Origin of the sequence: Paenibacillus silviterrae (assembly GCF_030167925.1) — a bacterium.
In the GTDB taxonomy this organism is placed as follows: domain Bacteria; phylum Bacillota; class Bacilli; order Paenibacillales; family NBRC-103111; genus Paenibacillus_G; species Paenibacillus_G silviterrae.
This window is the reverse complement of sequence record NZ_JASKUT010000002.1, coordinates 57,672-115,342: the sequence shown is the minus strand read 5'-3', so window position 1 is coordinate 115,342 and position 57,671 is coordinate 57,672. Positions and strand designations below refer to the sequence as shown.

Annotated in this window: 28 protein-coding genes and 3 pseudogenes (2 of these 31 cut by a window edge); 3 read left to right on the top strand and 28 right to left on the bottom strand. The window is 51.3% G+C overall.

Annotated features, from left to right (window positions below):
• The 7 genes and pseudogenes from QMO62_RS24385 to QMO62_RS24355 form a co-directional block, all read right to left on the bottom strand.
• Window positions 1-1,867: the 5' portion of a carbohydrate-binding protein gene (locus QMO62_RS24385; RefSeq protein ID WP_284645103.1), read on the bottom strand. It extends 1,625 nt beyond the left edge of the window; the window shows 1,867 of its 3,492 coding nt (coding positions 1-1,867); the start codon lies at window positions 1,865-1,867; its stop codon lies off the left edge, out of view.
• A 126-nt stretch (window positions 1,868-1,993) separates the two neighbouring features.
• Window positions 1,994-2,980 (bottom strand): S-layer homology domain-containing protein, encoded by a 987-nt coding sequence (locus QMO62_RS24380; protein WP_284645102.1) that lies wholly within the window; start codon window positions 2,978-2,980, stop codon window positions 1,994-1,996.
• A 174-nt stretch (window positions 2,981-3,154) separates the two neighbouring features.
• On the bottom strand, window positions 3,155-3,586 hold the full coding sequence (locus QMO62_RS33585; RefSeq protein ID WP_372516753.1) for a dockerin type I domain-containing protein: 432 nt from the start codon (window positions 3,584-3,586) through the stop codon (window positions 3,155-3,157).
• A gap of 51 nt (window positions 3,587-3,637) precedes the next feature.
• Window positions 3,638-5,302, bottom strand: a pseudogene (locus QMO62_RS33580) (carbohydrate-binding protein); the annotation flags it as partial.
• A pseudogene (locus QMO62_RS33275) lies at window positions 5,288-5,674 on the bottom strand (hypothetical protein); the annotation flags it as partial. The pseudogenes QMO62_RS33275 and QMO62_RS33580, both read right to left, overlap by 15 nt.
• A 61-nt stretch (window positions 5,675-5,735) precedes the next feature.
• Window positions 5,736-8,975 carry a family 43 glycosylhydrolase gene (locus QMO62_RS24360; protein WP_284645101.1) on the bottom strand — a complete coding sequence of 1,080 codons (3,240 nt, stop codon included), beginning with the start codon at window positions 8,973-8,975 and terminating at the stop codon, window positions 5,736-5,738.
• 352 nt (window positions 8,976-9,327) lie between these two features.
• Window positions 9,328-10,947: a response regulator transcription factor gene (locus QMO62_RS24355; RefSeq protein WP_284646654.1), complete on the bottom strand. Its 1,620-nt coding sequence runs from the start codon at window positions 10,945-10,947 to the stop codon at window positions 9,328-9,330.
• 273 nt (window positions 10,948-11,220) lie between these two features.
• Here QMO62_RS24355 and QMO62_RS24350 point away from each other — a divergent pair, with 273 nt between their 5' ends.
• On the top strand, window positions 11,221-12,510 hold the full coding sequence (locus QMO62_RS24350) for a molybdopterin-dependent oxidoreductase (protein WP_284645100.1): 1,290 nt from the start codon (window positions 11,221-11,223) through the stop codon (window positions 12,508-12,510).
• 24 nt (window positions 12,511-12,534) lie between these two features.
• Here QMO62_RS24350 and QMO62_RS24345 read toward each other — a convergent pair whose 3' ends face one another.
• The 8 genes from QMO62_RS24345 to QMO62_RS24310 form a co-directional block, all read right to left on the bottom strand.
• Window positions 12,535-14,271 carry a cache domain-containing sensor histidine kinase gene (locus QMO62_RS24345; RefSeq protein ID WP_284645099.1) on the bottom strand — a complete coding sequence of 579 codons (1,737 nt, stop codon included), beginning with the start codon at window positions 14,269-14,271 and terminating at the stop codon, window positions 12,535-12,537.
• A gap of 100 nt (window positions 14,272-14,371) precedes the next feature.
• Window positions 14,372-15,214: a carbohydrate ABC transporter permease gene (locus tag QMO62_RS24340; RefSeq protein ID WP_284645098.1), complete on the bottom strand. Its 843-nt coding sequence runs from the start codon at window positions 15,212-15,214 to the stop codon at window positions 14,372-14,374.
• A complete protein-coding gene (locus tag QMO62_RS24335) occupies window positions 15,211-16,170 on the bottom strand; it encodes a carbohydrate ABC transporter permease (protein WP_284645097.1) in 960 nt (319 codons plus the stop codon). Before QMO62_RS24335 ends, QMO62_RS24340 begins: the two co-directional genes overlap by 4 nt.
• A gap of 180 nt (window positions 16,171-16,350) precedes the next feature.
• Window positions 16,351-18,420, bottom strand: a complete 2,070-nt coding sequence (locus QMO62_RS24330) for an alpha-glucuronidase family glycosyl hydrolase (RefSeq protein WP_284645096.1) — start codon at window positions 18,418-18,420, stop codon at window positions 16,351-16,353.
• A 34-nt stretch (window positions 18,421-18,454) separates the two neighbouring features.
• A complete protein-coding gene (locus QMO62_RS24325) occupies window positions 18,455-20,446 on the bottom strand; it encodes a hypothetical protein (RefSeq protein ID WP_284645095.1) in 1,992 nt (663 codons plus the stop codon).
• Window positions 20,447-20,508: 62 nt separating this feature from the next.
• Window positions 20,509-21,825: an ABC transporter substrate-binding protein gene (locus QMO62_RS24320; RefSeq protein WP_284645094.1), complete on the bottom strand. Its 1,317-nt coding sequence runs from the start codon at window positions 21,823-21,825 to the stop codon at window positions 20,509-20,511.
• 343 nt (window positions 21,826-22,168) lie between these two features.
• Complete coding sequence (locus tag QMO62_RS24315) at window positions 22,169-23,830, bottom strand: S-layer homology domain-containing protein (RefSeq protein WP_284645093.1); 1,662 nt, start codon at window positions 23,828-23,830, stop codon at window positions 22,169-22,171.
• Window positions 23,831-23,904: 74 nt separating this feature from the next.
• Window positions 23,905-29,058 carry a cohesin domain-containing protein gene (locus QMO62_RS24310; RefSeq protein WP_284645092.1) on the bottom strand — a complete coding sequence of 1,718 codons (5,154 nt, stop codon included), beginning with the start codon at window positions 29,056-29,058 and terminating at the stop codon, window positions 23,905-23,907.
• 463 nt (window positions 29,059-29,521) lie between these two features.
• On the opposite strand from QMO62_RS24310, the gene QMO62_RS24305 reads away from it, so the two are divergent.
• Together QMO62_RS24305 and QMO62_RS24300 are read left to right on the top strand one after the other, a co-directional pair.
• Window positions 29,522-31,264, top strand: a complete 1,743-nt coding sequence (locus QMO62_RS24305; RefSeq protein ID WP_284645091.1) for a sensor histidine kinase — start codon at window positions 29,522-29,524, stop codon at window positions 31,262-31,264.
• The gene (locus QMO62_RS24300; RefSeq protein ID WP_284645090.1) at window positions 31,261-32,568 is read left to right on the top strand and encodes an ABC transporter substrate-binding protein; all 1,308 of its coding nucleotides are present in this window, start codon (window positions 31,261-31,263) and stop codon (window positions 32,566-32,568) included. The genes QMO62_RS24305 and QMO62_RS24300 overlap by 4 nt, the downstream gene beginning before the upstream one ends.
• 132 nt (window positions 32,569-32,700) lie before the next feature.
• Here QMO62_RS24300 and QMO62_RS24295 read toward each other — a convergent pair whose 3' ends face one another.
• The 13 genes and pseudogenes from QMO62_RS24295 to QMO62_RS24240 all read right to left on the bottom strand — a co-directional run.
• Window positions 32,701-35,553: an endo-1,4-beta-xylanase gene (locus QMO62_RS24295; RefSeq protein WP_284645089.1), complete on the bottom strand. Its 2,853-nt coding sequence runs from the start codon at window positions 35,551-35,553 to the stop codon at window positions 32,701-32,703.
• Window positions 35,554-35,948: 395 nt separating this feature from the next.
• On the bottom strand, window positions 35,949-36,926 hold the full coding sequence (locus QMO62_RS24290; protein WP_284645088.1) for a glycoside hydrolase family 43 protein: 978 nt from the start codon (window positions 36,924-36,926) through the stop codon (window positions 35,949-35,951).
• A 630-nt stretch (window positions 36,927-37,556) separates the two neighbouring features.
• A complete protein-coding gene (locus QMO62_RS33575; RefSeq protein WP_372516733.1) occupies window positions 37,557-37,766 on the bottom strand; it encodes an IS66 family transposase in 210 nt (69 codons plus the stop codon).
• Window positions 37,708-38,312: pseudogene (locus tag QMO62_RS33570) on the bottom strand (IS66 family transposase). Before QMO62_RS33570 ends, QMO62_RS33575 begins: the two are co-directional and overlap by 59 nt.
• A gap of 455 nt (window positions 38,313-38,767) precedes the next feature.
• Window positions 38,768-39,574 (bottom strand): response regulator transcription factor, encoded by an 807-nt coding sequence (locus QMO62_RS24280; protein ID WP_284645087.1) that lies wholly within the window; start codon window positions 39,572-39,574, stop codon window positions 38,768-38,770.
• Window positions 39,575-39,595: 21 nt separating this feature from the next.
• On the bottom strand, window positions 39,596-41,440 hold the full coding sequence (locus QMO62_RS24275; protein WP_284645086.1) for a sensor histidine kinase: 1,845 nt from the start codon (window positions 41,438-41,440) through the stop codon (window positions 39,596-39,598).
• Window positions 41,437-41,574, bottom strand: coding sequence for a hypothetical protein (locus tag QMO62_RS24270; protein ID WP_284645085.1), 138 nt, complete (start codon window positions 41,572-41,574; stop codon window positions 41,437-41,439). Before QMO62_RS24270 ends, QMO62_RS24275 begins: the two co-directional genes overlap by 4 nt.
• A 20-nt stretch (window positions 41,575-41,594) precedes the next feature.
• A complete protein-coding gene (locus QMO62_RS24265) occupies window positions 41,595-43,220 on the bottom strand; it encodes an extracellular solute-binding protein (RefSeq protein ID WP_284645084.1) in 1,626 nt (541 codons plus the stop codon).
• An 84-nt stretch (window positions 43,221-43,304) separates the two neighbouring features.
• Entirely contained in the window at window positions 43,305-44,180 is an 876-nt protein-coding gene (locus tag QMO62_RS24260; RefSeq protein WP_284645083.1) for a carbohydrate ABC transporter permease, read from the bottom strand.
• An 18-nt stretch (window positions 44,181-44,198) separates the two neighbouring features.
• Complete coding sequence (locus QMO62_RS24255) at window positions 44,199-45,164, bottom strand: ABC transporter permease (protein ID WP_284645082.1); 966 nt, start codon at window positions 45,162-45,164, stop codon at window positions 44,199-44,201.
• Between the two features lie 237 nt (window positions 45,165-45,401).
• Window positions 45,402-47,408, bottom strand: coding sequence for an S-layer homology domain-containing protein (locus tag QMO62_RS24250; RefSeq protein ID WP_284645081.1), 2,007 nt, complete (start codon window positions 47,406-47,408; stop codon window positions 45,402-45,404).
• A 59-nt stretch (window positions 47,409-47,467) separates the two neighbouring features.
• Window positions 47,468-52,789 carry a CARDB domain-containing protein gene (locus QMO62_RS24245; RefSeq protein WP_284645080.1) on the bottom strand — a complete coding sequence of 1,774 codons (5,322 nt, stop codon included), beginning with the start codon at window positions 52,787-52,789 and terminating at the stop codon, window positions 47,468-47,470.
• Window positions 52,786-57,671 carry the 3' portion of a 3-keto-alpha-glucoside-1,2-lyase-like domain-containing protein gene (locus QMO62_RS24240; RefSeq protein ID WP_284645079.1) on the bottom strand. It continues 1,537 nt past the right edge of the window, so only the last 4,886 of its 6,423 coding nucleotides appear in the window; the start codon falls outside the window, past its right edge — the gene reads right to left on this strand; its stop codon occupies window positions 52,786-52,788. Before QMO62_RS24240 ends, QMO62_RS24245 begins: the two co-directional genes overlap by 4 nt.

Here is a 57,671-nt window from a genome sequence, read left to right as displayed (position 1 = left end):
CCGTCAGTTCACTGTTCAAATCTTTAACAAGCACGTTCAGCGTATCGGTTTTTCCGCCATAGCTTACACTAATGCTGGTTGAGCCATAACCCACTCCGGTTACAACTCCGTTGCTGACGCTTACGATACCGTTTTGTGCCGGTGCTGCCACAGCTTGAGCTGTAACATCCTCACTGGTTCCGTCGGCATATACGGCTGTAACCTTCATGGTTGCCGTATTCGTTCCGGAGACCGTATCGATTTTGTATTTGTCTGTGGATGCATTGATGGCAACAAGCTCATGAGCAGCGCTCTTTGGCGCGAACTGCCAGTAATCTACCTTGAAGAGATTTCCCGTTGCTGCTCCTCTGAACACCATATAGACGTCATGGACACCCGTAGCGCCGGAAATATGGGTTGTTTCCGTCTTCCATGCGTTCTCTCCGCCTGTGTTGGAAATGGGAAGTGTGCCAATCAATGCGCCGTCAGCGCTGTCAAGACGCAGCTCAATGGTTCCTCCCCCCGTACCGCTTGCAACGTTAGCCGTAAAGATACCGGCACCTGCAGCGCCGAAATCAACTTTGGAAACGGCTGTCCAGTCACCGTCGTTGATGCTGCTGACGGTCAGGTTCATTCCGTTTACCATCGCTCCGGGCTCGGTAGTGGTTTCCGTGGAAATCCCTCCGTTCCAGCCTATGGTTTCCGCCTCAACCCTTGTATAAGGATTCACATTTTTCAGCTGTGGAACACCTTTGTAATCGCCGGTAATAGTCTGGATTTTCCCGTTTGCGTCATAGCTTAGCTTATTGATGTGTGCGTTACGGTATCCACGAGCCTGCCCCCCCATTTGCGGCATCGTTCCACTTTCTGCCATGGCCTTTGCAAGCGTCTGAGCATGATATACCATATACCATTGATCGTTAAATTCAAAAATGGCATGGTGGTTGTTGCCTCCGACACCGAAGAACGCCGCCGGGTTGGCAAATATCGTTTTTTCATAAGTAAATGGGCCTAGCGGATTGTCGCTCACCATGTAGGCAATCGTTCCCGTAGGTATATCTGCCGGATGTCCACCAGAGAAATTCGTACAATAGGAGTAATAGTATTTCCCATTGTATTTGTGAATCCCTGAATCCTCAAATAACCATGGCGGATTAATGGGTTTTACAGCACCTCCGGTAGCAGCCAGATCCAAACTGATCATATCTGCTCCAAGCTTTGCAACCCTCGCCGTTCCCGGGTCCGATTCCTTACCCGTCGGAACGCCACCGCCAAAATATATATAACCGCTTCCATCGTCGTCAACCAGCACCGCAGGGTCAAAGAGCCACGTAACATCGCTAGCCCCTGGAGTTCCCGTTCTACTAATCAGCGCTTTTCCTAAAGGATCCGTAAATGGACCGATCGGACTGTCTGCTGTGAGCACACCGATACCGTTTGCGCTATCCGCAAAATAAAGGAAAAATTTCTCTTTGCCGTCTATTGTTTTATGAACAGCTGCCGGTGCCCAGGAGTTTCTTGCCCATTTAGCCGCACCTTGCCCGCCCGCTACGGGTATTTCTCCGTGATCGGTCCAGTTCACCATATCGTCGGACGAAACCACCGTAATCTTATTGATCAAGCTGTATCCGTTATCCTTGACTGTTCCGTCGGCATTGTACTCGAATACATCATTTGTCATGTAAACATACACTCTGCCGTCATACACCATTGCAAAGGGATCAGCACCAAACTTTTGTGTAAACAGCGGATTGGCGTTACCGGGCGTTTTGGCCAGCGCCGGAGTGACCGCAGCTGCGGCAGCCTGTACTCTTTCCATTACAGGGATCGATGTGAGAGCAAGCGTTAATGCCATCGTCATGCCCAGCATTTTTTTCAACTTTTTCATTGAACAACCTCCACTTTCATGAATGGTTTCATTTGTGCACGTCCCTATTTCCTTGTTGTATTTTGTCACCCTCTTTGGGGTGGAAACACCTCCTTTCAAAGGTCGCTTATCAGCATAGCCGTGTATTTATAGCTTGTTCAGCAGCCTGTATATGATAACGGCGGCTTCCGCTCTTATCGCCGTATCATTTGGCTTGATCATGCCATTGTAGCCCTCGATGATTCCTTTTTTGACTAGTTGGCCCAAAGGGTTTACTGCATAAGCTGCTACCTGATCGGAATCACTGAAGCCGCTTACATCGGAATCGGACTCATCCAGCATACGTCCGGCCATTTTCATGGCTCGTGCGGCCAAGACCATCATATCCTGCCTGGATATGCTTATTCGCGGATCGAATTGGTTATCACCCGTACCCTGAGCAATTCCGAGCTTTTTGGCTACCCCTACCTCCTGGTAATAATAGTCGGACTTCTCTACATCATCGAAGTTGCCGTCCACTTCTGCAGTAAGCTGTAATGCCCTCACCATCAAGGAAATGAAGTCCGCCCTGGTAATATTGTCTCCCGGACTAAAAGAAGCAGCTGACGTTCCCTTAATGATTCCCAGGGAGGCAAGCGTTTCTATCTCCATCCTGGCCCATTCATAGTCAGTCAGATCGCCGAACGTGGTCCCATAACTGTAGACCGTTGCCTTCAGTGCCGGATCCAGTGCCTTCACGGAGACCAGCTTGATATTGGCATCTCCTTGAGCCTTCCCTTTGAAGGCAATAGTACTTAAGGCTATGCTCCCTTCCTCTCCCGCCTTCTTTCCAACCTTAGTGAAGGCAATCGTTACTATTCCGTTTTCTACCTTCGGGGGGATAAAGAAACCTTCCAGCTTTGATTCCGCCTTATCCAATTCCACGATCTCAGGATTGAACGCAATCGAAGCTTCATATGCATAAAGGCCTTTTAAATGGTTTCCTTTTACCGTAACTTCCAGCCCTTGACCAGGCAAAGCATGTTCTGTACTCTGACTCAGAGTGAAAACCGTATTTTCCTCGGCATATCCTGCACCGGGTATACAGGCAGCCAGCATAATGGCAATGAAGCACATGACGATCGATTTTCTCATAGGAATCTCCTTATCGTGGGAATAGGGGAACTACCCTCTCCTGCCTGATATTGCTTTTATTATAATGGCGTCACTAGAAAATCACGATGTAATTTCTTTTTCAAAAAGTTGATTTTTTTAGGTGGATATGTTGCTTTGAGGCCACTCTTCCATGTAGTTTAAGCAAGCATTGACTTATTCAAAAATCTTGGAGGCAACATAAGCAAGATCCGCAATATCGATCTTATTATCGCCATTCATGTCTGCAATAATGGCTGTTGCCCAGTCTGCGCCTGCGGAATCCTTACCGTAATGGTAAGCTGCCATCGCAAGGTCACCTACATCGACGTTTCCGTCCTTGTTGAGGTCTGCAGAAACCTCCTTAATCACGGCCGCCTTGAAGGTATTGACGGCGCTGCTCAGCGCTGCTGCCGCACTGTCCACCTGTGGCTTTGTCGCGCTTGGGTTGTCTTTTACGGCTTTGGCTGCGTTGATGGCAACACCGAATGCGTCCTTGGCTGCCTGCGGGTATTGTCCCGGCAGTGTGCCGACGACAGCAGCGTCATACAGGCTTTGTGCATTCTCAATTGCTGCGGTCAATGCCGTCTTGTCTACAATCGGTTCCATCATGCCGATGGATATGCTTTTACTGCCAAGAGCCGCCTGAATCACGGTTCCCTCAGGACCCGCACCAAGCTTAGCCTGGGCGGCTGCAATCGTTCCGGTCGTATTCTGAACACCGGCCTTCCCCTTGAAGGTGAGATTCAGAACCGGCGTACTCGCTCCGGATATCCCTCCGATGTTGGCGGCAATGAGTCTTACTTTTCCAGCAGTTGCTTTGTCTTCTGTGATGAGCTGGATGCTGCTGCCCGCACCTCCCGCACTCACATAGTCAAATACGCTGGAATCGTAAGACAGGGTGATGTCCTGGGCATACACACGTTGTTCCAGGTTGTTCAAGCTAACCCCCACGGTGAAGCTGCTTTCAGGTCTCACACTGCCGTCTGCCGAAAGGGCAGCCATAGGGGTACCGCTAACCGTCTCTGCTACGAAGGTTGTAACGCTTTGCGCAGGAAGCTCTGCTGTAAAGGTGCCGTTCGTCACAGGAATAGGCGCTCGGGCGGCTAAATTCCTGCTGCTGTCCGTTACCCAGGAGGATACTTGCGATGCGGACCCGTTCTGCAGAACAAAATGTTCACTCACTGCCGAGGTCCCTTTGTTAATTGCGACAATAACCACTTTATTGTCACCCTTATATGCGGATGTGTACACCTGCGGGTCGGGATTTTTGGTTGCCTCAACCCTTACATAGCCGGGGCGAATGAATTTGGAGTAATGCGCCATCATGTAACCGCGTTTGCTTATCGTGCCGTCATCCTTCATGGGACCGTAATGCCTGCGGAGGTACCACCATACGTAGGTCTGAAAATTGCCTTCAACCATGGCATTGTACATATGCTCTGCAACGCCCAATGCCTCGGGCCAGCGATCCGCCGAGTTGGTGTCACTGTTCGGATAGTATACCTCCGTCATCCAAAGCTCTTTTCCCGCCCCTTTTTGCTCGAATAACGGGTAAGGGAAATCCTTATTATTCGTGCCGTATGTGTGCGCACCGAGAATATCCATATTGGCCAGAGCTTCCGAGTCGTTCAAAATCGGATCAGACATTCGCTTTATGTAAGAGAAGGACTCCGGAGCTATGACCCTGTTGTTGATGGAGCCTGCATTTTCCTTCATAAAGCGAAGCATTTCCTCCGGACTCCACCACGTCCAATCATGCGCATAGTCGGGCTCATTCTGAATGGAAATCGCGTATAGGTTCACTCCATTACTCTTCATGAAGGAATCGAATTCGTTCAGGTACTGCGCGTAATCATCGTACATATCGTATTTCAGACGCTTTGCGTTCGGATCCTCGGCATAGGCGGTAAGGTTGATTTGATCTATATTCGGTCCCCCGTCACCTGTAGTAACCAGTTTTAACCTGCTGGTCCCGTTAACCATGGGTACCTGGATCGATTTTTCTGCCCAGGCAGTCGAGCTGCCGGTTGCTTCAAAGGCTACATTGCTCACCATCTTCGTGCCGTTCACATAAACATCCAAATGAGTTGTACCTGTCGGCTGAGCATACCGAATTTTTACATTTTTCGTTCCCGTGGTTCCGATAATGATGCTATTCCACTGAATGACCGCATCGGATGCAGCTTGAAAACCGACATATCCGGTACCGGTATAGCCGGAGCCCGTGCTTTGCACTAGAGCGTCGGTCAAGGTTGTACCCGTCTCAGCCTCGTAGGTGGTGCCGTTGCCTGAGCTCGTACCCAGCGTGAAGGTTTCAACCATTTCACTTGGAGGATTCCATGGCGAAGCAAACACGATGGCTCCGTGCTCGATCGCTTTTTTGGCCGTTTCCACTTCACGTTGCCAATTATTTTTATTCTCGTGGATAGGAATTCTTAGAACGGAAAACCCGAGCTGGTTCTCTCCGTTGCCAAAGGCAGTTTCTCTTTGGGCCGGTGTCAAATCCCCAATCCAAACGGAGTGGTTCATCCCTCCAAACCCACGAATCGTTTGTTTCTCCGAAGACAAATTCACGATGACATCATTCGCTGCCGCTGCAGCTGAAACTTCCGTAGAGGCCGGCGCGATAAAAAGCGGAAACGCCGTTACACATGCCAAAACGACGGAAAGTACTTTTTTCATCTGTGAAATCAAAGTTTCCATCTCCTGTTAAGGGCTATGGACAGGGGGACACCCCGTCCATAGCTTCACTTTTTTATTCAGCGATTTTGGATGCGACATACGCAAGATCCGCAATATCGATCTTATGATCGCCGTTCATATCGGCGATCTTGGCTGTTACCCAGTCTGCGCCTGCGGAATCCTTACCGTAATGGTAAGCAACCATCGCAAGGTCACCTACATCGACGCTTCCATCCTTGTTGAGATCCGCAGACACTTCTTTAATCACGGCCGCCTTGAAGGTATCGACGGCGCTGCCCAGCGCTGCTGCCGCACTGTCCACCTGTGCCTGTGTCGCGCTTGGGTTGTCTTTCGCGGCTTTGGCTGCGTTGATGGCGACACCGAATGCGTCCTTGGCTGCCTGCGGATATTGTCCCGGGAGTGTACCGACTACGGCAGCGTCATACAGACTCTGTGCATTCGCAATCGCTGCGGTCAATGCCGTCTTGTCTACAACCGGTTCCATCATACCGATGGATATGCTCTTACTGCCAAGAGCCGCCTGAATCACGGTTCCCTCAGGACCGACTCCAAGCTTGGCTTGAGCGGCCGCAATCGTTCCGGTCGTATTCTGAACACCGGTCTTCCCCTTGAAGGTGAGATTCAGAACTGGAGTGCTCGCTCCGGATACCCCTCCGATGTTGGCGGCAATGAGCCTAACCTTACCCGCAGTCGCTTTGTCCTCGGTGACGATCTGAGTGCTGCTTCCCGCACCTGCCGCACTCACATAGTCAAATACGTTGGAATCATAGATCAAAGTGATGTCCTCGGCATAGACACGTTGTGCCAGGTTGTTCAGGCTAACCCCCACGGTGAAGCTGCTCTCGGGCTTCACGCTGCTGCTTGCCGAAAGGGCGGCTGTAGGTACTTGAGGCTCGGGCCAGACAGGGTCTGTAGCTGCAGTGCTTGTGGTTACATAGATCCGGTCTATGATTAATCCGGATTCCCTTCCCCAGAAATTCAATTCATGCACGCCTGCGGTAATCGTCAGAGAAGTGCCACCCGTCACAAGGGTACCTCCATTGCTGAGATTGATCCATCTAAACTGGCTGTTGCTCACATTCTGAATACCGTTAGAAGTAAATTTATACTGATTATCCATTCCGACATGAATGGAATCCGTTTGGAAATTTCGACTCTTTGCCAGGATCCAAACATAATAGGTTCCTGCCGTCGTAAAGTTGATTTTGTAATTCAATCGGGAGCCGGCCGCAAGACTGGCGGCATCGGTATTGGGCGTGACAGCAATGGCATCATCCGGCGCGAATTGCATCGCTTTATTGAATTGTCCGTCAACAAGCGTCCAGGTGTGGTCGTTTGCAACGCCCGTTACATAGGCGGTAGCTGAGTTTTCTGCGGCCGTTTCCGCCTCAATCGCAACTACGGCAGGAATTAAGAATTGAATGGTATAGGTCGCTGTTTGTAAGCCTTCCCTGCTTACCGTCACCGAAGCGGTTCCCGGTACAATGGACGCTTGATTTATCGTAACCGTCGCACCAGGATCGTTTGCAGTCGCGGTAACTTGCGGAGGAGCTGATCCTGCAGGAAGATCTACTCCATAGGTGTACGTATTTGGAGAGAACCCTTTCACTAGGGTGCCGTTTACCTCAAGGGACTTCAAATTCGTATCAAAGTTTGAACCTGCCAGCTTGTCACCTAGTTTGAAATAATCAAAGTCAACATATCCTCCTGTTGTCTTTGTCGCAAAATTGAATAAGGCAAAACGGTAGCCCATAAAATGCGGGATGGTGTAAGACATTTGAACGGTATTTCCTATGGAAGCCCAGCGCTCTCCGTCAAGACTGTAATAGAAATAAGCTTTATCCGTTCGATTCTTAAAGTCCAATTCCGTCCTTAAATAGACGATGTTCTGAGTGATAGGGATACTTGCAGCCTCCACAGCCGTACCCGAATTTCCACTCACCATAATAACCGATTTGGAAGTACCCGACATTTTCACACCGACAAATCCGTAATTTTGTTGGAATGCCGCAATTCCGGCATAATCCCCGTCTTTCATATGGCTTACATCTATTGCAATGGTTCCGGAGCTCTCCGGCCCGAAGGTTCGTTGGGTAAGCGTATTTCTCGCATTATGAATACTGTTGCTCGTTCTTCCGGTAGTAAGTCTTAAATACCCGGGACGGTCTGTAAGAGACCAATATCGATTGTCGGGATTATGGTTCCACTGCCATACTAATCCAAGATTGGAGCCATTATGGTCGTTTTCCCCGCCCGCCACCTCGGTATGATACGCTCCAACCTTCTCGGTTCTTTGATCGAAATGATCCGAAGATACCCAGGATCTTGAAAGCTGGGCAGGAATCCCCGTGTCATTGACATCACCGAATACAGGCCATCCGTCCTGACTCCATGTCATAGGTACAATGTAAGGAATACGGCCAACGGATCCATAATCCTGGAACAGCATGCCGTACCATTTTCCATCCGGGGCTTGAACGATTCCCCCTTGCGCAACACCCGCACTGCTAGAATTACTGCCCGATCTTAAAGCAATCCTGCCTTCGTAGGGGCCGTCTATTGCATCAGCCCTATGTACTAGCTGAGTACGAATACTTCCAGTCGGCCATGAGATATTAAAAATGTAATACTTCCCGTTTATTTTATAAACGTGCGAGCCTTCAGCACCAAGACCGCCGGAGCCGCCGGGAGCGCTTGCATTTTGAATGATCACTTTATTCATTCCGCCTGCCTTGATCGCCGTGGCATCTGAAGTCAGCTCAATAATCCTAATGGTTCCGTTGCCATAAACCAAATAGACACGTCCGTCATCGTCAAAGAGCAATGACATGTCATGATACACTCCACCGGCAAGCTCATACTTTTCCCATTGCCCTTTCTCAATGTCGGTAGTTTGAAAAATAAACGTTTTGCCAACATCGTTGGAGGCAAATACCACATAAAACTTACCGTTATGGTATCGAATGCTGCTGGCCCATGAGCCTTGCCCGTATAAGCTTTGCCCATTGGTAAGAGTTTGCTTGTCAGTAGCCGCAAGAATATCATATACATAATTGACAATTTCCCAATTTACGAGGTCCTTGGACTTCATAATAGGGACACCGGGGTTCATGTGCATTGTAGTGCTGGTCATATAGTAAGTATCATTTACCCTGGTAACGGCAACATCCGGTACATCTGCCCATATAATGGGGTTCTGGGCAGTGGTCTCGGCAGCATGGGTAGAGTTGCCCGGCAGACTGCTGATTAATAATGTCCAAACCAATACCATAACCATTAGCCTTTTACACATGGATTTGGCTTCCTCCCATTCTTGCTCAGTGTAAATTTCAGCATTTCGAGATGGTTGTTCTTCCCATTACTGTTAATGTTAGCGCTTTAGTAACTCCTCCCTGTTTGATATTGCCTTTATTATATCCGTGATACTGTAAAATCTCGATGTACTTTCTTTTTTAAAAGGTTGATTTTTTTAGTGGGATCACATCCTTTGTGCATTCCACCTTAAAACACAAAAAAAGGGCGGCATCCGTCCCCTTCCTAACACGCTGCAGACGGCGGTTTCGCCTAAAAGCCGCTATCCCCGCCGCCGCGAGCTTTGTCAAATCAATCAGACTCCGAGAACCGCTTACGCAAAGGCTGAGCACTCACTGTTTAATAAGATCCGTGGGGTTCATGCCGGTCATTTTTTTGAAGAGGATGCTGAAGTAAGGGATATTTTTATAGCCGACGCTCTCTGCCACCTCATAGACCAGCATATTCCGCTCCAGAAGCAGCTCACGGGCTTTTTCAATCCGAACTCGGGTCAAGTAGGTGTTGAAGGTTTCACCTGTCATATTCTTAAATATGATGGATAAATGATTCCGCGAAATGAACACCTTGTCCGACAAATCAGCCAGCGTCAGATCCTCTGCATAATGCTCATGAATGTAATTGGTCATGAAATCCACAACCTGGCGATGCTTGCTGCTGCCCTTCCATTGTCTGCTGACACAAATAATGGAAATTTTGTCCATGAGCCACCTCTTCAGCTGATCAGGCTGAACCAAGCCCTTGAGCTCCTTGGCAATCTGGTCGTTCGTAAACAGATCGTCCAGCACATACCCTGCTTCATAAAGGCAGTATGAGATAATCCCCCATAGCTCGCTGCCAAGCATTTGAACATAATCCGGCGTTATTCCCGTGTGGGACTCCAGCTCTCCGATATAATCGGCGACTAGCTGCTGCGCCTTCGATTCTTGAACCGTCTTCATGGCGTTCGCCAGCTCGTAGGAAAACTTGACCGGAAACAAGGCGACCTGCTCCTCCTCGTTCGTCGCCTCCCCCTGATAAGTAAACAACTCCAAGGGAGGGGAAACGCGCAGCTGCCTCATATCGATCGCACGGAACGCTTCTTCCGTCGAATCCGGAATTTGGGTCCAATCGGACTTCATGCCGCCGATTCCGACACGGCTCACCAGCTTCAGGTATTTCGTAACGCTTTCAATGATACGGATGCCCAAGGCTTCCATCGCCTTACAAACCCGTTCTTCGTTATCCCCTTCCGGATGTATAATCAATACGGCTCGGGTGCTGTGAAGGTCCGTATACTCCACGAAAGGAAATACCTTGCTAGCCAGCTCATAAACGATATTGCTTACGGCAAAGCGGAACAGATTCCAGTCTGACACGGAATATTTACGAGTCCGCTCGTCGCGAACCAGCTCGATCCCGATCACAGCATGATTCGTATCAGACCAGAATCGAAACGGCTGAGGCAGAAGCTCCCCGTTCCGGTAAGAGCTGTCCAATGTACCTATTGCTGCCGAACGCACCCATTCCTTTTCGATAAACGGCTCGTAGAGCATCAGCTTTTGTTCGAGTTCCCCCTGCTTCATCCGTCTTTCATCCTCATCCACCAGCTCTTGGATCACTTTGCTCAAAATCACCTTCAGCGTTGGAAGGCTTATCGGCTTGGACACATAATCACTTACGTTATGCCTCAAAGCCTGTCTAGCATGCTCAAAATCGGAATATCCGCTCAGAATGATAATTTTGCCGTTAAAGCCTTCTTTTCTCAGCTGTTCAATCATATCCAAGCCGTTCATTATCGGCATATATATATCTGTAATGATAATATCCGGCTTTGCCGTCCGGATCATATTTAGCCCCTCAGCTCCATTTAAGGCTTCTCCAACCCATTTCGCATCCAATTCCTCCCAAGGGATGGCACGCTTCATTCCTTGAAGCACCTGGCGTTCATCGTCAATAATGGCAATTTTCCACACCATACTTACCTCCATTAGCTACAACAAGATGGATGACCCTATCAACGTACGGCCCGGAACGAATTCCAGGCTGCTATCACCTACATATTACCTACCCCTAAACAAAATAGAAATAGGAACAATGCACAATTTATTATAAAATTTTACGTATTTTCTTGAGCCTCCATCATGGCTCGGCAAACGTTATCAAATCCTTGTTTTCTGAATATAAATCCAGCGAAAAACCATGTATAATAACACCTATAGAAAGCGATTTCATGAGGGGGAAAGCGAATGAAAAAAATCGGATTAGGCCTAAGGCTCCGCAGGCTGCATACCGCTAATGCTTGGATTTTCTTACTTCTGACGCTGAGCGGCATTTTGCTGTTTCTTCCGCCGATGCGAGCTTGGTTAGGCGAAGGCCGGGTTTGGCTGAAGCAGCTGCATATTTTAGCCGGGCTTGTCTCATTGGCAGTGCTTATTCTGTATCTGCCGTCCATGCTGAAGCATCTTCGAATGATGGCCGGACGAAGAGCCAGGAAGGGTAACTTGATGGCAGTACTTATCCTGCTGGCAGGCTGGATTGGGTCCGGCCTTGTCTTATGGTTGTATCGTATGTTTCCTCCATCCTGGAACAACACGGCGCTGCTGGTTCATGATTTGCTGACTTGGCTTGGCGTTCCGTACGCAATGTACCACTCCATCACACGAATGCGCTGGATGAGCAAAGCAGGCCGAGAAGCCGCATATATCCGGCCGATACTTGAAGCAGTCGGTCATACCCGCTCCTCCTCTCCGGTCAAGCCTGCGCATGTCATGGAGCTCGGCACCTACGAGCCGTCTAGCGGCAAAGTTTTCAGAAGTGTTTCCCGCAGAGCCTTTGTCAGGGCGGGTGTTGGGGCGGTTTTGGCGGCTGCCGTCATCCCCCTGTTTATCCGTTGGCTAAGCTCGGTTTCCGGCGGCTCCAATCTATCCAAGGTACAGGACGAGGAAGCCATTGCCGCACGTTTTCCGACGCCGGTGCCCCTGGCGGATTCTTTGCCACCAAAGGGGGGTGGGGCTGAGGGCAGCTTCCGGATCTATACGGTAACCGACATTCCTAAATTATCTCCGGAGCAATGGACATTTACTATCGACGGCTTAGTGGAAAGGCCTATCCAATGGAACTGGAGTGAGTTCCTCGCTTTCCCCCGTCAGGTTCAGGTCAGCGATTTTCACTGTGTTACTGGCTGGTCCGTATATAAGTGCACTTGGGAGGGAATTCCTTTAAACCGGCTGCTTGAGCATGCAGGTGTTAAGGATGGGGTGAAAATGGTAAAGTTCTATTCGGCGGACGGTGAATATACGGACTCCATCACCATAGAGCAGACCTGGATGGAGGATGTGATGGTCGTGCTGATGCTGGACGGCAAGCTGATTCCCCGAGACCTGGGAGGGCCGGTTCGGCTGGTGGTACCGCAAATGTATGCCTACAAATCAGTGAAATGGCTGAACCGGATCGAGCTGATCGGCGAAGACCATACCGGCTACTGGGAGCAGCGGGGCTATGCCAAGGACGCCTGGATCTGGGTGAAGCCTATGTGATGCGAGTAACGCGTCCGATAGGCTTCAAGGTTCATTGTCCGGAGGTTCCGTCAACAACGGCAGGCAGATGTCAACCCGAGTCCCCCCCTCTTCCCGCTCGGACAGCTCCACGCCGTAACTGTCGCGGAAATATCCGGAAATCCTTTCTTTCACATTGCGAATGCCGTAGCCTCCCGTATGGCGCTTCTTCTGATTCTCCCCCACCTGCCGGAGCCCGATGCCATCATCATCGATTATGATCCGAAGCAAGTTCCCGATACAGCTCACCCGGATTTGGACGTTGCCGGTAAGCCTTGCGTTAAACCCGTGAACGATGGAATTTTCCACGAAGGGCTGCAAGGTCAGCTTGGGGATATATAATTCCAGGACGTCGGACGGCGCCTCTATGCTATAAGATAGGCCATCCCCCCAGCGAATCTGCTGGATTTCCAGGTAGCAGCGGATATGCTCCAATTCCTTCTCTATCGTGATAAAGCTGTCGCCATTGGATAGACCGATCCGAAACATGCGTCCCATCAGCTCCAGAATACGACTCAGCTCGTCATGTCCTGCCTCAATGGCCATCCAGTTCAACTGATCCAGCATATTATAAAGAAAGTGAGGGTTAATATTTGCCTGAAGCGCCTCAATTTCAGCCTTACGCTGCTGTTCGTAACGTCGCTCGAGCGACATGTACAGTTCTTCGATCCGCTCATTCTGCTTCCGGTAGCCGGCAAATAAATAGCCAAACTCGTTCTCGTAATCTCTCGGCAGCTGCATATTTTTGCCGCCAATGGAATAGGTGCTCATAGCGGAGACCAGCATGTTGATCGGCTTTGTAAATTGTCTGCTTAAGTACAGGGTCAGCAGCAGCACCAGCATAACGGCTGCGATCCCGATGATTACTATGACTTCCGCCAAGTGTAAGCTGTCGGCGATAATTTGATTCCATGATGTCATTTCCACTAGCGTCCAGCTGGAATTCCCCAGCTTCGAATATACCAGGAGCGAATCCTCCAACTCCGAGTTTCCGCGGATGTGAACAAAGCCGGATTGCTCGGTTTTCATATTCACCCATTGGCTCAGCTCAAGCTGATCAAGCGATTCTCCGATTTTTACGAACTCCCTGCCGTTGCTGTCCGTCATGATCCGATTGGATTCGGCCGAATGCCCCGACAGCAGAGCCCGGATTTCTTTAGCCTTCACATGAATAACTACAACGCCCACTAAAGTATCGTTAAACAAAATTTTCCGTCCAAAGCTGATTACGGGAACATAGCCCTGAAAGCTGGGAATGTCGTGCTCTCCGATCCATGCATAATCATTTTTGGCTAAATGCGCGTCCCAGCCCTCCCTCGTAATATCTTTCATATCCCAAAACTGAATATAGCTGTTTTCTTCTTGCCGGAAAGGGCGCTCCATATATAAATCGATGCCCTGAATGAGCGGAATGGAATAAGTCAAATTCGCCATTGCATTATGGACATTGTCGGCTTGCCGGTGCCGATCGAATTCGTCCTGAAGATTTCGAAGAAGTCTGATCAACTCGTTGTCGCGTGAAGTGGACAAGGAAATTTGCTCGATCAGCGTAAGCCGCGTTGAAATTTCATTATTCAATTCGTCGAGCAATTGCTGCTGGTAATGGGAGGTCGTCTTAACTAACGCTTTGGAGGAAATATTGTAGCTTGTCCAGGCTATGCAGGCGAGTACTACCACGATGAGAACGAAAAAGCTGCGGAAAAACAAGCTGTCTATGCGGAACTTTTTGAAAGGGTTCGTCATCCGGAGCGCCCCCTAATGTTGGATTTGTGTGCAAGAAACGGTAAAGCGAGAAGTGAATTCGTCGCTTTACCGTTTTCGATTTTGCTTATTCGAAATCATCTTACCCTTTAATGCCTGTCGTTGCAATGCCCTCAACAAAATAACGCTGCAGGAACATAAACACCAAGGTTGCGGGGAAAATGGAAACCAGAGACATGGCCAGCAGCTGGCCCCATTCCTGAGCGGATTGGGCATCGTTAATCATCCGCAGCGCCAAGCCAACGGTGTACTTATCAACCGAATTCAGGTACAGCAGATGGCCAAGGAAGTCGTCCCAGTTCCACAGGAAGCAGAAGATCATCGTCGTTACGATCGCCGGTTTGGTCAGCGGCAGAACGATCCTCCAGAAAATGCCGAACCAGGAACAGCCGTCCATCTTGGCGGACTCGTCAAGATCCTTTGGGATCCCCCGAATAAATTGAATCAGCAGGAAGACGAAAAAGGTACCTCCCGCGCCACTCGCTACCAAGTGCGGAATGACAAACGGAAGATAGGTGTTCACCCAGCCTAGCTGGTGAAACATGGCATACTGCGGAATAATCAGTACTTGACCGGGCATCATTAAGGTCATCATGAGAATCGAGAACCAGAATTTTTTTAACGGGAAATCGAGCCGTGCAAACCCAAATGCCACCACAGTGGTGGATAGCAGCGTTGCAATCAGTACCATAGCTTCAAGAGTGAACGTATTCAAATAAAAGTCGGTGAAGGTACGCCCGGGAATGGCATTCCATCCGTCCGTGTAATTGCTCCATTTCGGAGCGGAAGGGAATATGCCTGGCGATCCGAGCTCCTCATTCGTTTTAAGCGATGCACCAACCCACCAAATCAAGGGATAGACCATCGCGAAGCTGAAGACGATCATAAGAATATGGCGGACAATAGAGTTCCATCTAACGATCATTTTCCGTTCTTCCCCCCTGTTTCCGTTTCGTAGAAGACCCAATACTTCGAAGTGCCGGCAATGATGAGCGCCACAATGACGATCATGACGAGCATGACCCAGGCCAGAGCGGATGCATAGCCGAGCTCATAACGGCTGAAGGCCCGTTCATACAGATATAACGCATATACGTAGGTGGAATTCATCGGACCGCCGTTTGTAATAACGAAAGCGGAGGTAAACATTTGAAAGGAGTTGATGACACCCATGATTAAATTAAAGTAAATAATCGGAGACAGCATCGGCAGCGTAACCTTGAAAAACTGTACAAGCTTGTTTGCGCCGTCTACGGAGGATGCTTCATACAGGTCGTTCGGAATTTGCTTTAAGCCTGCAAGGAAAATCACCATTGCTGAGCCGAATTGCCATACCGTCAGAAGAACCAGTGTCCAGAGCGCAGTACCCGGACTCGTAATCCAGCCCTTTCCCACGATACCGAACATGGAAAGAATTTCATTGAAGATTCCGTCAACGCCAAAAATATTGCGCCACAAAATCGATACGGCAATGCTCCCGCCGATAAGCGAAGGAAAATAAATCGCCGTGCGGTAAAGGGAGATTCCCCTTAAAGCCTTATTCAGGATCACGGCTACAAGCAAGGCCGCGACCAGCTTCAACGGAACGGACGCCAAGACATACTTAAAGGTGACAATGACCGATTCGGTAAATCTCGTATCGTCCGTAAATATGCGGGTATAGTTTCTTAGACCAACCCATTTGATTGGCTCCAGCAGCGTATAATTGGTAAGCGAATAATACAACGACAAGAACATGGGATACGCCGTCAACCCAAAGAAACCGATCAACCAAGGGGAAATGAACAAATACCCGGCTACGGGGGCGTCCCAACGGCTGAGAAACTTGCGCTTCTTTTTCGCTTCAGCGGCGTTCGCAGCTACAACAGTAGAATGGTTCAAATACGATCACCTCTGCACTTTCCTTATAGTCTAAGATTATAGTTCTATTATATAAGTCGTATTCTTTGGTCTAAAGTAGGGAAATAACCGAATTATTATAAAATATAACGAAAAAACGAAGAAGCCGGCTGGATGCTTCCTCGTTGAGTTCGGATAATTTATGCTGATCGGGAAAACTGATTATGAGTAAATGATACGTCCCCGCATGTCGGCAATCCCGCTTTTTCTATAGAAGTACGTATTGATCCGGTCCCGCCATTCCTTGGCGTGCTCCGCTTGCTCTGCGAGACGCTCGGCGACCTGCTTGTGCAAGCCCTCGTCCATTGTTCCGGCCAGACTGTCCCAAAGCTCCGCTAATCGCACAGCCTGTTCCGCACCTTCAAAGCGGGAGTCGTAAATATGCTGTATAACCGTTTTGCCGGAATGAAGGACGTGGGTATAAGGAACATGATGGAAGAAGAGCAGCAGCTCATCCGGACAATCTGCGACGGATTCGTAACGCTCGAAATTCGGCGAGTTGTACTGGGCTGTATATCCGGTACCCATTTCCACCGTTCGATCGACACCAACTCCTTGCCAATCGGCATAATGATATGTACCCCACTTGGAGTACTCGTAGCCGTCCACATCAGGGCCATAGTGATAGTGAGGAGTAACCATAAATCCGACTCCAAGCGGAGCCGTATAGGACTCGTAAATGGCCGGTGAACTGAGCAGCATCCTCTGAATCACTGCGACCAGTTCCTCGTTCCCGCCAAAGGTGAGCCTGATCCATTCCTCGGCGATCTCCTCGGATGTCAGGTCCGGGTTCCATATTAATCTTCCATAGCCGTACAGGTTTGCCTGCGCCAGCAGATGCCCCGTCCAATTGATGTCATCGCCGATATTGGACACCGCAGCAATGCCTGCGAGCCGACTACCATGAACGCTGCCGCAGGCAATACGTTTGATGGTGGAGCCTTCCCCTTTGACGTACGTATCGAATTCAAGAATTTCCTTCCAATGCGGAATTAAATAAAACAGATGACGCTGCTGTCCCGTGTATTCTTGCGTAATCTGGAATTCGAGCACCTGGTTTGTGGACGGCATTGCGCCGAGCAAAGGCGAAACAGGCTCCCTGACTTGAAAATCCATGGGGCCGTTCTTAATCTGCAATATGACGTTTTCCGAAAATCGGCCGTCCAAGGTTTTGAAATGGTCATACGCGGCCCGCGCGCGGTCCGTTTTGCGGTCGCGCCAATCCTGCTGGCAATTGTATACGAAGCAGCGCCAAATTACGATGCCGCCAAACGGCTTCAGCGCTTCAGCCAGCATGTTGGCGCCGTCTGCATGATCCCGGCCGTAAGTAAACGGTCCCGGGCGGTTTTCCGAATCCGCCTTAACAAGGTACCCGCCGAAATCAGGAATAAGCGCATAAACGCCAGCCGTTTGTTCCTTCCACCACTCACAAACCCCCGAGTTGAGAGGGTCCGCCGTTTCCATGCCGCCTATTTCGATCGGAGCGGCATAATTAACGGAAAGAAACAGCTTCATTGCGTAACGGCGAAAAATAGCGGCCAGCCTCGCCACGTCCTGCAAAAATTCCGTAATGAGCTTGCTTTCCTCCCGGTGAACATTCACATTATTAATGGCGATTGCGTTCACCCCTACGGATGCAAGCATTCTTGCGTAGTCCCGGATACGGTCCAAATCTTCAGTAATCCGGTTGTCCTTGAAGAAGATCGAATTCCCGGCATAGCCCCGCTCCACGCTGCCGTCCATATTATCCCATTGGTTGATCATTCGCAGCATATTGACGGGATTTTCAATTAAATCCAGCTCGTCCACGGACATGCCTGTGTTCAACAGACGTAGCAGATGGAAGACGCCGTACAGCACGCCACTGGCGGAAGCGGCTCCGATAGCGATGCAAGCGCGATCTTTATCGGTTTTGATCGCGTAGCCTTCCGCCCCGACCCGTGGGATGTTCTCCGCCCCAATGATTCGGTCTACTAGAGGATGGCTGCCGAACGTTCCAAGGGCAATGACCCGTTCTTCTTGATCCGTTATGCCCGGCGCAACACTCAGGATCCCTTCCAGTCCCCTGATCAATTCATGTACGGCGGTTTGAATAACCTCGTCGTCGTTTTCCTTTACGTTAATGCGGTTAAAGCCGGCATACTGTTTATGGCGCTCTCCTGAGGCCAATCGGCGGTATCCCAGCCATACCTGATAGCCTATGCCGGCCTGAGATGCAGATACATTGTCCATGTTGAAATTTCCTCCTAGCGAAATCGTTCGAGTCCTATTCTTCTAAAGGAAGGTGCTCGTATTCCCAAAGGTCGCCGGCCAAGCTTTCGATGATACATCCGCTTGCCCACGGCATCAGGCAAAACCACGTACTGGCCGGCGACCCGTCGCTGTAGACCTCCGTAACCAGCCCTTCCGAATGACAAAATCTTTCGGACATCCAGCCTTTTTTGCCATAATCGAATTCGTTATCATACCTGTTGTAGGTCTGGCATCCCCAGTCGACGGTATCCTTCATTCGGCTGCGCACGTAGAGGTCGCCTGTATTTTCTACATAATAGAGCAGCTCATCAACGATGTTGCTGGACATCGGATGGATGTGAGGATTGGCGGTAGAGGTGACACTGCCCCCACTGCTCGACCAGCCGACCTTGCTCAGCGGTGGAATTTTGACCGGTGAGTTATAGCAGAATTTGAAGCTGAATTCGTAATTGATCGCATCCCTCATATGGGACAAATAAAGCTGATCGCCCGTCAAAGCATGCAGGTACCGGACGGCCTTTATATAAGCAAGAATCCCCTCGGAGTCTACGGCCTTGTCTGCATCCAGAGGAGATCCATAGCATTCCATCCGTTGGATATAAGCCTCATGATAATGCTTCTCACTTCGGCGCAAGCTTGCAAGATAAGTTTTGTCGCCGGTCAGCCAGCTTCTATATGCCATGGCCGCCATGCACCAGGCTCCGCTGAATGCGTCATATTCCAGGCCGGCACCCGTCTTATTCGACAAGATATACGGATATTCTCCATCCGTGTTTTTGGTTTCCTCCATCCTTACAAGAATATTCGTTACAAAATCGAGCCAATCGTCATGAACGCATTGCTTCAGCCTATTTTCATAATCGTAAGCCTTGAGAATATAATATGCCGCCTGCCCGATCAGATAAGAACTGTGCCCCGGCGTATGCATGCCGTCAAACCACCATCCGCGGTTGGACCATATACCATCATTATCGTAGGCTTCAAAGGGAAGCCCCGTTTGGGGGTTCAAGGAATGCTCAACCATGTTGTCGATGCAGATGAGCGCCTGCTGGCGCATCGATTCTTCTTCAAGTCGAAGAGCGGCCATCAGGACCGGAACCGCCACTGATAGTCCATTAGTCCAGGAGAGGGAAAAAATTTTGTTATAGCGATATCCGCCATTGGCTTTGTCTTCAATGACAAATCCGGAATAACTGAGCTCCTTCGGGAGCCACGCATACCGATAGATGGCCTGAGATAAATCCGCCACTGCCGTTCTTGGATCGCCGGCTTTTCTCGGGCTTTGGTGGTATCGGTAATAGATCTCTTGCATGGCGGCGTTGACGCCCAATTCCGATTCAGCTTCGTATTCATATAACTCCAGCGCAAACGACACAGCCTCTCCTGCAGCCAGCTCAAAGCAATTGTCTTCAAGCGGCGCCCGCTCCTTAACCAGTGTCGCCTTAATGAACAACCATGGGGCGTTTTCATAGCCGAGAGTATAGCCAACAGTCCCCTTGGATAGGGAGCAGCTATAGCCTCCATACTGATAAAATACCCCTTCGTTGTCAGGATTCCACTGCTGCTTCCTTCCATCCTTACGGATAAAGTAGGGGCTGGCACTTAGTCCGTATATGATTCCATTATCATAAACAAATGCGGCCGGGTGGGATAGTCTATCGCTCCTTACCATCCACCATGGAGAAGCGGGGCGCGGAGGATTTCCGTCTCTCAATCGCGGAAATTGTTTCGGCACCTGGAGTGGGGCCTCCCCGCGGTTTGTGCCGTACATGAAGGCCGGCAGGAAATAGCGGGGGGCTGTTTTCGGAAACGGCAATTCCACATGGATCACCCCCGTCCATGCTGTGCTGGCATCATTGCGTACTGTAACCGTGGCCAGGAAAGGCTCCTTAGGACCACCGGTTCCACCTGTCAATTGTACCGAAGCGCTCAAGCCATGCTTCTCCAATCCGGTATAATCCGTGCTTTCCCCTGTCTTGCTTCTCGCCGATAGTATCAGTTCCATAACATCCTCCAAAATGAAAAGATACCCCGGAACAGGACTTGTTCCAGGGCACCTGGCATGAATTACTTTTCGTAAGATTTCGAGGCGGACTTCAACTGGTCAAACGCTTGCTGCGGATTGATTTTGCCAAAGACAAGCTGATCGCCAATTAGAGCCCAATCCTTGTCGACAAAATTGGTCCAGCCGCTTGTCGAATCCCACGTTTGGCCATCTTTCTCCGTTGCACGGAGAAGCTCCAGGCCAATCTTGTCAGCATCGCTTAAGCTAGCTTGAAGGAGACTCGCAATATCCTTATTCGCCGGCAACCCGCGTACCGTTCCCAATATTTTGGCCGCCTCGGTATCATTAACGAACCAGTTTACGAACTTCTTGGCTTCTTCCTGCTTCTTGGAGCCCGCGCTGACAGCGAGGTACATGGAAGGCTTAAGCCAGCCGCCCGCTTGGGAAGAACGAGGCATCGTTACGAGAGCGTAGGCGCCTTTCTTCAAGCTGTCATACGTGCCGTAGCCATTGGAGAAGGCATAGCGCACCAGAATTTTGCCGGAAACCATCAGGTCCAATTTCGGGTCGTTTTCTTTGTCGGAAGCGTTCACGTCGGCCGGAGGAACTAGTCCTTCCTTACGAAGCTCCTCGAAATTTTTGGTCCATTCCAGGAAGGTCGCTTGATCTACGTTAAATTTACCTTCCGGAGATACTACCGCCCCTTTCCCCTTAGCGTATTGATAAGCGGAGTATACGAAGTAATTGCCGCCGTAATCCTTGGTGAAATAAGTTCCGCTAGGCAGCTTCGCCTTAGATTCTTTGGCTAGAGCAAAGAAATCATCCCAGCTCCAACCGTTTGCCGGGTTCTTGATCCCAAGCTTATCCATCGCCGCTTTGTCGTAGATCATACCGAAGGCAACGGAGCCAAGGGGAATACCATATAGCTTGCCGCCGGATTGTCCGCCTGCCATCAGCTTCGTATCGAACTTGCTTACATCGACGGCAGGAGTCAATTCGGCCAGCTGCTTGCGGGCAGCCCAATCGGGAGTCCAGCCCGGATCAAGCTGTACAATATCCGGCGCATTATTAGCAGCCGCTTGTGTGGACAATTTATCAAGATAACCGTCCATACCGGAGTACTCCGGTTCGAAGGTTACGTGCGGGTTGTTCTTGGTGTACAATTCAAGTGCTTTCAAGGTCGCATCGTGACGGTTCTGCGCTCCCCACCACATGATGCGCAGCTTAACCGGTTCCTTGGATGCCCCTGCCGACGGTGCGGCAGAAGGCGCGGTGCTGCCTGCAGTTTCCTTGCTGCCTCCGCCGGCACATGCAACCAGCGATCCCGCCAATGCGGTTGTTGTAGCCAAAACAGTCAGAGAACGTTTCCAACTAGACATGTTTACCCCTCCTGAATATCCTCTTTTTATTTACTTGCCTGTAATTATAGTAACAATTCAAGAATTAGATTAGTATATGAAGGATGCACGATTTGTTATAAAATCGACCGAATCTTAGAGCTCTCGGAAGTTATAAGAAAACCTCTATCGAGGCCTTTCAAAGATGAGCGACCGCGTTTCAGTGGTAGGTTTTCTTGGTAAAGAATGTTGCAGTGCTTTAAAGCTTTAGCCAACTTAAACATTCTTTAACGTTAAGAAAAGCTTCTATCGAAGCCCTTTCGGAGAAGTGCATTCGTGCCCCAAAGGAAGCTTTTCTTGAAACATCAGAATCCTTGAGCTCCGCTCAAAACTTATGAATTCTGATGTTATAAATAAGCTGCGAAGCCTCGGCTCTAGTACCGAGCCCTTGAGGTACAAATAGGTTGGCTTCTCGACCCTCGATGAGCCGGAGGGCTCTCGCGTTTTTAACATTCGCTGCTGCCCATGGCGATACAGCATCTTCGTCGTCAAATGCATCTGCAGAAGGTAGTTCCGCTGCAGGGTGCAGTATTTGATAAGCACGCACAAGCATGGTGACCATTTCTTCACGCGTAATCGATGCCTCCGGCGCAAAAGACGTCTCGCTCTTTCCATTAATGATTCCCGCTTGCACCGCAATGGAAATTTCGGGGTGGAACCAGTCCGAGACCGATACATCCGAGAAGCTAACGCTTGCTTTGTCAGTAAGCTGCAGGGCTCTCACCAGCAAAGCGGTGAATTCAGCGCGGGTGACCTGCCGTTCCGGCTCAAAGTCCGAATGGCTTGTGCCTGTGACAATATGTTTGGCAGCAAGCTCCGTGATGACATCTTTGGCCCAGTGATGAGCTGGAACATCTGCGAACGTTTTACTATATTCCAAGGCTGCGTACCGGCCAGGTTGATGGATGTCGGCCGAAATCTCCCCATTGGCGTAGGTTCCGCCTATAAAATTGAGCACTCCGTTATCGGCTATATGATAAATAGAGACCAGCTTGGCATTTAATGAAGGATCTACTTTAATCCGCAACGTGAGCGGCTTTGTGAACGAAGTCAAGGAAACGGTCTGATTTTCCCCTGTGATCAATTGCAGGTTGAAATCGTATACGTCCCCGGACGGTTTAAGACCGACATTATGCAGCTTCTGGACCCGATCGATCAGCGTATTGGCATCGCTGGAGGACAGCGGGCTCATGGCGAAGGAGATCGCGCTGCGGTTCCGTTCTTCGCCGGATAGGCTTCCGACCAGCTGCGTCAACACTTCAGGAGGAATTTCCACGCTAAATTTGTCCTTTTTGAATTCTAGACGGCTCCCCAAGTCCACGCCAAGTTGACTTACCGCTACCTTCACCTCGCTTGCAGCAGGCGGAAGCTCAACCGTTTTCTTACCCTTGCCGTCATCCGTAATCTTTATTGGAGCAGGAGACGGGAGCGGGGGCGGGGCGGGATTGGTTCCGCCTGAACCGCCGGGATTGCCACTCCCGCTGCCGGAGCCGCTATTCACAACGGAAACGCTTTTATGTCCTCCGCCTGTCGCATTCACAGCGTTCAATTGGGAATCGACCAAGGTAATGGTGTCAAGCCCGATATCGGCTGTTCCGGAGGCGATTCCGGTAAAGCTCAGTGTAAACAGTTCCTTGTCCCCGCTCACTCCCGGTTTGTCCCCTACACTTGTATGCGCGAGCTGGAGCATATTCCCATTAAGTACCGGGCTTACTGTAAAGCCGCCGGATAAATCGCTAACGGCGCTATTGAACCTGAGCTTCGTCGAGTCGTAAACCAGGTTTATTTCATTGGCGTATACATCCTCAAGCTGTAAGCCTTTAATCCTTACCTTGAGTTCACCGCCAACGGCAGTCGTGTCAGTGCTTGTCGTCAAAATGACTTGGGGTAAGCCGTCAGCATGTGCTGAAGGCAGGAAACCGAGACTCATAGTGGCTAAGCATATGACAGCAAGCGATTTTCCCATCAAGCCTTTTTTTCTAGGCATAGCTGCATCGTCCTCTCCACCAAACACCGGAAGGAAGGTAAGAGATACCTTCCTTTCGGTTATGGTTGTACGCTTTAGTAATTCAGAATCAGTCTTGCGATGTACGCTAGATCGATGATATCGATCCGGTCGTTGTGATTGCTGTCGTAACGCTTAATGAGATTCCAATCCGGTGAAGCCGAGGTTTTGTTGTAATAGTTGGCCAGGACTCCCAAGTCACCGATGGTAGCTTGAGTTTGGATCGAGTTATTGAAGGCTTGCAGTGCAATATTCAACTGTGAAACCGCGAGGTCTACTTGTGATTGGGTCGCTGAGTTATCCGAGGCCGTCGCTTGTGCGGCATTTACCGCCGCTTGCAGGACTGCCTTGGAGCCTGCGGCATACTGCCCCCACAGCGTACCCTCCCTAGCATCGGCGAGAATCGCATTTACGGCTTGAATAGCACTGTTCAATGCTGCTTTATCGACTGTGATAGCGCTTATGACCACGTTGTAGGCGGAGCCGGCACTCACATTCAAAACGGTCCCGTTGCCGTCAGAAACCTTTACATTCGTCAAGTACACGGAGCTGGTGACCGTACTGGACGTAGGAAGCGCCTTAAACTGAAGCTGAAGAAGGTCCCCGCTGCCATACACCACGTTTTGTACGCCTTGAGAATATGCCAGAATGCGCACTAAACCGGGTGCCACTACTTGCTTGTCAATGACGGCAAATCCTGCTTTCAAGGATTGAACATCTTCGAGATTGAGCTGGGAGGCATTATAATTTACGGTCAGATCCTGGGCATATACGCCTTGCGTTACGTTAACCAAGCCATAATTTACGTTAAAGGACTGGCCGGAAGTAATGCTAGCTGTCCCCGTTAACGTTGCTGAGAATTCGTTTGTGCCCGCTTGGCCAGTGATGGATACCGAAAGGACAGTAGCTGTTGAAGCTCCCTTGGAAATGCTCAGTCCATAGTTGCCATCCGTGCCGGTAATCGTTGCAGTAACCCCCAGCGAGCTTAGATTTGCATCGTTATTCAACAAATTTTGCGCCTTCGTTCTCAGGGTTGCTGCGTCGTCTCCCGCTGCATTCGGAACTGTAATCGTGCCGCCGATGGCTGCTGCCGCCTGCTCTACGGCCTGCTGGTCCGCATCAACCTCTCCGGCTTCTCCTAGTGTCTTCACCAATGTCACATTGGAGTATGTCGCTTGCAGATCCGTTGTAGCGCTAAAGTTTACAGCATATAATTGAATTTTTGCCTCATTAAAGAACTCGGCCGGGAAAGTCGTTGCCACGTTAGACGAAGTATTGCCCAAAGGCGAGTAGCTTAAGCCCGCATCCCTTGAATAATACCCCTGCACATCATTTCCGGTCTTCACAATACGCAGATAATAATCGGTTCCGCTTAAGGTCGTTTGACCCGTTGTATTGGAATGCGGAGTGCTGCCAACCCTATCCGAGTTATTGATTTTGATCGTAGTGCCATTTTTTCTTGCATTGATTCGAAAGAACTCGCCGGTAGACGGTCGACTCATGCCGAGCCCGATTTGCGTATTCTCAGCAAAGGTTGCATCACTTAGTGCTTTGTTCACGGTGAGCTTGGCCGAAAGCGTCCAGTTTCCAGTAGCCGAGCCTGGGAATTGCAGGATATTATCGCTGCCAGGATAATCCGTACCCGCCTTTTTGGTAGCAACCGATGCGCCCGATGCACTGTAAGTTACAGCACCTTCAGGGCTTTGAGGGTCCGTCGGGTTAACTACCTGCCATCCGGCCGGAAGTCCGTTTGCAAAGCTGATGACCTCAGTAGTGCTGAAAGCAATCTTATACGTCTTTACATTTTGGCCTTTAATAAAGCGCACAACAGCCGTACCTTGAATGCTATCCGCTTGGGAAATGCTTACGATTTCATTCTTATCGCTCGAAGATGCCGTTACTACAGGGATGGAGTTACCAGTTACCGTATAAGTATAATCCGTCTTTCCGGGAGCAAAATCGGAAGGCTGGTTTCCGTCAATGAAGATGCTGTAGGACGGTACGACTTCAGGCGTCAACGATAGCTGGTCTGCGTAAAGAATGTTGGAATCCTTAGCATACATCACCAAGACGACCTTGGACGTGCCGGCCGGTTCGTTATAAGTAAACGGCTGGTTCGGAGTTTCATGCCAGTCTGCTACCTTAACGGAAACAGGCTGGAAGGACGATAGCGTCATCGGTCCGCCCTCAAGAATGCGTCCGACAAACTGACCGCTTGCGTTCCAGTACGCTGGATCGCCTGCTTCGCGGGCTGCATACGGTTCAGGCATGTCACGGCCATTGACCGGGGTCATGCCAAGCTGATTTCCGTTGCTGTCGTAATATACAAGCGCGACTTCCACGTCGCCAGGGTTCTCGGCAGCTAAGTCATAGCTCTCCGGACGGCTCTTCATGGCAAGGAAATATCCCTTGAAGTTGTATTTCTCGCCCACCGTGAGCTTGCCGGTGACATCCTGCCACATTCCGTCATACTGGTTGGCCGCATCGATCCTTCCGGAAATTTTAGCTGATCCGGCAACCCTGGATGTAGAGCTGTTTTTCAAATAACGGGAAATACCCGAGTAGCTTTGAATAGTATCCGCCGTTAAGGTTGGTCCAGTAACGGATTGTACAAAGGTTCCCTGATTGTATCGACCTGCAGACCAATTGCTTGCACTAGCTGCTGTGGTCGTGTCAAAATCACCGTTGAGCAGAATGTTGCCCGGAATCGATACTGCCGAGTTGTTAGCTGCCGTACTCCAGTCGGAATCGTTTGCACCAAACAGGAAGCGGTCGACCGTGATGGTCTCGCCGGCCCCGTTCGTCTCAGCTACGATATAGAAGTCCTTATGGCCGTATGCGCTAAGGTCGCCCGTATCTACCATGTCCTGATATTTGCCGTATTTATCGTTGGCTGGAACGAAAACATCCGCAACACGCGTACCCTTTGATACGATATCGGCAGCGCCGTTCACAGGGGTGCCCACCGGTAGCACATAAGCGTTAAGATATCCGCCTTTGGCCGACTTGGTCTGCGCGGTCAAATATAACAGGTGTCTGCGGACAACGCCGCCATTCGCGGAGCCATCGGCGAAGTTAACATTCTTGTAAGCTAGGTAACCACCGTTAGAGAGTGTAACAGCTTCATTCATACGGCCTGCATTTCCTGTTGTGTTTCCTGCCACGCCGTTGTCATTGCCTTCCGCCTCAAGGGTGGAGAAAATATCGCGTTCTCCGTCAAGGCCGTTAAAGGTTGCAAATCTGCCCTGGGACGGTACGACGGTGACGGTGCTTGCCGAAGGAATATCAATTACAAACTTGCCGTTGCTTACTGGGATCGCAGCCAGCTTCTTCTGGTTCTCGCTTCCCGATGTACGGAACACCGTTACGCTCGAAGTACCTGCAGGGAAGTCCTTCAACGTAAATTCCAAAGGCTGAACACTGTCATCATTTTTGGCGTTCGTAATCGTGATAGCGAAATCGTTATTTTTCGGATTTTTGAAGGCGACGACATTCATATCCTCTGCAGGCACACGCGTTACATCAAAGCGTACGTCGCCCGGATTCATAAAGCGGGAGAAATGTCCATAGCCATAGAAGCGTTTGAACAGCCGGTATTCGCCGGTTAACGTGCTGATGCGCCCAGGCTCCTGCTGAGAGTTCGTCGTAACGAAACGAATCAGGTCGGAGCCATCGGCACCATTGCTGTCCCACATACTCCACCAAACGAAGCCGTTGAAGCCCGGATTACTGGTAAACATGTTTGTCAGCAGGTTGGACCAGCGCACGGAATCATTAATGTTTTGATTGCCGTAACGCTGCGTATAAGCCCCGGCGGAACCGTCAGCCGTATCCTGATTCATGAACTCCGCCTGCCATAGCTTATACTTTGTCAAATATTCCGGATATTTGGAACCATCCTTCGTGTAATCCAAAGGAGCCCGGGAAAAATCGCCGGTATGGTACAGCTTATTTTCATCCGTGCCGATGCCGACGGTGCCGTACAGGTGAGTCGTAAACACGTCGAGGTAAGGATTTTTGTCCAGCGCGTTATCCGGGTCGGTTTGAGAGAACGCTTGACCGCCCCTGCTTAGGGATGCACTCAGATTCGTGCCGTCTACAGCTGCAAGCTGAGGGATAAAATCAATGGTCTTACCGTCCGGGTTCTGGATGTCATAAAGCGCGCCGCCCGGCTGCATCGATTTCTTCAAAGTCGGACCAATATATTCGTTAATGAGCTCTGTGACATAAGCAGCGGTTCCGCCGGCAAGGTCAACCTCATTAAAAGGGTTGATATGGGTGATCGGAATGCCCCACTGCTCCCACATGCCGCGAATATAATTGACGAGATAATCGGCATAAGCCTGGTAATAAATTTTAACGATTTTACCGTCGATCGTGGCCGTGTCACCGCGAATAATCTTGTTGGGGGTATTGTTGGATGAATTGCTCATCCAGTACGGTACTGTCCATGTGCACGCATAGAATTGCGTTACCCCGTACTGCATCGCCTGACGCATCGTCCACACCTGATCCACGTCGAACAGCTCTTTTCGGGTGCGCGGAGCGTTTTTGATTACGACGGGATCGCTGCCCTTTGCACTAAGCAGGTTGGTAGGCCCGCCTACGTCATTGGCAATCGGTTGATTCCATGATGGAAAATCCCACACGAACCCCTCTACAGGCACCAGTGTCCCCGGGGCATGCTCCGGTTCGTTAGGCCAGATGCTGTCGGTATTGCCGTCATAGTATCGATTTTCCGCTTCAATTTTATAGCCGTATTGGCCCGCCGATCCTCTTTTGGGAATCGGATTCCCCTGAACGTCAAAACCAGGGTTGGTGACATCGGCAAGCAAGCCGGTAACAGGGTTAAAGCCCGGGCTGTTTGCATTGGCGTTGGTTGTGGTAAGCCCGCCGTTATCGCCGATAATGACCCGGACGATATCGTGGCCGGTTCCGTCCTTTTCGCTGAACGTCAGGTCGAGGAGATGTCTTACTTTATCCTGATAGCCTGCACTGGCCAGCTGCAGCATATGGACGGAATCGGTGTATGCATACGCTGCGCCAACGCCATCCATAGTTTGATAAGTCGAGTACCAATTCGCCGTTACCGGGGCCGCTGGGTTTGCGGCCTGTACCGGGCTTGAAATCGAAACAGGAGCGACGACAGACAGCAAGAGCGCGCCGGCCATCTTAATCGCAAGGGTCTTTCGCCAGATCTTTTTACTCATTCTACGCTTTCCTCCCTTAGCCTTCATCTACTTAACATCGTTGACTGCCCACTTTTTGAATACGCTTTCATAGAACTGCGAATTTGTTGTTTTTTCCGCTATCCTCCCTTTTTTAACTAAAGTTTTCAACCGGTAAGGCATGAGTAAGCAAGTCTCTTGATAGACAATAGCTTGCCGGCTCCCTTCCCCCTACTGTAATTTATTGTCCTGCCTGTTATTAATAGTAACAACTCGGATAAAGGATTTATATATGAATGATGCACGATTTTTTATAAAATAGAACGATTATATAATAATCAATAGAAGCATAACTGGGGATAAGCAATCCGATATCCAGAAGCTTATGGCGAATACAGAATCGCTTTGTATAAATCTATCGTGTACGGCTCGAATTTCTGCTAGAATTGTAAGAAGCTCCACATCTATCATCCTTGATTTACTTACCTATCATGAGGAGGCGGCAGTGAAACTCATTAAAACTTACCGAATTGAGCGTCTCTTCTTCTACATTTTTTTACTATTGATTGTTACGATTTTGGGTATTACGATTCTCGTTAGTTATCAAACTTCATCCGCAGTCATTGCACAGACTAGCTCTCGCTACCAACAACGGCTTTTAGACGAATTAAATAATCAAATTACAACAAGGCTCAGTATGATTGAACAAATTTCACTTTCTATCTCGCGAGATCCTGAGATACTCTCTTTTTTGGAGCCTGACAAAGAGCCATACGATAAGTACCGCAAAACCAAACGAATCGAGCAAATGCTGACCAATCTAACCTATTCCATGTCCATGGTTCAAGCGGTTTCGCTTTATAGTAAGGACCCCTTCCTGGAAGAAAAGGTGAAGTACATTCAATTTCGGCCCATCGAAAGCATGATCAAGGAGCAATGGTTTGAATTATTACAGCATAGCGATTTTGCTTGGTCCGGTGAGCATACGATAATAAGCGTTAAAGGTCCCGTACCTGTCATTAGTTTTGCACGAAAAATGAACTATAGAGATCAATACAGCGGTGTTATTGTTATTCACATCAAGGCAGAGGAAATTCGTACTATTTTATCGGATCGTTCCGGTACGGCGGCAAGGATGATGCTCAATTCAACGGGTGAAGAAATTTTGTCTGTAGGAAATGTACCCAATCATATGAGATTTACAGAGTGGCTGAATTCTATGCAGCAGAAGTCCGGCGTTATCAGAAACTCTGCATTCGGCGGAGAAGCCGAACCGCTTATCGTGTATTCCAAGCCTCAGAATTCCAGCTGGGCGATCGTAGAAATTACCCCATGGGATCAAATAACAGAAGGCAGTAAGAAGCTGGCCTTGAACATCGGCATCGTTGGCGTTGCGGCTATTTTGCTGGCTGTAGCCCTGACTCTTTGGCTAAGTAAGCTATTTACAAAGCCTATCAAACTATTAGTAGACGCAATGAATTCGTATACCGTCGGTCAAGCTCAACCGGAACTTCCTAAAGACTATAAGAATGAGTTTGGCTACTTGTTTGCCGGATACCGGAGACAGAAAGAACGAATTGAAGAACTATATCGTGATTTGAAGATAAGATACGATCAACAGAGGAAAGCCGAGCTTGAGGCGCTTCAAGCTAATATTAACCCCCATTTCCTTTACAATACTCTGAACCAGTTAAGCTGGATGGCTATTTCGGCCGGACAAGACAATATGAGTCGAATTCTGGAGCTTATGGGAAGAATGTTTCGAATAAGCTTATCTAACGGCGAAAGCTTCATAACCGTTCAAGAAGAGATTATGCATATCGAATCTTATCTGGAAATCCAGCAATTGCGATTGGAAAACGGACTACATTATTCGATTCAAGTAGAAGATGCATTGAACATGCTGTATGTTCCGAAAATGACCCTGCAGCCATTTGTTGAGAATTCTGTAATTCATGGTTTGTATTCCAGAAGCAGTGGCTGTATAGATATTACGTTCACATCCAATAACGATGCTCTTCAAATTATGATTTGCGACGACGGGGTCGGGCTTACACCTGAAGCACAAAAACCAAAGAAACATCATATTGGCGGTGGTTACGGGATACGGAATGTAAAAGACCGGCTTAACGCCTATTTCGGAGATAAGAGCGGGGTTATCGTTTCACCTAGAGAAGGTGGAGGTACCATAGTTACGATCCAAATGCCTAAGATGGGTAAACGCCCAAATGGAGGCGATCAATCATGACTACTTTATTCAGAAGATTTACGAATATCCTTATCTCTGCGTCTCTGTTGGTATTAGTGGTTGGCTGCAAAAAAACAATAGAAGATACTGGCTCTTTAAACAATCCTTCATCGCTGTCTGAACCTATTCAATTGCGGATTATGTGGTGGGGCTCTCAGCCTAGACATAATGCTACTTTAAAGGCTTTGGAGTTGTACAAAAGGATTCATCCAAACGTTACGTTCGAAACGGAGTATTCGGGCATTGAAGGTTATTTGGATAAACTTTCTTCTCTTGAAGCGGCTAAACGTGCACCGGATATTATTCAATTGGATCCGAGTTGGATAGCCGATTGGACCTCAAAAAACTTGCTGGCCGATTTATCAAGTGTAAACCTAAGCAAAGTAGATCCTAAGCTTCTGGACATCGGAAAACGTAATGATATACCGTATGCCGTTCCTTTGGGATCGGTAGCCTACGGAATGATTTACAACAAAAAGGCAATGGAGAATCTTGGCCTGCCTCTGCCTAGGAATGGATGGACTTGGGATGATTTCTTTGCGCTGGCGCGGAGCTTTAAGGAAGTGGCCAAAGAAGGCCAATATTTTACTAAGTATTATGCCGGTGATTACTTCATGTACAGTGCATATCAATATGCACAAGGCAAAGGTCCTATCATCACCAAAGACGGATTGTTTAATATCGACAAGAATACGTTTCTTCAGTGGACGAAGCAATTCGAGGAGCTGCGAGAAGATGGCATTGTCGTCCCCGAGGCATTAAACCTAACCGACAGGGGCACTGCCGACTTGTTGAGTAACGGTAAGATCCTTATCCGCGATGCCTATACTAGCGAGTTTCTCAGCTGGGACAGAGGCAACCCAAATGTGTACGAAATGGTCACGGCACCTCGCAGTACCGAAGCGGGCGGATGGTTCAAGCCTTCCATGTACTTCAGCGTTTCAGCTTATTCTAATCAGAAGGTGGAATCATTAAAGTTTCTGAATTGGTTCTTAAACGACCCTGAAGCCGCGCAAATTCTTGGAACCACCAGGGGGGTACCTGCGAACTCCGAGATTGCTGATTCAATTCAAGCTTATCTTAGTCGAGGGGATAAGATTGGGATGCAGCTTTACTATGCGACCTTACAAGATGGACAAATGTACAGTCCGGAACCCCAAGGCTTCGCGGAATATATTGAAAAAGATTACGCAATGATTCGGGATCAACTGATATTCGCCAAAATTACACCGGAGGAAGCCTTTGAAAAATTGAGAGCCGCCGCGAATGGTTATAAGAAAACCTCTCTCGTAGCCCCCCGGTGATGAGCGGCCGCGATTCAGAACCTCAAAGTCCGATGACAGAGACCGCCTGCCTCGGCTCCGGGAGGAGAGTAATCCCCCGGAGCCTGAGACAGTGGCGCTGCTCGAAGTTTTAGCGAGTTGAAATTATAGGAATCAGCGTGTATAGATTCCAAGATCGCCAAGGTCGATTTGATAGCCGTTCTGGAGTTTCTCGTATTCGCCTTTAAAGTAATCATCTAGGTATGAATGTCCAAGAACGAATCTGTCCGGATTCATGGCGCCATAGTAGCCGGCATTGGCATTGCTCTGACTGTCAAACAGCACATAGCTTCCCTGCCATCCTGAACCGGACACCCCCCAGCTGATGATGTGATCGATGTACGGGGCGAACTTGGTGAACAGTTTGTACATCAGCGCGTACTGATAACCAAGGGCGTCAGACTGTCTGACATTGAGCACTGCGGGAGCGGTTGCGCCGCCGCCGGGGGTGGTAGTCGGTAACTTAAGGTCAAGTTCTGAATAGGCAATACCGGATAGAAGGCCCTGGTCAACGAGTGAGGCATAGAGAGCCATGGCATATTGGTTATCGCTTGCTAGGGTCTTTCCTATCGAATCGTGTCCCTGGATACCGATGTCTTCGATAAGGGGTCTTCCGTCATACAGCGGATCGGAGAGCCAGGCGGTGTTCAGTGCGCGAACCATGTTGTATACAGTCCTCGCTTTGGTGCGATTAGAAATGTCGTAATCGTTGTAGGTCAGTTTCGGAGGAGTGTCAACGATATAGGCATCAATGCTGCCGGCATTGTCGTGTCCGTCGCGCTTCATGTACTCCGGAAGACCTGCGTAGTTGGCTTTGTAAGCCGCCGCCATCCGGGCGTTGGGGGCCGCGATGTGGGCGTACTTGAAGAGCAAGTAAATGTAATGCTCGGAGATGTCGCCGCCTATTAGATCATCGGACATTGCAGCAAGCCAGTTGGTGTTTTTGAGGGTCTGTCTCCAACTGTTCGGATTCGCAGGGATGGTTTCGCTGTGACGGCTTTCGTGAACCTCTTCGTTGAGTACGTCCCATGAATTGAAGGGGATTACTCCGCGGGATACGCTTGAGCCATACTTCGTATCGGTGGTCAGGAAGTGCCGCATCACATACATCGTGTGGTTAAACTGCACTCTTCTGGCCATTTCCTTATCTACCTTAACTGTGGTTGTAACGCCGTTGCCCAAGCCATAATAATCGGTTGTGCCATTATATCCTAAGGAAAGGGTCGCGGGAGCAATCTGTCTCATCCATGCAGGGGCTTGGTTGTACCATGCCAAAACATGGCCGTGAGCCTTGTATTGTCCGGGAGTTCCGGAATCCCTGATCGCTTGATAAGAGTTCGTCGGAAAACTGTATTCACCTAAACCAGGGGTGGTGGCTGCGCCGCTCAGGGCCTGGCCACTAACGCTTTTCAGCCAGTTCGGGCCACGGGGATGCGTTCCATCGGCCTTGAGATTGTTGCCGTCGACAAAGATTTCATAGTGCCGGGCTCTGGTTCCGGTTACTGCTCCGGTACCGATCGCGCCGACCATGAACAGGCCGTTTTCCTTGTTATAAACACTCTTTAAAGGCGCTACGACACTCTGGTTTTCCTTGTTCTCAACGTTGGGAAGCGCAACTCCATTTGGATCGGGTGCGGTTATTCTGATATTGGAAACAAGAAGCATACCGGTCTCTGCGGGACGGCCGTTCTCGCCATGGAGCTCAAGAATGAAGTTCGAGGAAGTGCCTACTGTAGCGGTAATGCTGGTGTGCTTCAACAACCAGGTTTCACCGTTGTAGCTGCCAACCCAGTCGGGGTTAAGGTTGTTGTACTCGTATTCCCTGAGGTAAGTATCGATGTCTGAGTTGGCATTTCTGATTCTCCACCTCATGTATTTTCCCTGCGCGCTCTTGGGATAGTACACATCAAACTCAATATTGGAGCCGATGGGGACATTTACAGTCTTGGACAACGGAGATTGAAGGCTGATTCCGCCGAACACGCTTGTTCCGTTATGGGCGTAATTGATCTGGAGCACATCAGCTTTACCAGCGGAATCTGCAAAAGGATACGGAATCATTGTGAATGTGCCGCCAGCAAAGTTGGCGGGGACACGGTTGTCTAGCGGTGTTCTTGCGGTCCAGACATTAGTGGGCGCGGTAATTTCTATAGCCTGTTTACCAGGACCCGGATCAAGACGGAAATAGGGATTGGAACCGTCCGCTTTGATCTTTCCAGTGAAATTCACTATTGCGTCTTTAAGACTGGCTATGGCTTCGCCGGCCCACGGAATGAGTGCATTGCGCGCGAACTTAATCACGTTATCAAGACCCTCGAGTTCATCTGCATACACCCAAGGGAAAGCTTTGTTCACATCGGATCCGTTGTCAGTATAGCTAATCTGGAGCGGGAATTCCTTGTTGCCGGCTTTTAAAGCTTCGGCTTGTGCAATGAGGTTGTTCAATTCAACCATAATTTCGGGATACGGGACGCTCTCAAGAGGAGTCAGAATTGCGTCATCGATGAAAACCATGTTGATATTTCTGGCGGACGCTACGTTATCGAGGAAGAACACATAGCAATCGTCGCTGGTTTTTTTCTGACCAAATACGGGGGCAATCAAGTAATCCGTGTAGGCATTGCCTTCTTTTGTGGTTACTGTGAAGCTCACAAATTTCTTAAATACCTTGGCATCGACTTTCAAGAAGCCTTTGTCCTTCTGTTTTGCATCAAAAATGAAATAGATGCCGGGGAAATCACTGCTATTGGCGTTAGATGTAATCTTGGGTCCGGAAGCGTTGACGCGGGTTAAGTTCGCATCACCTTCGACTTTCAGGGCTACATCTTTGTCGGCGTCGCCATTCCAGACAAGTGTCCGTTCGCTTTCGGCCGCGGCAGCCGGGACGGGGGCAAACGCGAATACGGAGAACAGCATGATGACTGCGAGGAGGCGGGAAACGTTGATTAAGAGTTTTTCACCTTTCATCTAAGTTTTGCTCCTTTTCTTAAGGCAACCTCTAAAATCTTATTTTAGAGTTGCCCATTTGGGGGGGATTTTTTACAACTTTACTGATAAAAATGTTGTTTTGGCTGAAGATTTTGCGGTTTTATGATGAATTGACCATCAAATATCCCTCCGTTTCGCAGCAGCAATGATGGCGTTTACATTTATTATCGTAACAACTCGGGTAAAGGATTGATATATGAATGATCCACGATTTTTTATAAAATAGAACGATTATATGTGAAACTCGGCTGGACTTCGGAGGTAAGGGCGGGGTTATAGTCTCAAAGGTACCAACAGCTTCCTTGGCATATTTCAGCGAGAAGTCAAAGCAGGGGAGGCATATTGGCTCCTTTGTTCACCTCCCCCCATTTGCTTTACTTATAGGGGTCTATCGTCCGAATCGTCCCATCTTCGTTATAGCTGAGTTCCGTATATTTCACGCAGCGCTTATGATTCACGCCGTCAGATAAGGAACAATCATGATAGAATAAATACCATTTATCCCCAAACTGAACAATGGAGTGATGAGTAGTCCAACCGATGACCGGAGTTAAAATCGTGCCCTTGAACGTATACGGTCCCTTCAGATTCTGACTTACGGCATACACAAGCATGTGAGTTGTACCTGTTGAGTATGATAAATAGTAAAGACCTTCATACTTATGTACCCATGGTCCTTCGAAGTACCTGCGATCCTCATCTCCAGCGAGTATTGTCTTTCCTTCCTCATCAACAATAGAGATTTCCCAAGTAGCTTGAAACGAAAGCATATCATCGCTCATTAAAGCCATGCGCGGCCCTAAGGCAGGCTCATTGGGAGCTGGACCTTCAGCATTGGGATTGAACGTTCCTGATTGCCACTTTTCCAACTGACCTCCCCAAAGACCGCCGAAAAAAACATATACGCTGTTATCATCATCAACGTACACAGCAGGGTCTATACTAAAACTTCCCTCAATGTAATTCTCATACGGTGTGAATGGTCCTGCCGGCGATGCGCTTGTAGCTATCCCGATTCGGAATATCCCCTCATGATCACGTGCTGGAAAAAATAAATAGTAGATGCCATCCTTGAAGGCAGCATCCGGCGCCCATAATTGTTTGGATGCCCATGGGATGTCGTTTAGATGAAGGACTTGACCATGGTCAACGACTGGCGAATTGAAATTTTCCAACGAAAGAACATGGTAGTCTTCCATTGCATATTGATCACCGTTATCATTATCCGGGCCGTCATGATCAAGATCGTGGGATGGATATATATATATTTTCCCTTCAAAAACATGCGCTGACGGATCGGCGGTGAATATATGGGATACTAACGGTTCATTTGGCTTTAGCGCATTATTCATGACTCATTCTCCTTAAATAAGATTTTCTAGGTTCTATAAACAAAGTTAATAGTACCAGTTGCCTAACGTTTACGATATAAGACAATTGCACGATTTATTTCAATATAATCCGTATTTCCAAGGGATGTAACTGGAACCTATTGAAGTCTGTCTATTCTCTTCCTCTCCCTATTTCTGCAAGATTCCACTCCTGGCGGCTGTACCAGGCTGCAATTGGCCAGGGGGAAAGATCGTCGGACGGTTCGACTTTGGTGAGACGATCGGAGGAAATATCGGCGGCTTAGAATCACTTTTGTTTGTGAATGGGGTACCTTATCAGTGCGTCGATACTTATCATCAGGAAGTATTCTTCCTTGGAGAAGCTTACATTCGCCATTCTCGAAGCCGTTCACTAAGCCGGCGGCAGATGCACCCCGGCGGCTCCTGCATATCAGGCTGATGCCGGGACATTGATGTACGACTCCGTCGGCTTAAGGCTGAAGCCTAGTGCTCTGACTTAGAAGCGCGGAGAATTCTGCTCTTGTAATTGAGATAAATCCAGTTTTATCTTTACCGAGGACCAGCTGCTGTGCGATTTTGGTGTATTGAAACAGAAAAGCCCATGGTCCATGAAGATCCACAGGCTCTGCGTTATGTACAATGTTGTTGTAAAGGGACGAACGCGTTCTCAGCTAGATTGTTCGAGATCACACAGTTCCCATCTTGAAAGCAATTCATCAACTCTTGCTTATGGTTACGTGCATACTTCAGCGCTTCCCATAGCTTGGATTTGGGAAGAACTTTACCTTTGGCCGTTTCTATCCATGACCAAAAGGCATCGAGTACAGGCTTTTCCTGCACCAGACGTTGTTCCTTTCGTTCTTCTGAACCCTTTCAGGAACGCTTGCGGGTACTTCGCCCCTCGTCCTGGTTGATACTCAAAGATCCGTATTGGATGCGCACTATGATGCCCACTGCTATAGATCCACATGCAGGAGGGGTCGTGTTCTTCCGTCCCTTCTCATTCATCACCTGTAAGGGCGTCTCATCCGCATGCAGATATCGCTCTTGTACAAGCAGCTCATGCAGTCTATTCACCAGTTGCTTCAGCCAGCCTCTCGTGGCCGCGATCATCCAGTTCGCCATCGTGGCCCGACTCAAATCAAGGCCGATGCTTTTCCATTCCTTTTCCTGACGGTACAGCGGCATGCTGTTCACAAACTTCTGGTACATGACCCATGCCACAGAGGAAGCGGAGGCCATCGAATGCTGGATGACCGGCGTTGGCATCGCTGCCTTTTTCATATGAGGCTTGTACTCTTTCCGACAGGTCCGGCACTCTAGGGTTTCTCTGTAGAAATCAATCGCTTGCACGCGGGCAGGGACAAACTCCACTTCCGTACGCACAAACCCTTCGCCCACTAAGACAAGCTCGCTATGGCATACGTCACAACAACGGTCCTGCACCTGACATAGCTGCTTCTCATGCGGAAGATCCTGAAGCAGCTCCGCTCGTTCACCTACCTGCTTTTTTCGCTGGTAGCCTTGGATCTACTCGATAGTTGGCTCCGGTGCAGTGCGTGAAGCTGCTTTCTCTGCCTCATCAAATAAAGACAGCTGCTCCACCCCTACTGGGAGGAAAGCTGTTTTCTCGGAGCTTTTGCCGTACAGCTTCTGCGTTTACCTGATCCACAATATACCGGTGAACTCTTCTCGGACCGCCTTGTGTGGTCATCAGGAAGCCATTCCCCAGTTTATGGAATATATTTCCTAATATCTCAAGTGTAAAGGATTGGAACCAATATCAATAATATATCGATTATTATAAAACGTTCTCGATATAAGATTAATTAAGATAGCTTTCACAAATAGTTACTTTTATATTCGGTAGGCGTCACCCCGTAGTGCTTCTTGAAGCTTTCGCGGAAATAATCCTGGTCGGAGTACCCGATCAAGTCGCACACCTCATACACCTTCATGATCGGATCCTGCAGCAGTCTAGCCGCCTCCTCCATCCGCAAACGAATGATAAAATGGTTTAACGTGTGTCCGGTAACCTCTTTGAAAACAAGGTTCAAGTACTTCTCGCTTAAGCCCACCGCCGCCGCGATCTGGGTCAGCGTTAGCTCTCTGCTTCGGAAATGCTGCAGCACGTATTCCAGCGTCTGTTCAGCTACCTTCTTCTTCTTCGGATTCCCGCTGAAGTCAATGCTGTTCATCTGCTCGCTCAGCTTCGGCAGCTTCTCCTTGACCGCTTGCTCCGCCAGCGCGAGACCGCGCCGCTCCTCCCGCTCCTTGTTCACCATTGCAGCCGCCCGCTGGACGGCAGCTTGAATCTCCTCGGGATCGATCGGCTTTAGAACATAATCAAGCACATACAGCTTGAGCGCCTGCCGGGCATACTCAAAATCGCTAAGCCCGGACAAAATAATGCATTTCACATTCGGCCTCCTCTCCTTTACGGCGGCAATCAGCTCGATCCCGTTCATACGTGGCATGCCGATATCGGTAAGCACAATATCGGGCTCCGCCTCCTCCAGTACGCGCAGCGCCTCTTCGCCATTGTCAACCGCTGCAACGATACGGACTCCGATGGCATTCCAATCGACGGCATATACGATCGCTTCCCTGACCGTTCTCACATCCTCTGCCACCAGCAGCTTCAACATGCAGTGCCCGCTCCTTTCTCCCTAACGATCATATTCCGCGCTGTCATCATCCGGCATCCCGAGCTGCAGCGGAAGGACCACGTCTACGCACGTCCCGTTCGGCACAGGAATGTACTTTACCCCGTATTCACCGGGGCAGTGCAAGGCAATTCGGCGATGCACGTTTAAGGTCCCGTAGCCACCCTCCGCCAAGTCATCCTTGAGATCCCCGGCGGCTCTAAGCCGGCGGTTCAGCATTTCCGCGTCGGCACCGCCTCCATTATCCTCTACACGCAAATGAAGTCGGTCATCTTCCACGCGGGCGGAGATGGAAATTTCACAGCGGTCCGACCGTTGTCCGAATCCGTGAACAATGCAGTTTTCCGTTAACGGCTGAAGAATCAGATGAATGACCCGGGCGTCCCGAAGCTCATTCGGAATCGAGTAACGAACCGTGAGCTCATTTACCATCATCTTCTGAATATCAAGGTAAGCCTCCACCTGCCTCAGCTCATCCTCCAGCGAAATCCAGGTCTTCCCCTTATTCAAGCCATAGCGAAACATGTTGGCTAGAGAGCGTACGACACGACTCGTGTCCTTGTCACCCGTCATAATCGCCCTGCAGTTGATCAGATCCAGCGTATTATATAGAAAATGAGGGTTAATCTGCGTCTGAAGCAGCTCCAGCTGCAATTCCTTCTTCTCCATCTCCTCAGCAAACGACTTCTCAACCAGGTTCCGAATGGTCATAAGCATGGAGGCGAACTTCTCACCCAGTGCATCAATTTCGTAAATACGGGTTTCTTGCCGGGGCAGCGGCTCCTGACATTCAATGACCTCTTTGCGCTGCATGGCGTTAACCAGCCTTGCGATCGGGACGGTGACCCGCACGACGACTCGCCGCAGCCACAGTCCCGACAGCAGGAGCCCCACGGCCGCTATCGCCAAACCGATCAGCGAGATCGCGTAGGTGTACCGGCTGATGTGACTCTCCGGGACGATAGCCAGCAGCTTCCATCCGTTGCCGAACAATTCGTGCATCACGACATGCTGTTCCCCATCGATACTGGCCAATTGCATGCCGGAGCTGCCGGAGATCGATTGGACAAAAGACAAGTCTGCAAGCGATTGCAGAAACGGATGCCGGTCGCTGAAAATGACGCGATTGCTTTCGTCCAGCAGCAAATGATACCCCTTCTCGATGGGGGCGTTCCCAAATACGCCCTTAATACTCTGTGTGTCCGAGCCGATGATCACCGTTGCAAGGTTGTCTCCCTTGTAATTGCTCGTTTTGCGGTAAGCCGAGTAAATCATGGTATGGTTCTCCTGCTTTCCTCCCCACCAGACGCTCGGGCTTACCTGCCGATTCAGTCTCAGATACCAAGCCTCGTTCGTCATCATACGGCTTCGAAAAATACCCGTTATGGGCTGAATCTGCTCCGGAGCCAGATTATAAAGTCCGCTGGACGGCTCAAGAGCAACCGATACCGTATAGGACGACTTGGCGGCATGCTCGGGGACGAAGTTGTTAAGCAGCGACAGCAGAGATAAATTTTGCAAATTGGTCTGCAGGCTGAAATAATCGTCGACCGCTTCATAATCTTTGACGTAGCTGCCGGAAAGCCAATTATCGATGGATTGGTTGGACAGCACGAAGGCCGCTACATTGCTCATCGTTTCGAATTGGTACCACACATTGCGATAAACGAATTTCATCGATTGCTCCGCCATGCGAAGCGAATGGTCGTTCTGAATCCGAATGAGGATATAGCTCGCCGCGCTGGTGAACAACGCGATGATGACGACGATCAGCCCGAACATCGGCAGACTGATGCGGTAAAACAGCTTTGAAGCCTTCTTCACCTTCGGCTTAGCGATGTTCTTCACTCCCTTCCTTCCGGCACCGGATGAGTCTTTGTATCGTATGTATTCTCGCCCCATGCACCTTCTTCCTTCTTGTGGAAAATGCCAAGAAGCCGCCGTTCCATTGCGCCCAGTGCCGGAACGGACAGCTTCCCCAAGCAATAGACATGCGAAACGTCTACTTGCCGGCTTTCTTCTTGAACGATTCCTCAAGCTCCTTCAGAATTTGCGAGCCTCCTTGAGTCTTCCACTTTTCCGCAAACTCATCGAACTTTTTAATATCGGCACCCATTATGATTTGAGTAAAATAGGAGTCCCGCATCGTGTTCAATTCCACCAGCTTGGCAAGCTTCATCGGTGAATCCAGATAGTTGGACGCATCGGTGATCTGATACTTATTGTTGATTGCCACATCAAGCGCAATGGATTGACGGGTCGGCAGGGATTCCAGATATCTCGGCCAGCCGTTCAGCCCCGGGGCGAACGTATACGTTTGAATACCACGGAAATTCCCGTTCTTGTCCTGCTGAGTCTTCGGATCGATGGCATCAACGATCAGCTTCATTTTGCCGTTCTCCAGCTTGTAGTCCTCACCTTCAATACCCCAAACCGTCAGCATCTGATTCTCCTCGGAGAGGGACTGCTCAATGATCGCAAGCGCCTTCTTCGGATCCTTCGTTCTTGCGCTGATGGCATGGACTTGAGCGAACGGAGCACCTGTAGGCGCGACGGCTTTGCCATCCGTTCCGAGCAGCGAATCCGTCAGAGTCAAATATTTGTACGGCTCATTATCCTGATTCGGAAGCTTGCCGTCCTCCGCCAGCTTCCCGGCCTTCTTCAGCTCATTCGTCTCAATCTGGGCGTCATAATCCTTAGCCGTGGACCACCAGCCCATCCAGGAGAACAGCTTGCCCGAGTACAGCTTCGCCCGCAGCTGTTCTTCCTTGATCGTAGCATATTCCTTGTCAATCAAGCCTTCCGCGTACATCTTTTGCAGGAATAACAGCGCTTCCTTCATTCTCGGATCGATATCGTAATTGCTGAATTGACCGTCTTTCTGGGTAAAATAGCCCGGCGTTACGCCGAAAGCGCCGAAAATGTGATCGAACGAATTGTTCGCGTACTTCACCTGACCGACCTGAGCCGTATATCCACCTAACGGGATGACGTCCGGCTTTTCGGCTTTGAGCTTCTTCAGGAGGTTGTAGTATTCCTCCAAAGTCTTCGGCGTCTTCGTACCCACGGCCTCAAGGAAATCCTTGCGAAGCACCAGGTTCCAGCGGTAGCCCGCTCCCGGGCCACCTTGATACGGTATGCCGTACAGCTTGCCGTTCACCTTGGCCTGCTCCAGCACCTGCTTCGGAACCGCCTTCCATATGTTCGGCGTATCTTTCTCGTTAATAAGACCCGTAAGGTCGACGAAGGCACCCTGAGGCGCATACTTTTGGAAATCGTCGACATAATCGATCCGCACGATATCGGGAATGTCGCCGCTCGACATCTTCAGATTCAGCTTCGTCTTGTACTGCTGGACATCGACCAGCTCCGGAACGATCTTGACATTCAGCTTCTTTTCAATTGCCTGCATGACCACATCCTTTGCTGGGTCATACGGCTTAGAGATATCCTGCGCCCGCAGTAGCTTGAGCGTGTACGGCTCATTCTCTTTACTTCCCGCGGATGCCGCAGGAGCCGGAACATTCTCCTTTGTCTTATCGGCACTGCAGCCCGTCACGACCACCGAGCCTGTCAAAACGGCAGCCATGATGCCCCATGACCATTTATTCGTTCTCTTGTTATTCATTCTTGCAGACCTCCTTGATATAAGTAAATTATATATTATCCCATGCGGGGGGATAAGCTTCTTTACATTTTCGTCCGAATTCGGCTAGCCTTTCACGGAGCCGACCATCATACCCTGCTCGAAATATTTTTGAATAAACGGATAAATCACCAGCATCGGCAGTGCGACAATGACGATCGCCGCCATCTGAATTCCGACGGTTGGAGGCGGCGTCGAGCCTGCCGTTTCCAGCAGCTCCGGCGGAAGACTGGAGTTAGCGATGATCATTCGCAGCACAAGCTGAACGGGAGCTTTGTTCCAATCCGTAACGTACAACATGGCGTTGAAGAAATCGTTCCAGTACACAACCATATACATCAATCCGATAGAAGCCATGACCGGCATCGACAACGGCAGTACGATCTGCCACAGAATGCGAAACTCTGAAGCCCCGTCGATTTCCGCCGATTCCCGCAAGCTTTCCGGAAGTCCCTCGAAAAAGGTTTTCATGATGATCATATAAAATGCGCTGTACGCCATGACCAGAATAAGCACCCAGTCCGTATTCAGCAGTCCGAGGTCTTTGATCGTAATGTAGGTCGGAATCATGCCCCCGCGAAACAGCATCGTGAAGACGAAATAGAGCAAGAGCAGCTTTCGCCCGGGCAATCTCTTATCGGCCAACGCATAGGCTGCCGTCGCTGTGAGGAACAGCGCGAGCACTACCCCTCCCGCCGTATTGCGAAGCGTCGTACTGTACGCTTTATAGATCAAGGACCCTTTTTCCAGCAAAAATGTGTAATACTCCAGATGGATCGACGTCGGCAGCAGAACCATGCCGTTGCGTTCGCTGAAGATATGGTAGGGCGTTAACGAAACCGTGATCACGTACCAGAACGGCAGCACGATCAGGCATGTTAATAGAGTCAGTACAATGTAGTTAGCCGTTACAAACGTTTTTTCTCCTGTGGTCAGCTTCACTTGCCGGAGCCTCCTTTCCTAGAAAATACCCGAATCGTTAATTCGCTTCGCCGTATAATTGGCAGCGAGCACCATGATAAAGCCGATCACACCTTTGATGAGATCAGCCGCCGTCGCCAAGCTCACGTTGAATTGCTCGATCCCCATCCGGTAAATGTAGGTGTCGAGAATATCCCCCACCTCAAACACCATCGGATTGTAAAGGTTGATGATCTGGTCCAGACCCGCGCCCATAATATGACCCACCCGCAGAATGAACATCACCACGATCGTACTGGAAATACCCGGCAGTGTGACGTGAACGATGCGTTGGAAGCGCGTCGCTCCATCGACGATAGCCGCCTCATACACCTCAGGGTTCAGGCCGGCGATAGCGGCAATATAAATAATGGCTGCCCAGCCCATCTCCTTCATAGCGTCGGTGACAACAAGGATCGTGCGGAAGTACGCGGGCTCCGCCAGCAGATAGGCAGGCTCTCCGCCAAACCATTGAACGATGCCGTTAACGATGCCGGTCTCGGGTGACAGCAGCAGTGTGATAATCCCACCATAAACGACCCAGGATACAAATCTTGGAAGATAAACCGCCGTCTGAAGTGTCTTCTTAAACCAAACCACGCGGATTTCATTCAGTGCAAGCGCTAACAGGATGGGGCAAATGAAACCGCTGATCATCTTGTACAAGTTGATAATTAGCGTATTGAGGAATGCCGTGCGGAACATTTCCGATTCAAACAGCATCCGAAAATGCTTCAGCCCCGCCCATTCGCTTCCCGAAATGCCTTGAATGAAATTGTAATCCAAAAAAGCAATGCCGATGCCGTAGATCGGCAAATAATCGAATAGAAACACCCAGGCAAAGGCGGGCAGCAGCAGGGCGTACAACAGCCTGAACTTCCATAGTTGCCTCAGTCCGGACCGGGTCCGCGGCTTGAGGCGCGCTGCCGTTCGTGCAGGGCTCGAGTCCTTCATCTCCATCTCCATATGGTTTTCTTTCCTCCTCATCTCTGTTTCCGTATTGGTTTGGCTGCCTTTCGGAAAGGGCTTACATCTATAAGAATACCTTGTTGCCGTTCGACCGAAAACTGGAGAGAAAAGAAGAATTACGGGGGAAAACACGCAAAATGCTGTTATCTATAATTTCACATCCAGCAGTGCAGGCAGGAAAGAGCCCGCCTGTCACACACTGTCGTGTGCCTGACAGACGGGCTGATTCACCGCCTATAGCCGATCCGCAGCGCTTAATAGACGGATCATCACTGAAGCTGCCTGCGCCCGCTGAACCTGTTGCTGCGGCGCATAGTCCCGATCGGTAATGCCTTGTATGAAGCCGAGGCGGTACGCCTCCGTGACGGCGGCCAATGCCCATTCGCTGATCCGGTTGACATCATTGAACGGAAGCGTTTCGCTGCGAACGGCAGCGGCCTCAGGCTGCAATAACCGGGAAGCCTTGACGAGCATCACAGCCATTTGCTCTCGGGTTATGCGTTCCTCGGGAGCGTAACGCCGTTCCCCCACTCCGTCGACGATCCCGGCCTGTGCCACCGCTTCCACGCTGGAAGCGTACCACGACGATGGAGATACGTCGTCGAACCTTCCGGTCGACGCAGTAGCCTCCAATCGCAGCGTTCGTGCAAGCAATGCGGCAAACTGAGCCCGGGTCACGTCCCCGGACGGCGTGAAATTCCTCTCGTCCGTGCCGGTCGCGATATGCTTCGACGCAAGCAGGGAGATATCCGCCGCGGCCCAATGTCCCGGTCCCACATCATCGAATGTCTTGTGATATGCCATAATCGAATATTCACTGAAATGCTCCGTCTCGAAGCGCATTACTCCTTGCCGATACAAGCCGCCTGCATATTCCCAAGCAGACTTCTTCTCGTCGAAACGATAGACGCCCAGCTTTCTGGGGTCAAGTCCGTTCAAGCCCTCCTGTGGGAGCGGAAGCTCGACCTGCAGGCTTCTGTCGAAGAGGCCGACAAGCTTGCTGGCAGCTCCGTCGCCCGTCCGAACGGCACTCAGCTCATACCGGTCACCGACAGGGTTATACCCTTCGCCCGGTTTGCCATCCTGCCGCTGACGGGCGTTATCCGGCAACGGCTCGGCTGCAAATTGGACGAACAACCCCTCCCGCTGAGAATCCTGAGCCTTCACCGCGCCAGGGGGAATAAGAAACGCGACGCTTCCCAGCCTTAAGCGAAGCGAAATCCCGGCTGCTTGGAGCTTAGCCAGCCCGGTCTCCGGCACTTGAATTCTCAGACTCCGGTCTGAAGAAGCCGAAAGCTCCGGCGCCACGAGGATCTCGCGCCCTTCGGAATGGTTCAGACTTGGCAGCCCCTTGCTATTCGACAGCCGTTCATATGCAGTCAACACCTTGACGTACGTGTCGATATGCTTGCCGAATTCCTTAGAGGAAAGCCGAACCTCGGATTCGCCTTGTGAGGCTGCGCCTGCCGCTGTGACGTCATAACGCGTCAAGCGATGAGAGGCCTCCTTCAGCCAGCGCAATACGCGATCAACCTGCTCCTTCGGGCTGGAAGGAGCGAGCGCATCCAGCTGCTTAAGCGCGTACTCGACAAGCTCAGCCGTAGGCATTCGCCCCATATCCGGCTCCACACCACTGCCGCCGGCCGCCGGAAGCGGGGAATAACCGTTGCCCCAGCCGGAGCCTTGATCTTCATCCTCATCGTCAGGCTCTTCCACGGGCGTTTGGCTCGGCAGAACGGTAAGCCGCAACAAGGCCTCCGGCTCCGTCCGAAGCTCCTTCGGCTTTGTATCCACAGCTTGAAACGACATCAATCTTAGCTGGCTTTCTCCCGTCGAACGCGCCCGGAACGGTACCGCAGCAAGCTGCAGACTCTCCTGCATCTCGGGCGGGAGCGTCCGCCGCGTCATGGCCATCGTGATCGTCCCGGCAGTCCGGTCTACGCGCTTCGCCCATGCTTCGAAACCTTCATGGATACTCCACTCCGACTCCGCCGCCGGCTCCAAATACGCCGGATCATAGGTAATCCGGTATTCGGCACCAAATATGCCTTGCGACACCGGTACATGGACGGCTACCTCGATGGTTTCTCCCCGAACCGGGTGACCCGATGCTCCTCCGGACCGGTGCAGCGTCAGCTCCGCCTGTATCGCCTGCTGACCCGAAGCCAGAGCGCCTTGCGGAACCATTCCCAGCAGCACCGCTAGCGCCAATCCGAGCAAGCCCGTTATCTTCAACCGCATGGTTCATCCTCCCTGACAGTTTTGCCTTCGCCATGGCAAAATCTGTTTCATATCCTGTTTTACTGCCGAAGCAGCTTCCTTGCCACGTATGTCCAATCGGCTGCATCGATACGACCGTCCCCGTTCATATCATAGACCTTCGAATAGCCTGGCTCGGGGAAATTTTTACCGGCAGCCTTACCGATCAAGGTCAAATCTCCGACGTCCGTCGTTCCGTCACCGTTGACGTCCGTATTTGCCGATAATAGCACCGCTTCCCTATCCTCGGAGGTTTTGGTCCCGTCTCCCTTGCTGTCCGTATAGGTGGATCCCTTCAGCACCTTGACGGTGTAGGCCGAACCGTTATTCTTCGGTGTAAAAACCAGCCGCAACATCGGCACCTCCCCATCCACGCCATGCGTACCGTCTGCCGCTGTACGCGATACGGCGACAAGGGTATAAGTCCCCTGCTCCGTCAACTCAGCGGTTGCATGAGCACCGAATTCAGGCATGGCCTCAGCTCTCGTCAAGGTCATTACATTCGAATCAAAAGCCAAGTGAAGCTGGGCCGCGTACAGATCGGAGGCTTTCTTGGCGGTAAGCACAGCTTCCAGCTGAACGTCGTCATTGACCCGATCCAGCACGATCTCGAAATGCGTTGGATCAACAGGACCGGGGTCCGCAGCTGTCGCTTTCACCGCTACCTCATCGATCCACAGCTCGGAATTCCGGTTCATAAATCCGACGGACCCGGCCGATACCGATGTATCGGGTGCGGTCTGCATGACAAGCTGGTTATTGATATACAGGGAGAAACGGTCCCCTTCCGCCTGAATGCGGTAACGATGATATTGGCCAAACGAGAAGCCCGGTATTTTATCCGTAATTTTCGTCGGCTGGTTAATCGTTACGAAGCCGGTAGCCTCCGTATATTTGAGGAACGCCACCGTCTTGTTCTTGTCATTAAAGTCGAAATAATAATAGCTCTGCGGATTCGCAAACCGGACCAGCGCACGGAACTGCTCGCCCGTTCCGTTATTACTCTGTCCCCCCGCATATTTGGCTCGGAATTCAAAGTTGTAGTCCCGATTGGAACTATTATAATCATCCCAGAATGACGATTTGGCCACCTTGCGTACCGGATTGCCCGTCGTCGCCGTATTACTGGCCTTCATGACCTGGGAGCCGATCGAAGCGTCCGTTTCGTGAGACCAGCTTCCCGTACTGCCCGCCGAATCCCAGCGGCTCGTAATGTCGGAAGCAAAATCGTCCGTGAACAATACCCGCTCCAAGCCGGATACGTTCATCGCTGCGGCAATACCGTTGTTCCCGTCCGCCGCTTCCACCCAGTCCACGGGCCGCACCTCAACCTCGACCGCCACGCTTCCGGACTTCGCCGGCTTCCAGCCCCGCGAAACGACAGTGACGGCTTCCCCGGCAGCCATCGTTCCGGTACGGGTCACGGTATCGATCGTCGTACCGTCCGCCTTGAACGTTACTTGGATCCCTCCGTCTGGCGACGGAGTCAAGCCGACGTTCGTTACTTCCGCGCTTAGAGTCAGTGATTGTCCGACAACCGGCTGGTCAGGCGACCAGGAGATCCGGGTCGGTGACACATCCGGACCCTGCGTCGGCACCGATACTTGCCAGGTCGCAAAATTGTACACTAACGCTTCGTCGCCTTGTCTTAACGTGAGCAGATTGCTTCCGACCTGCTGATCCATAAACGGGGAACGGATCAAAGGCCAGTGGTCGTAATCAACGGCCGTACCGTTGATGCTGCGCTCCCCGTTGTAGGTGAGGCGAAGCACGTCTCCTGCAAGCGAAGTGTACTTGAGAGCGGGTGTCGGGTTATCGAGAGCCGAGACGTCGACGGACGTCTTCGTGCGGATCGCTTCGGCGAAGCGCTCCAGCTCCGCACTGCGGCGCTGCGCTTCCGGCAGCGACCCATCGCCGGGCTCCGCGTAGCTGTCCGGCTTGGCTGTCTCGACGACGACGCCGTTCTTCAGCGCTTCGCTGCGGATCACCGGCACCGTCAGCGTCCCGATCGATGCAGAGGTCCAGGTATAGGGCTTCAGCGGCTTGACGGCCAGCAGCACGGACCCGTGATGCGCGAACAGCCAGCCGCTGGGGTCGTTCTTGATCGCATGCAGTCCTTCCGGGAACGGCCCGTTAACATAAGGGTACGCGTCGCCCGATGGGATGTTGTAGACGGCTATGATCGCCCCGTCCTTCTGCAGAACCTGCTCGTAGGCCGTCCCGCCGGAGACGATGCCCCCTCTCTTCGGGTGCGTCATAAAGAACGTGCTGTATGCTTCCGGGGAAACCCACCGGACCAGCCAGCGCCTCAGCTGGTCGGACCAGCCCAGCTTGCCGTTCCCGTCAAACTGACTCGCTACGCCGTAACGATCGGTCAAGTAGCTTGTTTTCCTATATCCCGAGGGAGGATTGAGCTTATTGGTCGGATGCTGGTCGTGGCTCTCCAGATGCAGATGAGGCTCGGAACGATCCTGGGCAATTCGTTCTACCAGCTCGGGTGCCCGGTATTCCGACAAGGCGGCCATGACCGCATACATGCCCTCGGGATACGACAGCTCGTTCTCCCGCAGACGCGGCCGTTCCTCTCCCCCGAGGTAGAGCCAGGCCATAACGTTGCCTGCCGCCGCCAGCTTCGGACTTACCCCGTCATAATCGCGCAGCGAAGACGACATCCAATAGCCGTTCACCCATTCGCCCGCGATATTCGCCAGCATCCAATCCGCCGTCATCCTTGCCTGCTGTCTCAATAGCGGATCCTCCGCATAGTCATTCAGCATCAGCAAGCACTCCAAATAAAGCGCGGCATATGTAGTCGAGTCATATTCCTTCATTCCGTACTTCACGAAGCGTGTGAGCATATCAACGATATCCCGCTCCGCAAACTGCTTCGTTACTGCCGCTTTGCTCCAGTCCGGCCACGTTTGGGCGGTCAAATATCCGGCCGTTCTGAATTTGATCAGATGATTCTCCGTACTGCCGTTGTTCGAATAATCGACCTCCTGCAGCCGCTGCTTAACCTTTGCCCGCAAGGCCTCGGAATACAAATGTCCGTACTTCAGATACGTGTCGATATTGGCCGTGTAAAAAAACATCGATGCTCCGGCCGGGTTGTCATTGATGCTCTGCATCCACTCGAGCGCCCGTTCGACATCGACCGCCAGCTCGAAGCGGGCTTGAGCATAAAATACCGCTTCCTTCACCCATAATGTCCGATCCGTCTGCTGTGGCTCCGTCGTAGAGAAGGTTTCAAGAAGGTATCGTGCCCGTTCATTGAATGCAGTGTTCGCCGCCGGCTCACGAACCGCTGCGTACAAGGTCCTCTCGTTATTCAAAAGATTGCTTTCCACCGCCTGCCCGTTCGGGTTGACCACAGCACGGATCGCATGCGTCCCCTTCTGGGCGCTCCATACTTCGGTTCCTGTAATGGTCACTGTCTCACCGGGTTGAATAATCCCAGTATGTGTCCCCGTCGCAATAACTTTCGAATTTATGGAGGGATCCACCTTGAATTCAACGTCGACTGACGTGGATGAGGTCGCCTCAAGACCCGTATTCCGTACCTCGGCGCTAAACGCAACCGTCTCGCCCGGCTTCGGATTCGCAGGCGTTAGCGTAATTTCGCTTACGCTCAGATCGGCCTTGGCGATTTGCGAGAAGCGGACGTGGTCTATCTCTGCCCTTGCAAGCTGACTTCGGTTCTTCGCAGTCGCGACCAAACCGGCCTTAAGCTCCCCGCTCAGTGTCAGCAGCTTCGTTGTAAGCGGTACGCCCCAGTCCAGTCCGTCCTCCGACGCATAAGCGGAATAGGCATTTCCCGTTTTCTCCAGCTTCAAGTACTTGGGCGCATTCACGCCCGTCAGCAGCTCGCTGGAAGTGACGCTGCCGTTATTGCTTCTCATATCGAGCCGCAGCGTCTTGTTCTTCAGCAGACGCAGCGAAATGAAGTCGTCATTCGCCGCCAGCCCCTCGCGGAACATAATCCCGGCTCCCGCTCCATTATCCGTTGCCGATAGAACGCCAAGCCTTGCTTCCAGGGCAATATCCCCGCTCTGGTTCCGATGCACAAAGACGGCCTCATCAGCACTTCCTGTCAAATCGGCACCTGCGCTTTCGAGCGTAAACTTGCCGTTATTGTACAGAGCCGAACCGATCAGCGAATGGTTGCCAATCTGCGAGTACGTCCATTCCGGCGGCAACCGCAAAGCCGCGTCATGTATGCGCACGTTGTATGTTGCAACATTCGCGCCGTAAGTAGCCGCTTGGACGGAAACCGTCTGGGTCCCGTCCGAAGGCGCCGTCCACGGCTGAGAGGTAACCGTCGTCTTCCATCCCCGCGGGATGCTCGACCCGGCAGCGGTACCGGTCACTGTATTCCCGCCGATTTGGAAATGCACTTCCGGCGATCCTTCGAAATCGGCGTCCCCCCGATTCTCCAACTCGGCTATAAAGACGATAGCATCGCCCGCAAACGCGTTTAGCGGCCCCCAGGTTAGCCCGCTTACCGCGAGCTCGGGTTTCCCGCCGCCGGGCGGCTTGTAGGCCGGATCCTCATACACCTCCAGCTGCGTCAATTGGATTCCGTTGGCCGCATTGGTGTTTTTCGTCCCGACAATTCTCACATACCGAACGTTAGCAGTCGTGAAGCTTACTTCGTGACGATGACCCGGAGAAGCTTGGAACTTGTAGTCCTTGGGTGTTGCAAGGGTTGTAAACACGCTCCCGTCGAGACTTCCCTCCACCGACAGTGTCTGCGTACGTGCACTCCAGCTCAATCCCGTGCTCATGACCACCTTGTTCACGCCGTACGCCGCACCAAGATCGACGGTGACGCTCGCTGGAACGGCAGACGATTCCCATTGCGTTTCGATATCGCCGTCCGTGATGCTGCTTGCCGGCCGATTGCTTTTCTGGGAGCTGTAAGCAACCGGCTTGCCCCGGGCCAGCTCAGCCGCCGGCATGACCATCAGCCGCTGAAGCCGGGCGTTCCCGCCTGCAAGCTGTACCGAGATGTTATGCTCGTTCGGCTGGGCCGTCCACTTGCGGGTGCCGGTCAATCGGATCGTCTGCTGAGGACCCAAGGTCCCGGCATAAACCGCCTCGCTGACCGTTGCTCCGTCCACAGCGAAGCTCACTCCAAGCGCATCCCCATACGCTGCTGTTCCTTGATTCTCTACATCGGCGTAGAAGGTCACCTCAGAGCCGACGGCCGGGCTGGTCGGCGACCAGCCCAGCTCCTTCAGCATCAGTTGCGGGACTGCTTGAATCGTTTCCGCAGCGACCTCCCTGCCGCCGATCGATGGTATCATCATCGTGAGAAGCATTACCACTGCCATGATCCCGGAGATCAGCCTGGTTCGTTTCATGGATTCGTTCCCTCCCTGCTCAATAGCCGAAGCGCGACATAGGCAAGGTCGACAATACCTATTCGGCCGTCCGCATTCAAATCATACTGCACTTGAAAGCCATCTTCCCCCGATCTCTTCCCTAGCGCACCTCCCAGCAGCCTCAGCGCCTCTGCCGTGGGCTCGGAGCCGGTGATCAGCTTGGAGTCAACCACGACTGCAGGTTGATCGTCCCCCAGGACGATCGTCGCTACGCCTCCGTCCGAATCGGAAATGGCCGTGTGCGGATTCAGCTGCCAGCGGGTCGCGCCCGGTGTACCTGCTGCCCGGAAGCGAAAGCGCAGCACGTCAGCCTCCCCGCTGACGCCATGCTCCTCCGCCACGCGCGAGGCTACCGCGCGAACGCGGCCGTCCGTCTCCGTATGCAGCACATACGCGCGTTCCCCGCCGCCGACCGGCTTAAACGGTTCGGCCAGCTCTACGGATTGAAGAGCATAGCGGGTCCGGTCATATTGTAACGACAGATCGATAGCATACAGGTCCTTGGCATGGTCCACGGCAACCGTCACAATAGTCTCTTCACCGAGCTCCGTCATTTCCCTATTCACCTTCAGCTTGACAGAGGCATCGTTGTCCGGCTCTTGCTGCGTAATGCCGTCCGTCAAGGTAAACAAATCAAAATTGCCCGGGTTTTTGGCATCCGCCAAACCTGTCGTCCATTGAATGAAGTTGTCCCGGCCCGCCTGCATATCCGCATCATTCACGGCGACGTTATACCGGAAGGCACTCCCCTCCGCAAGGTGCAAATCATGAATCATCGATTTCGGCATCTGAATTTCATAGTAGGTTTTCCGGTTCTGCTCATCCCTTACGATCCGGTACGGAATCAGGTCGCTGACATTGCCGTTCTGATTCGGCGGACGGGAGAAGAAAATATTAGATACGTGAGCGCCGTCATTATGAACAGCGAAGCCCCACTCCATATCGTCCTGATTGTAGCTTGCCGAGCTGTCGTGCAACGGGTCAATCGCCGTCTGAACGGAATCGTTCTTCCACAGGTTCGGAGGATTCTCCGAATTTTTATGGATGTTGTCCGTCACCTCGACTCCGAGGTACAGCTGCTCCTGATCCCATAGGAGATACGCCGTAGCGCTTACATTCTCCGGATCGTAGATGCCTGTCTGCGTCCGCTTTCCGCCTCTCAAATGGAAAGGAAACGCCCGCTTCCACTCGTCCAGCTTACCATCGACGACTAGCGAGCCTGTACGCTTACGCACAAGAAGGAAATCCAGCGGCGCCTCATCCCTAAATATCGTGACGTTGTTTACCGTATCGGTTACCGTCAGTTCGTTGACGTACTCGTTGTAATCGTGCGGTGTTCGGTAGTTCCAGGCGAAGGTCATCGTCATGGTCTGCCCTTTCGTCAGGTTCGCGAACGTGGTGCCGCCCATGGGAGACAACTCCTGTCCATCCGGTCCGCGCAGAACCACCTTGCCCGTCTTCGGATGATCGGATACTCCCTTCAGTTCCACCTCCACCTGCTCAAGCTTTTCGACTGAGCTCGTTACCGGAAGAATCCTCGCTTCGATCGAATCGTTCACCCGCATGTCGATTCGCGCTTCATCGATCAGCTTCCCACCTGATTCTATGATGACCTTCGGCGTATACAAGCCCTTCCCTGCAGTCAGCGGAACATGCAACGGGAAGCTGAAGGGATACGCTTCATTCGGTCCGAGAGTCACGGTCACGGAATCCGGCTCGCCCCAGCCATCGGGACGCTCCAGACGCACGGTCACTGCCCGCGGCTCAGCCGTGTCGTTCGCCACCGTACCGGTTACGGTGCTTGCGTAGCCCGGTTCCCCATTCAGCCGGATCGGCGTTACGTTAAGCCACAGCCCGACAAATATCGGTTCGTCTGCGGCCACGATCTGCTCAAGCGTTTTTGCAAATTCCTTCGCCAGCAGCCCGTAGGCGTAGCTCTCGGCGTACCGGCCCTGACGGTTCCCTTTGGCCGCCAAGTCCGCATATCTTTTGGCACGCAGCAGCGCGGAGGTGGAAACCGGCAGCAATTGGTCTTCACCCAGCTTGGCTTTATAAGCTGCCTCCGTCTTCAGAAGACCCTGCGTGTATTCCGGTATCGACGGAGGCGTCCCTTCCGCCGCTTTGGCCTGAATCAGCGCCTTGGAGGCGATTTCAGCGTAGTTGTACAGCGTCTCCAGCGCGGCGAAGGTCTTCACCCGGTCCAGCTTGCCGCTTTGAATCTCACTCGCCAGCGTTTTCATCAGCGCGTATACCTGCACGATTTCCTGCTCCAGTCCGGCTGATTTGGCCGCAGGCGAAGCAGCCTGCAGTGCTGTTTCGAAGCCTCTCTGAATGGACTCGAGCGTCTGAAGCGCTCCGCCCGGAGCCGGCGTGCCTCCGGTCGGCGTGCTGCCGATCCGCTGCGCAGCCTCCTGCTTATAATCCCGAAGCAGCTCGGCATTTGCCGAATACAGCAGCTCGGCTGATGCGCCAAGAATGTAGATCGGCGACCCGGATACCGTTACCTGCACCGTACCATTCGCCGAAGCGATCCTTTGGTCATTGCCGTTAATATCGCGCACCGTTACCTCCTGTGTCCCTACAGGCACGGTCAAGAGGGATGTCGGAGAGTTTTGCTCCGGCTTATCGTTGTGATCGACGGAACGCCATGCGGCTATAATCGGCTTGCTCTCCTTCAAGAATACATAAGCTCTTACCTTACTATCCTGTGTGCTCAGCCGTCCTGCATATTCCGCCCGGTCGAGCGTTGTCATGAGGTTGTTGGCCGCCGTATAAGACAGCTTCGGACGACCGTCCACATCCGTCATGCCCCAGAAGATTTCATAGTAATTCTCATCCGTGCCGTCATTCTTAAAGTTATAATATTCCCAGGCACGCACTTGCGGCTGCGTCATATAGATCAGGAAGGCGCGCACGATATAATCCCTTTGAACCTCTTCGCTAACGCTCGGGTGTCCTCCTTTGGCCGTCGGCCAGCCTCCCTCAGTCAAATAAAAATCCTTCCAGCCGCCGTAGGCGTCAAGCATACTGCTGACATTATCGATATATTTTTCAATCGCCCCGTCCGGCATGGCATTGTAGACATACGGATGCCAAGAGAACGCATCGGCATAATGGTAAGCTCCCAGCGCAAGCTCTGGCGGCAAGACCGAACCGACGCTGGACGTATGATCGCCTGCGATAAAGGTCACATCCGGATTGCCGTCCTTCGCTCCTATATAAGAGCGCTTCCACTGCTGTACGATTTCGTACGGAATGTAGGGCTTGACATAGTTCTCCGGCTCATTCGGCGTTTCGAACTGCCGAATTCGGTCTTTATATCGACTGGCGCTCTCTCTTGTAAAATCCTCGATCAGCTTCAAGCCGTCGTAAGAGGCTGCCTTCTTGGTATCCTCAAGGAAGCCGAGCACCGGGATCTGATTCAACCCGAAGCTTGCCACCTTCTCAAGATAGTCGTCCTCCTTCTCAAAATGAAATACAGGTCGGCCCTGACTGTCATACTCCCCTGTAAAGACATCCGCCAAATTCATATGGCTGCGGTGATGCCTTGCTCCCAGCTTACGGACCGCTTCCATCAGATCGTCCCGCCAGTTTGTACTGTAATGAGTATTGACGCCAAATTTGGATTCCAGCAGCATGTCCTGCTCCGTGTTCACCGAAAGCTCACGCACGACGGCCATCCGCATCTTTTTCGCCGCGCCCTCCTGCCTGACTCCGTCGATCGACAGGTCTACGGTAACATCGTATGTACCGATCCCGGTTACCGCAGGCTCGAAGTGAAGCTTCTCATTCAACTCACTATACGCAGCTACCGTGTAATCCTTCGCACCGGTAGCCACCGTCTCCCGATTGCCGTCCGCCCGCCGGACCGTATACTGCACCCGGTACGTGTGCGGCAGCGAACCTCCGGCAAGATGAATCTTCAAACCTGGCTGCTGCCCGGGTCCGTAAATACCCGTATAATTGTCCGCCGGCTCAACATGGTAAATATGGGACGCCTCCAATGGCGTTATCTCCAGCGAATCGATCAACAGGTTAATCCCGCTTACCGTGCCGAACTGGATATATCCCTTCTCCATGCGCAGCATATCGAAATCATCCGTTGCAATCACGCGCTTGCCGTTGATATACAACTCGTGCGTTATTCCCGACACGCGGACCTCATAGTCAACCCACTGGTTTTCCAAGGCTTCATTGTGGGTGCCGAGATAATAATTGCCGCCAAGATCGGTTTTTCTCATGATGAAATAACGCCAGTTATGCGTACCCCATTCCATCGAATAATTGTTGTTGTCATTCTGCGTGCGGTAGCGAAGCCTCCATACGTTGTAGTATTGGTCGCTCGTACGCACATACTTCGCCCGGAACTTCAACGAGAAATTATCCATATTGGCATAATTCGGATCGGACAAGATGGCGCTCGTATTCGCCTGCCCTACCTGACCGTTCAGCCTTAATGCCTTGCCTCCCTCGGGCAGCTCCGCGACCTTCACATCGCCGCGGACGGTCCAGCCTGCCGGGGCTTTGCCGGTCGGCACGTCGTCAAACCCTGCCGTGTACGGCACGAATGAGCCTGAGCTTACGGTAAGCTCCCCGGTCTGGGGGTAACGAGCGGAACGGCCCGTACCGTCCTTGATCTCCAGATAATAATGGATGACTCCGCCCCGATTCAAACCGGGGATCGTCATCGTGTAGGTGCCGCCGGTTTCCTTTCGCTGCTCGATGCTCTTCACCGCAGTATCCCCGTAATGGTAATGCAGCGTTGCCGTTTGCGGCGAGCCCGTATCCGTCGTTTCAAACACTACCGGCACGTCCGTATTGTAGGCTACCGAGCTTTTCGGTGTATGGGCAATCGTAAGCT

Bases quoted from the DNA above. Each gene is read 5' to 3' on its own strand.
- QMO62_RS24280 (WP_284645087.1), bottom strand. From the start codon at position 39,574: ATGTTGAAGCTGCTGGTGGCAGAGGATGTGAGAACGGTCAGGGAAGCG.
- QMO62_RS24295 (WP_284645089.1), bottom strand. From the start codon at position 35,553: ATGAAAGGTGAAAAACTCTTAATCAACGTTTCCCGCCTCCTCGCAGTC.
- QMO62_RS24250 (WP_284645081.1), bottom strand. From the start codon at position 47,408: ATGCGGTTGAAGATAACGGGCTTGCTCGGATTGGCGCTAGCGGTGCTG.
- QMO62_RS24330 (WP_284645096.1), bottom strand. From the start codon at position 18,420: ATGGACAATGTATCTGCATCTCAGGCCGGCATAGGCTATCAGGTATGG.
- QMO62_RS24350 (WP_284645100.1), top strand. From the start codon at position 11,221: ATGAAAAAAATCGGATTAGGCCTAAGGCTCCGCAGGCTGCATACCGCT.
- QMO62_RS24340 (WP_284645098.1), bottom strand. From the start codon at position 15,214: ATGATCGTTAGATGGAACTCTATTGTCCGCCATATTCTTATGATCGTC.
- QMO62_RS24290 (WP_284645088.1), bottom strand. From the start codon at position 36,926: ATGAATAATGCGCTAAAGCCAAATGAACCGTTAGTATCCCATATATTC.
- QMO62_RS33585 (WP_372516753.1), bottom strand. From the start codon at position 3,586: ATGGAACCGATTGTAGACAAGACGGCATTGACCGCAGCAATTGAGAAT.
- QMO62_RS24265 (WP_284645084.1), bottom strand. From the start codon at position 43,220: ATGAATAACAAGAGAACGAATAAATGGTCATGGGGCATCATGGCTGCC.
- QMO62_RS24380 (WP_284645102.1), bottom strand. From the start codon at position 2,980: ATGAGAAAATCGATCGTCATGTGCTTCATTGCCATTATGCTGGCTGCC.
- QMO62_RS24245 (WP_284645080.1), bottom strand. From the start codon at position 52,789: ATGAAACGAACCAGGCTGATCTCCGGGATCATGGCAGTGGTAATGCTT.
- QMO62_RS24310 (WP_284645092.1), bottom strand. From the start codon at position 29,058: ATGAGTAAAAAGATCTGGCGAAAGACCCTTGCGATTAAGATGGCCGGC.
- QMO62_RS24255 (WP_284645082.1), bottom strand. From the start codon at position 45,164: ATGGAGATGGAGATGAAGGACTCGAGCCCTGCACGAACGGCAGCGCGC.
- QMO62_RS24300 (WP_284645090.1), top strand. From the start codon at position 31,261: ATGACTACTTTATTCAGAAGATTTACGAATATCCTTATCTCTGCGTCT.
- QMO62_RS24315 (WP_284645093.1), bottom strand. From the start codon at position 23,830: ATGCCTAGAAAAAAAGGCTTGATGGGAAAATCGCTTGCTGTCATATGC.
- QMO62_RS24345 (WP_284645099.1), bottom strand. From the start codon at position 14,271: ATGACGAACCCTTTCAAAAAGTTCCGCATAGACAGCTTGTTTTTCCGC.
- QMO62_RS24320 (WP_284645094.1), bottom strand. From the start codon at position 21,825: ATGTCTAGTTGGAAACGTTCTCTGACTGTTTTGGCTACAACAACCGCA.
- QMO62_RS24325 (WP_284645095.1), bottom strand. From the start codon at position 20,446: ATGGAACTGATACTATCGGCGAGAAGCAAGACAGGGGAAAGCACGGAT.
- QMO62_RS24360 (WP_284645101.1), bottom strand. From the start codon at position 8,975: ATGTGTAAAAGGCTAATGGTTATGGTATTGGTTTGGACATTATTAATC.